Source organism: Rhizobium sp. BK418, assembly GCF_004341105.1.
Taxonomy (GTDB): domain Bacteria; phylum Pseudomonadota; class Alphaproteobacteria; order Rhizobiales; family Rhizobiaceae; genus Rhizobium.
Genome location: NZ_SLZK01000012.1, coordinates 1 through 56,065, shown reverse-complemented (window position 1 = coordinate 56,065; position 56,065 = coordinate 1). Strand labels below are relative to the sequence as shown.

General features: G+C 57.1%; 57 protein-coding genes, 2 tRNA genes and 1 pseudogene (1 of these 60 cut by a window edge). 34 read left to right on the top strand and 26 right to left on the bottom strand.

What is annotated here, in order from left to right; genetic code table 11:
• Together EV281_RS29725 and EV281_RS29720 are read right to left on the bottom strand one after the other, a co-directional pair.
• Positions 1-577, bottom strand: the 5' portion of a protein-coding gene (locus EV281_RS29725) for a response regulator transcription factor (RefSeq protein WP_132658411.1). Its footprint begins 185 nt before the window's first position; the window shows 577 of its 762 coding nt (coding positions 1-577); the start codon lies at positions 575-577; its stop codon lies beyond the left edge, outside the window.
• A 679-nt stretch (positions 578-1,256) separates the two neighbouring features.
• Positions 1,257-2,345 carry a hypothetical protein gene (locus EV281_RS29720; protein ID WP_132658409.1) on the bottom strand — a complete coding sequence of 363 codons (1,089 nt, stop codon included), beginning with the start codon at positions 2,343-2,345 and terminating at the stop codon, positions 1,257-1,259.
• Between the two features lie 529 nt (positions 2,346-2,874).
• Here EV281_RS29720 and EV281_RS29715 point away from each other — a divergent pair.
• The 4 genes from EV281_RS29715 (at position 2,875) to EV281_RS29700 (ending at position 7,007) form a co-directional block, all read left to right on the top strand.
• Positions 2,875-3,447 (top strand): PE-PGRS family protein, encoded by a 573-nt coding sequence (locus EV281_RS29715; RefSeq protein WP_132658407.1) that lies wholly within the window; start codon positions 2,875-2,877, stop codon positions 3,445-3,447.
• A gap of 104 nt (positions 3,448-3,551) precedes the next feature.
• The gene (locus EV281_RS29710) at positions 3,552-5,267 is read left to right on the top strand and encodes a type I secretion system permease/ATPase (protein ID WP_132658405.1); all 1,716 of its coding nucleotides are present in this window, start codon (positions 3,552-3,554) and stop codon (positions 5,265-5,267) included.
• A 14-nt stretch (positions 5,268-5,281) separates the two neighbouring features.
• On the top strand, positions 5,282-6,727 hold the full coding sequence (locus tag EV281_RS29705; RefSeq protein WP_132658403.1) for an HlyD family type I secretion periplasmic adaptor subunit: 1,446 nt from the start codon (positions 5,282-5,284) through the stop codon (positions 6,725-6,727).
• A gap of 7 nt (positions 6,728-6,734) precedes the next feature.
• Positions 6,735-7,007, top strand: a complete 273-nt coding sequence (locus EV281_RS29700; RefSeq protein ID WP_132658401.1) for a transposase — start codon at positions 6,735-6,737, stop codon at positions 7,005-7,007.
• Between the two features lie 600 nt (positions 7,008-7,607).
• On the opposite strand, the gene EV281_RS29695 is transcribed toward EV281_RS29700, so the two are convergent.
• Positions 7,608-8,825 carry an NnrS family protein gene (locus tag EV281_RS29695; RefSeq protein ID WP_132658400.1) on the bottom strand — a complete coding sequence of 406 codons (1,218 nt, stop codon included), beginning with the start codon at positions 8,823-8,825 and terminating at the stop codon, positions 7,608-7,610.
• Positions 8,826-9,025: 200 nt separating this feature from the next.
• Between EV281_RS29695 and nirK the strand changes: the two genes are divergently transcribed.
• The 3 genes from nirK to EV281_RS29680 all read left to right on the top strand — a co-directional run bounded on the left by nirK (position 9,026) and on the right by EV281_RS29680 (position 11,905).
• Complete coding sequence (nirK, locus tag EV281_RS29690) at positions 9,026-10,174, top strand: copper-containing nitrite reductase (protein ID WP_132658398.1); 1,149 nt, start codon at positions 9,026-9,028, stop codon at positions 10,172-10,174.
• An 83-nt stretch (positions 10,175-10,257) separates the two neighbouring features.
• On the top strand, positions 10,258-11,220 hold the full coding sequence (locus EV281_RS29685) for an SUMF1/EgtB/PvdO family nonheme iron enzyme (protein WP_132658396.1): 963 nt from the start codon (positions 10,258-10,260) through the stop codon (positions 11,218-11,220).
• Positions 11,210-11,905 (top strand): Crp/Fnr family transcriptional regulator, encoded by a 696-nt coding sequence (locus EV281_RS29680; protein WP_132658395.1) that lies wholly within the window; start codon positions 11,210-11,212, stop codon positions 11,903-11,905. Before EV281_RS29685 ends, EV281_RS29680 begins: the two co-directional genes overlap by 11 nt.
• Positions 11,906-12,079: 174 nt before the next feature.
• Here EV281_RS29680 and EV281_RS29675 read toward each other — a convergent pair whose 3' ends face one another.
• The 5 genes from EV281_RS29675 to EV281_RS29655 form a co-directional block, all read right to left on the bottom strand.
• Entirely contained in the window at positions 12,080-12,367 is a 288-nt protein-coding gene (locus EV281_RS29675) for a hypothetical protein (RefSeq protein WP_132658393.1), read from the bottom strand.
• Between the two features lie 278 nt (positions 12,368-12,645).
• Entirely contained in the window at positions 12,646-14,031 is a 1,386-nt protein-coding gene (locus EV281_RS29670; protein WP_132658391.1) for a 4Fe-4S binding protein, read from the bottom strand.
• Positions 14,028-14,882, bottom strand: a complete 855-nt coding sequence (locus tag EV281_RS29665) for an FTR1 family protein (RefSeq protein WP_132658389.1) — start codon at positions 14,880-14,882, stop codon at positions 14,028-14,030. Before EV281_RS29665 ends, EV281_RS29670 begins: the two co-directional genes overlap by 4 nt.
• Complete coding sequence (locus EV281_RS29660) at positions 14,879-15,226, bottom strand: cupredoxin domain-containing protein (protein WP_132658387.1); 348 nt, start codon at positions 15,224-15,226, stop codon at positions 14,879-14,881. The genes EV281_RS29665 and EV281_RS29660 overlap by 4 nt, the downstream gene beginning before the upstream one ends.
• Positions 15,226-15,768 (bottom strand): iron transporter, encoded by a 543-nt coding sequence (locus EV281_RS29655; RefSeq protein ID WP_132658385.1) that lies wholly within the window; start codon positions 15,766-15,768, stop codon positions 15,226-15,228. The genes EV281_RS29660 and EV281_RS29655 overlap by 1 nt, the downstream gene beginning before the upstream one ends.
• A 216-nt stretch (positions 15,769-15,984) precedes the next feature.
• Here EV281_RS29655 and EV281_RS29650 point away from each other — a divergent pair, with 216 nt between their 5' ends.
• A complete protein-coding gene (locus tag EV281_RS29650; RefSeq protein ID WP_132658383.1) occupies positions 15,985-16,665 on the top strand; it encodes an NnrU family protein in 681 nt (226 codons plus the stop codon).
• Here the strand turns inward: EV281_RS29650 and EV281_RS29645 are convergent.
• Entirely contained in the window at positions 16,620-17,258 is a 639-nt protein-coding gene (locus EV281_RS29645; protein ID WP_132658382.1) for a UbiX family flavin prenyltransferase, read from the bottom strand. The two genes, EV281_RS29650 and EV281_RS29645, sit on opposite strands and share 46 nt — an antisense overlap.
• Positions 17,242-18,750 carry a UbiD family decarboxylase gene (locus tag EV281_RS29640; RefSeq protein ID WP_132658380.1) on the bottom strand — a complete coding sequence of 503 codons (1,509 nt, stop codon included), beginning with the start codon at positions 18,748-18,750 and terminating at the stop codon, positions 17,242-17,244. Before EV281_RS29640 ends, EV281_RS29645 begins: the two co-directional genes overlap by 17 nt.
• Before the next feature lie 101 nt (positions 18,751-18,851).
• On the opposite strand from EV281_RS29640, the gene EV281_RS29635 reads away from it, so the two are divergent.
• The 5 genes from EV281_RS29635 (at position 18,852) to EV281_RS29615 (ending at position 22,185) form a co-directional block, all read left to right on the top strand.
• Entirely contained in the window at positions 18,852-19,358 is a 507-nt protein-coding gene (locus EV281_RS29635) for an SCP2 sterol-binding domain-containing protein (protein ID WP_132658378.1), read from the top strand.
• A complete protein-coding gene (locus EV281_RS29630; RefSeq protein WP_132658376.1) occupies positions 19,349-20,326 on the top strand; it encodes a peptidase U32 family protein in 978 nt (325 codons plus the stop codon). Before EV281_RS29635 ends, EV281_RS29630 begins: the two co-directional genes overlap by 10 nt.
• A gap of 3 nt (positions 20,327-20,329) precedes the next feature.
• Positions 20,330-21,247, top strand: a complete 918-nt coding sequence (locus EV281_RS29625) for a U32 family peptidase (protein WP_132658374.1) — start codon at positions 20,330-20,332, stop codon at positions 21,245-21,247.
• Positions 21,248-21,249: 2 nt separating this feature from the next.
• The gene (locus EV281_RS29620; protein WP_245508406.1) at positions 21,250-21,660 is read left to right on the top strand and encodes a hypothetical protein; all 411 of its coding nucleotides are present in this window, start codon (positions 21,250-21,252) and stop codon (positions 21,658-21,660) included.
• Between the two features lie 339 nt (positions 21,661-21,999).
• Positions 22,000-22,185, top strand: coding sequence for a twin-arginine translocase TatA/TatE family subunit (locus EV281_RS29615; RefSeq protein ID WP_132658371.1), 186 nt, complete (start codon positions 22,000-22,002; stop codon positions 22,183-22,185).
• A gap of 389 nt (positions 22,186-22,574) precedes the next feature.
• Here EV281_RS29615 and EV281_RS29610 read toward each other — a convergent pair whose 3' ends face one another.
• Positions 22,575-22,787, bottom strand: coding sequence for a hypothetical protein (locus EV281_RS29610; protein ID WP_132658369.1), 213 nt, complete (start codon positions 22,785-22,787; stop codon positions 22,575-22,577).
• Between the two features lie 300 nt (positions 22,788-23,087).
• On the opposite strand from EV281_RS29610, the gene EV281_RS29605 reads away from it, so the two are divergent.
• Together EV281_RS29605 and EV281_RS31945 are read left to right on the top strand one after the other, a co-directional pair.
• On the top strand, positions 23,088-23,501 hold the full coding sequence (locus EV281_RS29605) for a hypothetical protein (RefSeq protein ID WP_245508405.1): 414 nt from the start codon (positions 23,088-23,090) through the stop codon (positions 23,499-23,501).
• Positions 23,486-23,653 (top strand): hypothetical protein, encoded by a 168-nt coding sequence (locus EV281_RS31945; protein ID WP_245508404.1) that lies wholly within the window; start codon positions 23,486-23,488, stop codon positions 23,651-23,653. The genes EV281_RS29605 and EV281_RS31945 overlap by 16 nt, the downstream gene beginning before the upstream one ends.
• Positions 23,654-23,756: 103 nt before the next feature.
• On the opposite strand, the gene EV281_RS29600 is transcribed toward EV281_RS31945, so the two are convergent.
• Positions 23,757-24,218 (bottom strand): hypothetical protein, encoded by a 462-nt coding sequence (locus EV281_RS29600; protein ID WP_165911997.1) that lies wholly within the window; start codon positions 24,216-24,218, stop codon positions 23,757-23,759.
• A 329-nt stretch (positions 24,219-24,547) separates the two neighbouring features.
• Between EV281_RS29600 and EV281_RS29595 the strand changes: the two genes are divergently transcribed.
• Positions 24,548-25,573: an NAD-dependent epimerase/dehydratase family protein gene (locus tag EV281_RS29595; RefSeq protein WP_132658463.1), complete on the top strand. Its 1,026-nt coding sequence runs from the start codon at positions 24,548-24,550 to the stop codon at positions 25,571-25,573.
• Positions 25,574-25,587: 14 nt separating this feature from the next.
• On the opposite strand, the gene EV281_RS29590 is transcribed toward EV281_RS29595, so the two are convergent.
• Complete coding sequence (locus tag EV281_RS29590) at positions 25,588-26,202, bottom strand: class I SAM-dependent methyltransferase (RefSeq protein ID WP_132658366.1); 615 nt, start codon at positions 26,200-26,202, stop codon at positions 25,588-25,590.
• Between the two features lie 159 nt (positions 26,203-26,361).
• Here EV281_RS29590 and EV281_RS29585 point away from each other — a divergent pair.
• The 4 genes and pseudogenes from EV281_RS29585 (at position 26,362) to EV281_RS29565 (ending at position 28,125) form a co-directional block, all read left to right on the top strand.
• A tRNA-Val gene (locus EV281_RS29585) sits at positions 26,362-26,437 on the top strand.
• A gap of 160 nt (positions 26,438-26,597) precedes the next feature.
• Positions 26,598-26,687 (top strand) — tRNA-Thr (locus tag EV281_RS29580).
• Between the two features lie 503 nt (positions 26,688-27,190).
• Positions 27,191-27,464: pseudogene (locus tag EV281_RS29570) on the top strand (CopG family transcriptional regulator).
• 61 nt (positions 27,465-27,525) lie between these two features.
• On the top strand, positions 27,526-28,125 hold the full coding sequence (locus tag EV281_RS29565) for a hypothetical protein (protein WP_132658362.1): 600 nt from the start codon (positions 27,526-27,528) through the stop codon (positions 28,123-28,125).
• 272 nt (positions 28,126-28,397) lie between these two features.
• On the opposite strand, the gene EV281_RS29560 is transcribed toward EV281_RS29565, so the two are convergent.
• Together EV281_RS29560 and EV281_RS31360 are read right to left on the bottom strand one after the other, a co-directional pair.
• Positions 28,398-28,718, bottom strand: a complete 321-nt coding sequence (locus EV281_RS29560; RefSeq protein ID WP_132658462.1) for a hypothetical protein — start codon at positions 28,716-28,718, stop codon at positions 28,398-28,400.
• A gap of 33 nt (positions 28,719-28,751) precedes the next feature.
• Positions 28,752-28,919 carry a hypothetical protein gene (locus EV281_RS31360; RefSeq protein ID WP_165911994.1) on the bottom strand — a complete coding sequence of 56 codons (168 nt, stop codon included), beginning with the start codon at positions 28,917-28,919 and terminating at the stop codon, positions 28,752-28,754.
• A 247-nt stretch (positions 28,920-29,166) separates the two neighbouring features.
• On the opposite strand from EV281_RS31360, the gene EV281_RS31355 reads away from it, so the two are divergent.
• The 5 genes from EV281_RS31355 (at position 29,167) to EV281_RS29540 (ending at position 31,929) form a co-directional block, all read left to right on the top strand.
• Entirely contained in the window at positions 29,167-29,346 is a 180-nt protein-coding gene (locus tag EV281_RS31355) for a hypothetical protein (RefSeq protein WP_165911996.1), read from the top strand.
• Positions 29,347-29,684: 338 nt separating this feature from the next.
• Positions 29,685-29,939 (top strand): hypothetical protein, encoded by a 255-nt coding sequence (locus EV281_RS29555; protein ID WP_132658360.1) that lies wholly within the window; start codon positions 29,685-29,687, stop codon positions 29,937-29,939.
• A gap of 97 nt (positions 29,940-30,036) precedes the next feature.
• A complete protein-coding gene (locus EV281_RS29550; RefSeq protein ID WP_132658359.1) occupies positions 30,037-30,411 on the top strand; it encodes a hypothetical protein in 375 nt (124 codons plus the stop codon).
• 588 nt (positions 30,412-30,999) lie between these two features.
• Positions 31,000-31,302 carry a hypothetical protein gene (locus tag EV281_RS29545; RefSeq protein WP_132658357.1) on the top strand — a complete coding sequence of 101 codons (303 nt, stop codon included), beginning with the start codon at positions 31,000-31,002 and terminating at the stop codon, positions 31,300-31,302.
• A 300-nt stretch (positions 31,303-31,602) separates the two neighbouring features.
• Positions 31,603-31,929 (top strand): hypothetical protein, encoded by a 327-nt coding sequence (locus EV281_RS29540; protein WP_132658355.1) that lies wholly within the window; start codon positions 31,603-31,605, stop codon positions 31,927-31,929.
• 4 nt (positions 31,930-31,933) lie between these two features.
• On the opposite strand, the gene EV281_RS29535 is transcribed toward EV281_RS29540, so the two are convergent.
• From EV281_RS29535 to EV281_RS29525, 3 genes are read right to left on the bottom strand one after another with little or no spacing between them, the layout of a single operon-like run.
• On the bottom strand, positions 31,934-33,244 hold the full coding sequence (locus EV281_RS29535; protein WP_132658353.1) for an SGNH/GDSL hydrolase family protein: 1,311 nt from the start codon (positions 33,242-33,244) through the stop codon (positions 31,934-31,936).
• Between the two features lie 11 nt (positions 33,245-33,255).
• The gene (locus tag EV281_RS29530; RefSeq protein ID WP_132658351.1) at positions 33,256-34,503 is read right to left on the bottom strand and encodes a S49 family peptidase; all 1,248 of its coding nucleotides are present in this window, start codon (positions 34,501-34,503) and stop codon (positions 33,256-33,258) included.
• The gene (locus tag EV281_RS29525; RefSeq protein WP_132658349.1) at positions 34,503-36,149 is read right to left on the bottom strand and encodes a phage portal protein; all 1,647 of its coding nucleotides are present in this window, start codon (positions 36,147-36,149) and stop codon (positions 34,503-34,505) included. The genes EV281_RS29530 and EV281_RS29525 overlap by 1 nt, the downstream gene beginning before the upstream one ends.
• Before the next feature lie 178 nt (positions 36,150-36,327).
• Between EV281_RS29525 and EV281_RS29520 the strand changes: the two genes are divergently transcribed.
• Positions 36,328-36,990, top strand: a complete 663-nt coding sequence (locus tag EV281_RS29520; protein WP_132658347.1) for a hypothetical protein — start codon at positions 36,328-36,330, stop codon at positions 36,988-36,990.
• Positions 36,991-37,006: 16 nt separating this feature from the next.
• On the opposite strand, the gene EV281_RS29515 is transcribed toward EV281_RS29520, so the two are convergent.
• The 7 genes from EV281_RS29515 to EV281_RS29485 all read right to left on the bottom strand — a co-directional run bounded on the left by EV281_RS29515 (position 37,007) and on the right by EV281_RS29485 (position 42,198).
• Positions 37,007-37,714, bottom strand: coding sequence for a hypothetical protein (locus EV281_RS29515; RefSeq protein WP_132658345.1), 708 nt, complete (start codon positions 37,712-37,714; stop codon positions 37,007-37,009).
• Between the two features lie 49 nt (positions 37,715-37,763).
• Positions 37,764-38,885, bottom strand: coding sequence for a TIR domain-containing protein (locus EV281_RS29510; protein ID WP_132658343.1), 1,122 nt, complete (start codon positions 38,883-38,885; stop codon positions 37,764-37,766).
• 97 nt (positions 38,886-38,982) lie between these two features.
• The gene (locus EV281_RS29505; RefSeq protein ID WP_132658341.1) at positions 38,983-39,597 is read right to left on the bottom strand and encodes a hypothetical protein; all 615 of its coding nucleotides are present in this window, start codon (positions 39,595-39,597) and stop codon (positions 38,983-38,985) included.
• Between the two features lie 161 nt (positions 39,598-39,758).
• The gene (locus EV281_RS29500; protein WP_132658340.1) at positions 39,759-40,352 is read right to left on the bottom strand and encodes a hypothetical protein; all 594 of its coding nucleotides are present in this window, start codon (positions 40,350-40,352) and stop codon (positions 39,759-39,761) included.
• Complete coding sequence (locus EV281_RS29495; protein ID WP_132658338.1) at positions 40,346-40,936, bottom strand: type VI secretion system-associated protein TagO; 591 nt, start codon at positions 40,934-40,936, stop codon at positions 40,346-40,348. Before EV281_RS29495 ends, EV281_RS29500 begins: the two co-directional genes overlap by 7 nt.
• Before the next feature lie 197 nt (positions 40,937-41,133).
• Positions 41,134-41,325, bottom strand: coding sequence for a hypothetical protein (locus EV281_RS29490; protein ID WP_132658336.1), 192 nt, complete (start codon positions 41,323-41,325; stop codon positions 41,134-41,136).
• Positions 41,326-41,961: 636 nt separating this feature from the next.
• Positions 41,962-42,198, bottom strand: coding sequence for a helix-turn-helix domain-containing protein (locus EV281_RS29485; RefSeq protein WP_132658334.1), 237 nt, complete (start codon positions 42,196-42,198; stop codon positions 41,962-41,964).
• Positions 42,199-42,311: 113 nt separating this feature from the next.
• Here EV281_RS29485 and EV281_RS29480 point away from each other — a divergent pair, with 113 nt between their 5' ends.
• The 8 genes from EV281_RS29480 (at position 42,312) to EV281_RS29450 (ending at position 53,816) form a co-directional block, all read left to right on the top strand.
• A complete protein-coding gene (locus EV281_RS29480) occupies positions 42,312-42,611 on the top strand; it encodes a hypothetical protein (protein WP_132658333.1) in 300 nt (99 codons plus the stop codon).
• A 37-nt stretch (positions 42,612-42,648) separates the two neighbouring features.
• The gene (locus EV281_RS29475) at positions 42,649-43,365 is read left to right on the top strand and encodes a hypothetical protein (protein ID WP_132658331.1); all 717 of its coding nucleotides are present in this window, start codon (positions 42,649-42,651) and stop codon (positions 43,363-43,365) included.
• 91 nt (positions 43,366-43,456) lie between these two features.
• Complete coding sequence (locus EV281_RS29470; RefSeq protein WP_132658329.1) at positions 43,457-44,263, top strand: hypothetical protein; 807 nt, start codon at positions 43,457-43,459, stop codon at positions 44,261-44,263.
• 387 nt (positions 44,264-44,650) lie between these two features.
• Positions 44,651-47,116 carry a DUF5906 domain-containing protein gene (locus tag EV281_RS29465; protein ID WP_132658327.1) on the top strand — a complete coding sequence of 822 codons (2,466 nt, stop codon included), beginning with the start codon at positions 44,651-44,653 and terminating at the stop codon, positions 47,114-47,116.
• Positions 47,117-47,147: 31 nt separating this feature from the next.
• On the top strand, positions 47,148-47,561 hold the full coding sequence (locus tag EV281_RS29460) for a hypothetical protein (protein ID WP_132658325.1): 414 nt from the start codon (positions 47,148-47,150) through the stop codon (positions 47,559-47,561).
• 2 nt (positions 47,562-47,563) lie between these two features.
• The gene (locus EV281_RS29455; protein ID WP_132658323.1) at positions 47,564-52,543 is read left to right on the top strand and encodes a tape measure protein; all 4,980 of its coding nucleotides are present in this window, start codon (positions 47,564-47,566) and stop codon (positions 52,541-52,543) included.
• The gene (locus EV281_RS31350; RefSeq protein WP_165911995.1) at positions 52,544-52,714 is read left to right on the top strand and encodes a hypothetical protein; all 171 of its coding nucleotides are present in this window, start codon (positions 52,544-52,546) and stop codon (positions 52,712-52,714) included.
• Positions 52,683-53,816: a tyrosine-type recombinase/integrase gene (locus EV281_RS29450; protein ID WP_132658321.1), complete on the top strand. Its 1,134-nt coding sequence runs from the start codon at positions 52,683-52,685 to the stop codon at positions 53,814-53,816. Before EV281_RS31350 ends, EV281_RS29450 begins: the two co-directional genes overlap by 32 nt.
• A 69-nt stretch (positions 53,817-53,885) precedes the next feature.
• Here the strand turns inward: EV281_RS29450 and EV281_RS29445 are convergent, their stop codons facing one another.
• The gene (locus EV281_RS29445; RefSeq protein WP_132658320.1) at positions 53,886-55,076 is read right to left on the bottom strand and encodes an IS481 family transposase; all 1,191 of its coding nucleotides are present in this window, start codon (positions 55,074-55,076) and stop codon (positions 53,886-53,888) included.
• Between the last annotated feature and the right edge of the window lie 989 nt (positions 55,077-56,065).

Below are 56,065 nucleotides of genomic sequence, written 5' to 3'. Positions count from 1 at the left end.
CATCCGCCTCCCGGGGCGTGAAATCGGCAATCGCCAGGTACTGCGTCCTGTCATCCAGGGTTTTTTCGGCCTCACTTCTGGCCGGACTATGCTCGTTTGAGCCGTTTGTCACAGCTCCCAACAGCTGCGGGAAGAACGTTCCTCCCGCCAGAACGAGACGAAGACCGGCAAGGGCAATGTCTATGGGGAGCGAAGTCGAGAAAAAGCCGCGGATGCCCATCTTGAGCGCCTGACGGGCTATATTGACGTCGTCGGTACCTGAGAGCAACGTGATAGGAGCCTCAGGGAACCGTGCGGCAATTGCCGCGAGATCGTCACGCAGACCGGTGCTCTCAACACTTCTGCCGGCCAGATCTAATGCAATCAAACGCACCTCGGCACCAAGAGCTCTATCGAGACTCTCGGTCGATATCATATCGATAAAATTCCACCCGGCGAGTTCGCGCTCAAGAAGCTTAACGACGGTCGTACGCGCCAGCGTAGAATGCTCGATAACGATGACAGTTGGTGCATTACGCCCTGTGCGGCGTTTTCCAGCACTGTTGGACACGTGCGTGCTCTCCAGAATATTTTGCAACCCAACAGCAGTACATATTATTCCTGATCTCGCTTCATGTCATGATAAAAAAGCGAGTGTATTCTCGATGCCAATAGCCTGATCTCTCATGATAATTCTTATAGTCTATAACATCCAAGCGAGAGACAACTGGTTCCGCAGAGTACAATGGAAAGCCTCTTTTTTGAGAAACTTTTGTATAGACTTGTCGTTGCAACCTTCCTGTCTTCGCCGAATTCACGTAGCGCAAGCACGTCAACAAAACTTTCAAAGGCACTGAAAAGGCAACCGATCTGCTGCAGGGCCGATCCAGTAAAGCTTGCTGCGATATTGCGGTCTTCCGGTCGTTTTGCCTTATTTTCGAATACTGATCCAAAGTAGCTGTGGACCTCAACAGCAAAACTGACGACGCAAATAGTAACAACTGGGCGATGACCGCCGATTACCCGTTATGATTATTCGAGCGCCGCACCATTCTGGCGCATTAAGACCGATTTTCACCTTCTTCTACGGCAGCATTGTTCACGCGCCGAAAGACCGGCGGAACAAAGGAGCGTACGGTATGCGGGGAGCCGGCCACCGTTTCGTGCCACGCCGGCTAGGGAGACGAAAGCTGGGAGTGATCCGACATGATTTTAAAATCGCACGAAGAACGGTTTCATGCAGTCGAGTCTTCGCAATACGCGTTGGCGTCTATCCGCTAACTATGCATGAAGCTTAGTATGTCGTCTACGAGCGCCGAATGGGCGTCCATGAGGTTGCCCCCTCCGCCATGTCCACCTATGCCGGCCAATTGAAGCGCGTGCTGATCATAGAGAACATGATCGATCTGCTGGGCATCCGCCGTCCCGCCGGCAGGAACGGCTATGTTGATGGGATGGAAATAGCCGAAATTGACGTCGACCATACTGCCGGTCGACAATCCCGCCCCGCCGCCGCCGCCGGCATGGTTGCCGGTAAAAATCGTGTCTGACGACAGGTTGAAGCCACCGCCGTTCCCGCCGATGCCGGCGATCTGCACAGTACCCTGATCGAAAATCACATTGTTTGTCTGATGAGCCTCCGCCGAGCCACCTGCGGCGCCGATGGCGATGTTGATCGGCGAGAAGATGGCGATACTCACGTCCACCATGCTGCCGATGAAATATCCATCGCCGCCATGGCCCGCGTAATTGTCGCCCGTGAAGGTCAGCGACGTTCCCGGGCTCAGCGACGACCCGTGGCCCGCAACGTCATGATCCCCGCCCGAACCGCCGATACCGCCCATCTGGGTTGCGCCCTGCAGGAACAAGGCGTTATTCGACTGGTCGGCATGAGCCGCTGCGCCGGGGCCTGCAGCCACAGCCGCATTCACGGGAGCAAACACTGCGGCTTCAGTGCTGACGAGCCCGCCGTAGAAGAGCCCGCTGCCTCCGGTGCCGGCATGATTGCCGCCCTCACCGCCGCCGATTACGACATTGCCGCTTCCGCCATTTCCGCCTATCCCGGCCATTTCGGTGGAATGCTGGTTGATGACTGCGTTATTGCCCTGAAGGGCGTCGGCCGTCGAATGCGGTCCGACAATAGCGGCATTGGATGGCATAAAGACAGCCAGTGCATTGCTGCTGATCAGGCCTTCGCTGATCCCGTCGCCGCCGCCACCGGCTGAATTGGGGCTCGGACCGGAAACGACATCCAGCGGAAGCCAGGTCGGCACCAGTGCCAAATGCCCCGCGGCCACGTTGTAGGCGGGGTTTTGGTCGGTGCCCGCTTTAGGCAGGTCTTCCAGTAAGGAACGTATTTCCGTCATTACCGTCTCCATTCCGCAGCCAACCGCTCATCCACCGCACGCATCGCGTATGCAGCCTGAATTTGTTCAATCCCCGAATTGCTCAACCATTGTGCCTATGAACGCAGGAAAAGCGGAGCCTGTAATTCGTCTACATCCTCTCGGCTAGGGCCTAGCCATCTGGCCGTCACCGCCGCAGCATCGCGTTATGCTGGTTCTAGAGCTGCAGATCTCATATCCTCCGCCCGACTCTTCCGGCAGAAGGCAAGCCGTTGTCGGCCCCCGACACGCTTTGTCTGGCACCCGTTGCTTGGGCGAGGCCGCAGATTATGCCATGCCTGCGGGCATGGTAATGCGAAACAACGCCGCCGCTCGCTCCAAGTATACGCCCAAAGGAACGTCGACAAATATCTAGATAGTTTTAAGTTTAAATCGCAGACAATATTCGACCGCGGCTTGTATTGGCTGGCGGCGGCATCGAATACCTGCGCCGTAAGGGGGACACCGTAAAAAGAATCAAAGTCGAAACGAAGTAGAAGGAGTGACATCAATGCCTATTCCACAATTGTCTGACACGATCTATCTCCACAACCCTGATGCTGGTGACGCAAATGCCGGCAACGGCGGCGATGGCATCAATAATGGCAACATCAACTACAACCCGGTTGCCTATGTGGATCCCACGCAAACGGTCTACGGGGCAGATACTCATCTGCACAACGGGGACCACGTTTGGCAGACGGCAGATTGGGACGCCGGCGGCGGTGGGGCCGGTGGCTTCAGCCAGGCCCAGAACGGCTTCCTGGCATCGCTGACCAGCGGCGCTGGCGGCGCGGGCGGAGAAGCCCATTCCAACGGGGATCAAGGAAATACGAGCGGCGGCGACACAGCTACGGTGAATGCCGGTACGACCGCGACACAATATACGCAGCTCATGGCAGACCAGCATGCCACGATTCTTGCCGGCGTTGGCGGCAACGGCGGCAACGGCAACAACGCTCTCGGCGGCGATATCTCGTCAGCAGTGGTTCACACAAATCCCGAAACGACGACGGTGAACAATGCTCTCGATCATTTCATCAACGCCTTCGGCCATATTGATGTCAGCCATCTCGGCTCATGAACCCATCGCCCTTGGGGTCGCCGGTTTCGACTGGCGGCCCCCAAGGGTCGCTGAACCGGCCGGCAGCTTTTTCTTGTCAGTATCAAATGCAGCGAGATCTGATAATGGCAACGATTTCCTTAAAGCCATCGCGTCCGCAGACACATCTCGTTGTCGCGCTTCGGGCCTGCGTCGGGGCCTTCGGGCTCGTCTTCCTCTATAGCTGCGGCTACAATCTTTTTCTTCTGGCACCATCCATCTACCTCCTGCAGATCTACGATAGGGTCCTGTCGAGCCGAAGCGTCGACACGCTTTTGATGCTGACGATGATCATCGCTGTCGCCGTGCTCGTCGGATCCATGCTGGATATCCTGCGCAGGGCAGCTCTTTCGCGCATTGGCAGCTGGCTGGACCACAGGCTGCGGCCCATGGTGCTGACGGCATCGTTCGAATACGCTGCTTGCGCCGACGCGGGCGCCGCCACGGAATGCTACCGGGATCTCGCCGTATTGCGTCAGTTCCTCGATTCACCGGCGAGTTCGCTGTTTTTCGACGTTCCCTGGGCGCCACTATTCCTGCTCCTGCTCTTTCTCGTTCACCCGCTGCTCGGGACAATCGGCCTCCTAAGCGCACTTGCACTTCTGCTGTTTGCCTTCCTGACGGAAGTGGCGACGCAGGGGCCGCTTTCCCACGCCAATCTCGCCCTTTCGCGGAGCTATCTGCGCTTTGCGACCGCGCTCAAGAACATCGAAGTCATCAGGGCAATGGGCATGCAGGATGGCGCGGCCCTGATGGTCTACCGCGATGCCGAAATGGCAAGAAGGGCGCAGGACGTCGCGATGCATCGCACGGAGATCATCCTTGGTTTCTCCAAATCGATCCGCACACTCGCCCAGATCCTCATGATGGGCTCGGCCACATGGCTGGTGCTCATCAATAGCGGCAGTCCCGGCATAATCTTCGTTGCAAGCCTGCTGCTCGGGCGCGGGCTCGCACCGATCGAGGGCGCAATAGGAGCATGGCGCTCCTTTACTTTTGCGCGCAATGCCTTCAACCGCCTGACCAATATGCTGATCACTGTTGCATCGGAACGCGACGCCCGGATGGTGCCGCTGCCTGAACCCAACGGCCTCGTGCTTCACAACGTAAGCTATACCCTGCCCGTGGCCAACAGGCAGATATTGACTGATATCACATTGCGCCTGGCGCCTGGCGATTGCGTCGCGCTCATCGGCCCGTCCGGATCGGGAAAGTCGACGCTGGGCCGCGTCATGGCGGGCGTCGTGCAGGCAACGAGCGGATGCGCCCTTCTCGGCGGAGTCGATATCTCGGCTTTACGCCTTTGCGGGGGAACCCGCCATGTCGGATACCTGCCGCAGGACATCGAGCTGTTCGGGGGCGCAATCAAGGATGTGATCGGCCGGCTGGACGGCGGTGATCCCGGCAAGGCGATCGACGCCGCAAAGCTTGTCGGGCTGCACGACGCGATCATGCGGCTGCCAAAGGGCTACGAGACCGATATCGGCGAAAGCGGGAACCTGCTCCTGCGCGCTCAGCGCCAGCAGCTCGGCCTGGCGCGCGCGGCCTATGGAAGCCCGTCCCTCATCGTTCTCGACGACCCGAATTCGAGCCTGGACTATGACGGCGAACGCATGCTGTTTGCGGCAATCGAGCGAATGAAAGCCCGACGGATGACGATCGTCATCATAACCCACCGCATGGGCATACTGCCGGTCACCAACAAGATCGCCATCATGCGCAACGGAACTGTGGCTGCCTTCGGCGACAGCGACCGGATCTATGACACCTATCTCCAGCCGCCGTCTCGGACAGGAACGTAGGGAAGGACGCCGCCATGACCCTTGTTCAACTGACCGCAAAGCCAGCGAGATTTTCAGATTGGTCACGGACGGTCCAGCGGCTCGCGCGGCGGTCGCCGGCGACAGCCGGGCAATCGAAGGTCTATGCACCTGTCATCGAAGCGAAACACCGCGGACCCGCTCCCCCCTCGCCCATGCCGGTGCTCAGCGGCGTCGTCTGGATGGGCAATCTGTTGCTCCTCGTCTTCGTCATCGGACTGGGGATCTGGTCGGTTTTCGCGCCCCTGAAAAGCGCGGCGGTCGCCTCTGGCGTCATCGAACCGGAGACCAGCCGCAAGACCATCCAGCATCTGGAAGGCGGCATTGTCAGGCGCATACTGGTCAAGAATGGCGATGCGGTCATGGCCGGGCAAATCGTGATAGAACTTGACGACACGAAGTCCCGCGCGGAGCGCGACAGCATCCAGGGGCAGCTTTGGGACGCCGAAGGAAGCCGCGCCCGGCTGTTTGCGGAGCAGACGGGCGCCGACCACGTCGATTATCCTGACGACCTCAAGGCAGCCATGAATACCTATCCCACGGTCGGCGCGATCCTGACCGGGCAACAGAAGATTTTTGAAGCCCGCCGCCGGGTCATGCAGGCCGAAATCGGCATCACTAACGAAAAAATCGCCCAGGTGCGGCAGGAAATCGTCGGACTTCGCGCGCAGAAGGCATCACTGGCCGACAGGGCCACAATTTCGAGCCAAGAGCTGGATCAGGTAACTGAACTCAGCGCGAAGGGGCTGGAAAAGAAGAGCAGGCTTCTCAACCTCCAGCGGGAAAAAGCCGACCTTGATGGCCAGCAGGGCGAAGTCGACGCACAGATCTCCCGTGCCTTCCAGGTGATCAGTGAGGCCCAAGCCGATATCGCAAAGCTCGAGAGCGACCGGTTGAATGAAGTCGCTCAGGGCATGCGCGATACGGAAAGCCAGATCATGCAGCTGCGCGAACGTCTGCGGGCGATCGACGACCAGCTTGCGAGGACTGATATCCGGGCTCCCGAAGCTGGAACGATTATGAACCTGCGCATCCACACGACAGGTGGCGTGATTGGCGCGGGCGAACCTCTCGTCGATCTCTTGCCGCGCTCCGATCGCCTTATCGTGTCCGTCCACGTCAGACCGGAAGACATGAACCTCGTCCGTGCCGGGCTCGAGGCGCAGGTTCATCTCCTCCCATATAATCAACGGCGCGTTCCGCTCCTGAAAGGTCGGGTCGAGTATGTTTCGGCCGACCGTCTCACCGATACGCAGACCGGTCAGCCCTACTTTGCCGCGACAATCCGTGTGACGGACGAGCGACTGGCGAAAATGCGTGATGTCGAACTGGTCGCGGGCATGCCCGCACAGACATTGATCGAAACCGGCCAGAGCAGCGTAGCGTTCTATGCCGTAAGACCACTCCTCGACAGTTTCAATAGAGCATTTCGTGAGGACTGAAGCTGTGATGGGCAAGAGAAAATTCGACGACGACCAGATTACAGGCATTCTTAGAGAGCATCAGGCCGGCGTGACGGTGGCCGATGTTTGCCACAGGCACGGTATCAGCGAGCCGACTTTCTACCGGTGGCAATCCCTGCAATATGGAAATGTCAATCTCTATGCCAAAAAGATGAGAGCACTGGAGGAAGAGAACCAGAAGCTCAAGAAGCTCTTGGCCGAAGCCATGCTCTCGGCGGCAACGCTGAGTGAGATGCTGGCGAAGACGTCGAAGGGCTGAAAGCAACGTCCAAACAGAGGGATTTGTCGCTCGGTTTTCGGCCCTGATCCCACACATTGACGACCGACGAATCTCCTGAGAAGCTGTCGACGAGGATGGTCCTGTTGCCAACGAGGTGATCTAAGGGACGCCGACTACAAGGGTCGGGAGCAACAGCATTTAACTTATTCCAGCGGCTCGGAAATCGCTCCTTGTTATGAATCCGCCAGGATGCAAGCATTTATATCACGCTTGGGACATGGCAGCCCAGTCGTCGCGCGCGCTGTACGAAGTGGTGTTTACCGCCGTTTACATGGAGCTCAATGCCAGCATGCAGATGAAGGCGATGGCTTGGCAAGGTGACCTATCTCTCCTCGGTCGCCGCCAGCAAGCGCGGCCGCGCAGGCTTCACCTTCGAACGCGGCTGAGAGAACTGGTGCCATGCGATCGCCGCCGCTAATGTACCGCGCAATTGGGATTTCGGAGAGGGTTATTCCGGCACCGCGGCGGCTAGCCTCCACGGGCGTTATCTGGCGCTCGCTGAGCTGAAACAAGTCATTCATCGCAGCGCCTGACGGAATATATGAACCATACTGGGCCGCCGATGCCGGCAAAATCACCTCACCCTCCCTTTATCGTCAAAGGCTTGCGTCCCGACCACAGGAGCGGCGCATGTTCCACCACGAACAGTCCGAAGGCCGCCGTCCAACCGATCGCCGCCACCGCAAGGATCTCCATGCTAAGCCCAGGGACGAGCTCGGCAAGCGGGCGAACAAGAGCGATGCAGCCAAGCAGGATGTAGGAAATATTGGTCATCCGGCTCGTTTTCAGTTTCCGCCCAGTATGGCCGCGCGTTGCCCGCGTCATCACTGCGAGCATCATCATCGAAATCGTGCCGATCGCGAAGATGTGCAGCACGGCCACTTCGGGCAGCCACCCGGAGGCTTGAAGTGAAATGGCGGCAAAACCGACCGGCACGAACAGGAAGCTGGCGTGCAGGACGAAGAGAATGGGTTCCGGCCATGTGGTCCAGCCACGCCAGCGAAGGAGCCTCGCCATGTTGAGCGCGGTCGCGACAGCCGCCGTCCCGCAAGTTGCCGTCGAGACCGGCAGGCATGCCCATAGAAGAAGTACGACCGCGCCGATGATGATGGTTGCCGCATCGAAACTGTTATAGGGCACCGGAAAATCCGTACGACCGAACTGATTGATCCAGTTGCGCGTGAAGCTGGGCAGGATCCGGCCTCCGACGATCGTCACGAGCAGCACATAGGCACCAATCCCAAAACGGATCGCAAGTCCTGGGCTCGTATCTTCGATGACCCCGATATGAAAAAACACATTTGCAAGCGAAAGCATGAAAAGTCCCGCAATGACCTTCAAATCCTTCCATTTTTTTCCAGCCACGACCTCACGCCCGCAGATGAAGAGCATGACCGGCAGGAACAAGCTGTCGACGGCGGCGGCCGGAACGATCCCGATCGGGCCGCTGAGCAGCATGGTGATGCGACCGGCGCACCAGATCGCAAACAGGACGACCAGCGGCCTGCCGGCGATCGGCAGGCGTCCAGTCCAGTTCGGGATGGCCGTCAGCAGGAAGCCTGCCAGAACCGCTGGCGCGAAACCGAACAGCATCTCATGCGCATGCCAATACAATGTTCCGTAATCCGATGCGACAGGGACGCCGAAGCCAAGATTGGCCACCCATAGGGTGATGCTTAGGATGGCCCAGAGCGCGGACGCCAGAAAGAAGGGCCGGAAGCCGTAGGAGAAGAGGACCGGGCCGGTTCGCAACATGCCGCGCGGAAGATCTCGCGCGGCACCTGAAGTGTTTTTCATTTCCGTGTCTCCAAATTGACGACACAGCAATGCCGAAGATTGCCAGGGTGGTCATTGAGAATACGCAAACAGCGACAGCAGAACTTTGCGCTGACACAAAGAGTCAGTTTGCTCCATATCAAAGAGTCTTGCGGGGTTTCTACTACCTTCCTTCTCGACCGGGCGGCTTACGCTCGCGCTTCGACTACAGGAGATTAGAAATGACGAACACTCTGCAAATGACCCGTCGCATGATGCTTACGGGCGCTGCTGTCGCGGGAGCGCTGACGCCCATCATCGTTGCCAATACCGCTGCCCATGCCGACGAGGTAGTGGCGCTCAATGCGCCTAGGAAGGTGCCGGCCGTCGACGTCACAAAGCTTCAGCGTGAGAAGGTCGAACTGGTCAAGCCGCCCTTCGTCCACCCCCACAGCCAGAAGGCCGAGGGCGGCCCGAAGATCAAGGAATTCACGCTCACCATCCAGGAAAAGAAGATGGTGCTAGACAAGGATGGGACCGAGGTGAACGCAATGACGTTCGACGGTTCGGTGCCCGGCCCGCTGATGGTCGTCCATCAGGACGATTATGTGGAGCTGACGCTAATCAATCCTGAAACGAACACGATGCAGCATAATATCGACTTCCATGCCGCAACGGGTGGGCTCGGTGGCGGCGCGTTGACGATCGTCGGCCCCGGCGAAAGCACAGTCTTGCGCTTCAAGGCGACAAAGGCGGGCGTCTTCGTCTACCACTGCGCACCTCCCGGCATGGTCCCCTGGCATGTCACGTCGGGCATGAACGGCGCAATCATGGTTCTGCCGCGCGAAGGCCTAACCGACGGCCATGGAAAGCCACTCGTCTACGATAGGATCTACTATGTCGGCGAGCAGGACTTCTACATCCCGCGCGACGAGAACGGCAAATTCAAGAAATATGACAGTCCCGGCGAGGCCTATGAGGATACGCTTGCCGTCATGAAGACGCTGACGCCGACCCACATCGTCTTCAACGGCGCTGTCGGCGCGCTGACCGGCGACAATGCGATGACCGCCAAGGTCGGCGAGACCGTGCTCATCGTGCATTCGCAGGCCAATCGCGATACGCGCCCGCACCTCATCGGCGGCCATGGCGAATATGTCTGGGCGACCGGCAAGTTTGCAAACGTTCCCGATGTGGACCAGGAGACCTGGTTCATCCCCGGCGGCACGGCCGGTGCTGCACTCTACACCTTCGCGCAACCCGGCATTTATGCCTATGTCAACCACAACCTCATCGAGGCCTTCGAACTCGGTGCGGCTGCCCACTTCAAGGTCACAGGGGACTGGAACGACGATCTGATGACTTCGGTAAGGTCACCGTCGGCCAGCTGACCTTGGTGGGACTGTGCAGGCCGTGAGGGCGGCCTGCACAGTATATTTTCTTGAAAAAAAGGGGCGCATGTTGCGAAAAGGACATGACACCGCACGCCGAGACTGCAGGAGTTTCCGGCTTTTCGATCGCACTTCCGCTTGCGCTTTTTGCGGTTCTGTCCGCAGCGCTTGCCGTTGAGGCCGGGTTCGTGAACATCGAGCGGCGCGCCCCCGCATTTGCCGCGCCCAAGGTCGTCACTATTGCTCCCCATGAATTTCAATATCGCGAGCCGACCGAGTATTTCCGCAAGGGGCTGGCTGTCGATGCACCGAAGCGCGAGGCCAATGTCCGGGTGCCTCTGACGATTGCCGAATATCAGACCAGTCTTTCCGAGTATGATCGTTGCGTCGCCGATGGGGCCTGCCCCGATCCGGAAGGGCGAAGCGCAATCTCCGGCGACGACACGCCGGTCACTGGTGTCAGCTATGACGACGCGTTGCGCTATGCGAATTGGCTATCGCAAAAGACCGGCGAGCAGTGGCGGCTTCCGACCGACTTCGAACTCGCCTATGCTGCCGCCGATCGTTTTCCCGACGATGCCCTTGGCATCGACACCGACAGCAAAAACCCCGCGCTGCGCTGGCTTGCAGACTACGAACGCGAGGCACGGCGCAGCGCCTCGAGCGATCCCGCGCCGCAGCCAAGGGGATCATTCGGCGTGAGCCAGACAGGCCTTGTCGATTTCGGCGGGAACATCTGGGAATGGACTTCGACCTGCAACAGGCGCATCGACCTGGACAAGGAAGCCGGCATCGAAGAGCCCGACCCGGCAAACTGCGGCATCATGATCGCATCCGGCAGACACCGTGCGCCGATGAGCACCTTCGTCAGAAATCCCAAGGGCGGCGGATGCTCGGTCGGCAGCCCGCCCGATAATCTAGGTTTCCGGCTCGTCCGGCAGCCGGGCTTTGCCGAGAGCGTCAAAGCCTTCACGCGCCGCGCCATAGCAGATATGCTCAGCGGCACCATTTTCAAAGGAGTTCAGCGGGACGACAATGAAGGTTGACCGTACAATTGTGAAGTCATTGGCGCTTTTCGAGCGCATGACCGATGCCGACCTCGACGCCATGCTCGAGCATGCCACACCGCGCCGCGTCGCCCAAGGCGATGCGGTTTTCGAGCAGGGAGCATCGGCAAGATCCTTCTTTCTGCTGCTGCACGGCAGGCTCAAGGTCACACAGGTCACGCATGACGGTCAGCAGATCATCGTCAGGATGGTGCATCCGGGAGACCTGTTCGGCTTTGCCATGGCGCTGCGCCGGCAGGACTATCCGGGAACCGCCATTGCGGCAGCCGAAAGTCTCATCCTCGGATGGCCCACCGACATGTGGGCGCGCTTCGTCGAGCAAAATCCTCGCCTGGCAATGAGTGCGATGCAGACGATTGGGCAGCGGCTCGAGGAGGCGCATACGCGCATCCGTGAGATGTCGACCGAAGAAGTGGAAAAGCGGGTCGCCCATGCCGTGCTGCGCCTGTCCAAACAGGCCGGCAAGGCAGTCGGAACCGGGATCAAGATCGATTTCCCGATATCGCGGCAGGATATTGCCGAGATGACGGGCACGACGCTACATACAGTGTCGCGAATTCTGAGCGCTTGGGAAGCGAAGGGCATCGTCGAAGGCGGCAGGCAGAAGCTGACAGTTACCGATCCGCAACGTCTCCTGAGGCTTGCGGAAGGCGAAAGTGATTAGCGTCCGAACACGGACTCATCAGATCCTCAGGTCAACCGGCACTCCTTGCCGCGCGGCGTTGATTCGTTTGGACCGTTTCACGTCGCAGCAACAGCGGCGGAATTTGCGTCGCAGTGGCATGAAGCGACGCCCGACTGGAACGGCTTTATGCCGAGCCGGCGATTGAGACTGTTCCTAGTGACGTGTGTCGTGCGATGCCTTCCACGCCGCGATGTCGTCCTTCGACACGCGTATCCGGGAAAATGCCGACTGCGGCTCCAGGCGGATCTTGCAGGCAGCAATTTCGCATATCGTACCGACATGTTGCTGCAGCCGGGTTTCGTCGGCGCGTGGTGGATCGCTGATCTCCCGCAAGGCGTCACGATCAATGAGGACCACGCGCTGCGCACCCTCGTGCTCCATCAGCACGACGCCCGTCTCTCCGGAAGATCTCAGGAATGCGGTGATGAACCTCGGTAACATCGGATTCCTCCTCTTTTGTCCATAATCGACCAGAGCATAGCGTTTAACGTCTCGACGTCTTTGACATCCATCAAAGAGAACGAAACCCAGAGGCCTAAGAACCCACCGATACCTCACGGTCGTGGCCCAGTGTTTCGAATTAACGAAAGGAATGCCGATGCGCGTATCGCAAAAGACCTTCATCGTCGAAATCAGAAGGCGCCGGCGCCCGGTCCGTCTCGTCAACCTTCCGAAAGGCCAGTCCGACAAGACAGGCTAACCAGCCTTGCTCTGATACTTCAGCTCAGAAATGCGCCGACCCAAGCGATCGAAAAAGACGTGATCGGAACGGCCATGATGATCGCTGCGGAGATTCTAGTGGCAAGGCCTAGATCGTAGAGGGTGCCGATCCGGAACACCAACACCACGGACCAGGCGGCGGCCGAAAGGACGAAACCGCCGCGAAAAAGATCCGAATAAGGTATGACGATGCCGTCGGAACGTAGCTGCGAGACGGTCAACGAAAGCAGTCCGCTGAAGAGACAGGCTGCGGCTAGCGGAATGAGGGCCTGGGCCAGATGATGGGGGAAATGCCCCTTCATCCGAAGGATCCTTGCAGACGCAGCTAGCGGAATGCCGAACATGATCGTGGCGGCAGCGACCGAAACCGCCAAAAGAATCAAAAAAGCGCCAGCATCTACCGATGTCATGACATCATTTTCTAAGGGATAGTCGGTCAGGATCCACCAGGGCAGCCGGAGGGATAGCGGCCAGATCAGATGCAGATCGAGGCATCGTTCCACCAACCACAGGCGGATCATCTGAAACAGGCCGCTATCGGACCAGTGCAGCGCAGCGGGAACCAGCCCGAGCAGAACCGGAACGATCAGCACCGTCTCCCACATGGTTGCAAGCCGGCCAGAGCCGTGAACGATATCGCTGGCCGGATTGCGCCAGCAAAGCCGAATCGCTCCGCGATAACCGGAACACCGGCCGCACATGTGGCAGGCGGCAGCGCCCTGCATGGTCTTGATGGGAATGAGCGGCGCACAGTTGACAGCCTTCGATCGTCCGTCCTGCCGATCACCGGCGCTCCAGCTTTCGGGGGCAACACGGAAATGCAAGGGCGCAATTTTCGAAACGGTGCCGAAAACGCCGCTGACCGGGCACAGGAACCGGCACCAGACCCTTTTTGCCTTGCCGTAGCGCGCGCCAATGACGATGGCTGCAAAGGTTGAGCCTCCAAGCAGCAGCGCGGCAGGTTTCGGATACTGGTAGATGCTGGTCAACTGCCCATAGACCGTTGTCGAGACGAAGGACACGACCGGCCAACCGGACCATTTCATCCATCCGGGAATTGCCCGCCCGGCGCCGTGCTGGCTGGCGAACTCCGAAAGTGCCCCCTCCGGGCACAGGATCCCGCACCAGAAGCGGCCGATGAGAGCCGTTGCGAGAATGATGAACGGCCACCAAACGCCCCAGAAGGCAAATTGTGCAAAGCGCACAGCATTATTCCAGAGATAATCGGTGTGCGTTGGAAGCGCCAGCAACAACGGAACCGCAAGAAGGGCGGCATAGATTGCCACCATTGCCCATTGCAGATGGCGGATCGTCGCCTGATGGCGCAGGAGGATGTCACCGAGCCTGGCGACAAGCGCCGGCGCACCATGCAGGGAAGAGGTCATGCAAGCGCCTTGCCCTTCAGTGGAGGTGCATAGGCCAGGGATGCGATCAGCCAGTAGAAACCGAGGCCGAGAAGAGGAAGAAGCTCCGGTCGAGCCCGATAGCCCACCAGGCCGGCGAGGAAGGCGCCGAAGCCACTGCCATCGTCGAGCAGCAAGCTCGTATCCCATAGCGGTTGCGTCATCGGCGAGAAAAATCCAACCGAAATCAGCTTGTCGATAACGAGCATCGTCAGCCCGCTTCCCAGAAGCAGGAGCAGCACCTCGCTGATGCGCGCAAGCACGATCCTCGAGATCAGTTTCGACCCGGTCTTGAACGCCCAGAAGCTGATTGCGGCAAGCACGAGGCCTACCACACCCGAGGCGACGAAAAAACCGGCCCGCCAACCTTGCGAGGACGCCGCCAATCCAAAGAGGAAGACGACCGTCTCCGCACCCTCACGGGCCACCGCAAGCGCTGCGATTACGGAAAGCCCGAGCCAGTTGCCGGACTTGACGTGCCGGACGGCACAGTTTGCGAGATCGGCGCTCTCGCCGCGCGCCATTCTACGCATCCAGAACACCATCCTGAGCATGAGGACGGCAGCGAGTGCGGCCATGATCATCTGCAGGATGTCCTCGCCATCTCCTTCAAGCAGGCCAGCCGTCGTGCCCAGGACCAATGCCAACGTCAGGGCGAGCGCGATGCCCGCTCCCGCGCCGGCAAGGATCCAGCTGGTTGCCCGCCTGCCTGTCGCCGGTGCCGCCCTGGTGGACCAGGTCAAGAGGATCCCGATGACCAGCAAGGCTTCGAAGCTTTCCCGCCAGACCACTGAAGCAATCTTGAATGTCTGCAGCGTCAAATCCGTGTTCATCGGACAATCAGCCGCGCAGGAGGCATGTCGAGATGAAAATCGTCGAAGAAGGCATAGTTGCCCTCGCTCAATGAGCGAAATACGAGAAAACTCGATGCGCCGGGCGCCAGAACCTTCTCCTTGCGCAGCGGAATGCTCTCAAACTCGATCGGGGTCGAACCGTCATTGTGGAGATCGAGCTTGAAACGGGTATTCGCCGGCACTTCAATGACGATGGGTGAGACGACGCCGTTGCTGAAATGAACTTCGAAAACCGGATCTTCACCTCCGGCAAAGGCAGCCGAACAGGGTATTATCAGCGCGGCCGCGACCAGCAGCCGTTCCAACCAACCGACGGCCCGCATCAGTAGCCGCCCTTCTTGCCAATGCCGGCAAACACGAAGTCGAATTTCAGTGCAAAAGCATCGGGCCAGGGAGCAACGCCCGTCTCCTTGTCAATATGGCGTCCGAAAGACATTTCGCCATGACCACCCGGATGAATGTCGATCTCAAGCCGATAGCGGCCCGGCCCCGACAGCTTGACGTTGTCGCCATAATGCGGCCCGTCGCTTGCAACCATCGGCTCAAGCGACCCGATCTGTGCCTCGCCATTGTCGAGGTTCGTGATTGCGTATTCCACATGCAGATTAGGAAGCCAGTCGCCTTCCGCAAAACCATTCGCGTTACCGGCAGTCGCGTGAATATCCGCCTCCAGATGAATGTCGGAGTCTGCCGCTGCGCGCATCATGCCGGGCGGATCCATCTCGATCGGCTGGAGATAGACTGCGGCCACTTCCATGCCCGCCGCGATCTGGGGCGAGCCAACCGGATATTCGGCAGCCTTCAGGGCAGGCGGCACTGCAATGAAAATGAGAGGAGCGGCAAAGAGGCTGGTACACCGGAGCATGATGGCGATCCATAAAGATGAGTAATGCCGTCACGTTTAACAGCGCAATCGCCCTTCTCTTTGCGCTGGCGCAAAGATGCGCGGTTTAGCGCCGGGCAGGCGTGTGCAGGCCGTCGGGCGACCGAGATCTGGTCAACAGTCGCCATTGTTTGACTTTGGTCAACGTTGCAGCGGGCCGTGATCGATACATCGCCTTCGACACGGGAAGGAAACCAGATGATCCAGTTTCTCAGCGCATTTACCGTCTTTCTCATGCTGCATTCGATCCCGGCGATCCCGAATATTCGCCTGCGTATCATCGGATCGATCGGCAAGCGGGTTTACATCACGGCCTATTCAATTGCTTCGCTGGCGGCACTGGTCTGGCTCTTCTCCGCAGCCCTTGCCCTTGATTACATCCCCTTGTGGGAGCTTCGCCCCTGGCATGCAGCGGTGACCTTCGTGCTCGCGCCTGTCGGATGTTTTCTCGTGCTTGCCGGTCTGATGAGCGCAAATCCCTTATCCATATCGATCCGTTCAACGGAACTAGCTGACGCGGTCGTGCGGATCACCCGACACCCCGTGCAATGGGGATTTGCTCTTTGGGCGCTCGGCCATGTCATCGCCAACGGCGACTTGCGCTCACTCCTGTTGTTCGGAGGTCTCGGGCTTTTCGCGCTTGCCGGCATTCCTATGGCTGAGCGCCGCGCGAGGAAGTATCTCGGCAATGATTGGGACATCCACGCCGCGCAGACTTCTATCTGGCCTTTGGTGGCATTTGTTTCCGGTGTCCGGCCTAAATCGGACGCAGCGCTCGTGGCAGCGGCAGTGGCCACGAGTGCGCTGGTCGCCTGGCTACTTCTCGCAGGGGGTCACGCCATGCTCTTCGGCGCTGACCCGATTTCCGTTTTCGGCTGATTGAAGTCCGTCTCGCCGGACCAGGCGCTTGACTGCGGCGCGATCGGCAAGCCTAGGAGATCGACTGCGCGGCGAGCAAGATGATCCACGACGTCCTGGACCGACTGCGGTCGATTATAAAAGGCTGGGGCCGGCGGCATGACGATCCCGCCCATCTCCGTCACTGATGTCATGTTGCGCAGATGTCCGAGATGCAGGGGCGTTTCTCGCGTTATCAGCACGAGCCGTCGCCGCTCCTTGAGCTGAACATCGGCAGCGCGCGCCACGAGGCTGGAGGAAAGGCCGGTTGAAATTGCCGCCAACGTGTTCATCGAGCAGGGCGCGACGATCATTCCTGCGACAGGAAACGAGCCGCTGGCAATCGTCGCGCCGATATCTGAATTGTCATAGCTTCTGTAAGCCTTGGGCAGCATCTGGTCATGAGCGTCGGCCCCAACCTCGTGCAAAAGAGTCCGCTTGCCGCTTTGCGAGACGACGAGATGCACCCGCAAGCTAAGCCTGCACAAGAGGTCGAGGACGGCAAGGCCGATCGCCGCACCGGAGGCCCCAGTCACCGCCAGCACGACGTCACGCCGCTCATGAAACGATATCACGTTTGATCCTTTCCCATGTCGTTGCGGCGCGCGCGGCAATGTCTGACGGCATGCGCAGCTCGCGACCCCATTCGCGGTCGCTTTCCGGTCCAATCTTTCTGCTGGCGTCGAGGCCCATCTTCGCTCCGAGACCCGCTCGAGGTGACGCAAAATCGAGGTAGTCGATCGGCGTGTTTTCGACGACCGTGAGGTCGCGGGAGGCATCGAACCGCGTGGACACGGCCCACATGATGTCCTCCCAGCTCCTCACATCGATGTCGGCATCGACCACGATGATCAGTTTGGTGTAGTTGAACTGCGGAAGCATTGACCAGAGCCCCATCATCACCCTGCGGGCCTGCCCTGGATAGCGCTTGTCGATCGAGACGACTGCCGTGCGGTAGGAGCAAGCCTCCGGCGGCAGCCAGAGATCGCAGATTTCGGGAAATTGCCGTCGCAGGATCGGAATGAACAATTCGGTCATCGCCTCCCCGAGCCTGGACGGCTCGTCCGGTGGGCGCCCGGTATAAGTCGAGAGATAGACTGGCGAGCGACGCGTGGTAATAGCGCTCAGCCGAACGACCGGAAAGGGTTCGACGCTGTTGTAATAACCGGTGTGATCGCCGAAAGGGCCTTCGGGTGCCGTTTCATCGATCGAGACGTGTCCTTCCAGAATGATCTCGGCGCAGGCCGGCACGTAGAGCGGCACGGTCAGAGCCCTGGCGACTTGCGTGCGTGCGCCACGCAGAAGGCTCGAAAAATTCAGTTCGCTGACGCCTTCCGGCAGTGGCATGACGGCCGCAAGAAGCGTCGCAGGGTCCGCGCCGATCGCAATCGCGACGGGCATGTCCTGACCGCGCCGCTGCCATTGGCGGAAGTGCCTTGCGCCGCCGCGATTGGAAAGCCAGCGCACGATCAGCGAGGAGCGGTCGCGAACCTGCGTACGGTAGATGCCGACGTTGACGTCGTCTGGGTCGTCGGGATCGCGGGTTATCACCAGCGGCCAGGTCACCAGTGGAGCGGGTTCGCCGGGCCAGCACCATTGAACCGGAAGCATGCCGGTATCGATCGCGGCACCCCGATGGATCACCGCTTGCGCGAGGGCGGCGCGTCGTCGCCTCGGCCGCATGAGGCTTGCGGCCTTGAGCAGGGAGAGCTTGCTCAGGGCGTCTGCGAGCGATTTCGGCGGAGAGGGGTTTCGAAGATCGGCGAGATCCTCCGCCAGTCGCCCGAGGCCGCCCTGTTCGACTCCGAAACCAAGCTCTATGCGCTCCCTGGTGCCGAAGAGATTGACGAGCACCGGGATGGGGCTGCACCGTCCCTCGGCATCTATCGGTGCCCTTATCAGAAGGGCCGGCCCATTGTCCTCAAGAACATGCTGATGCAGTGCCGTCAGGTCGTGAACAAGCGACACGGGCTTGTCGATCGACACAAGCAGCCGTCGCCGCTCGAGCTCACGAATGAAGGATTGCAGGTCGGCATGACGTTTGATCTTCGGCGCATTGTTTAGCATGGGGATGCAATCGGCGAGGAAACAGCTCCTGTCTTTGAGCCAAAACAAACAGGGCGAATGCGCCAGGCCCTAGGGTGCTGCTCTCACGAGAAGAGGCCTCAATGTTTGTTTCATCCCGCCTGATGGCTGCGGCCGGCATCGTGCCGTTGCCAATCGCGGCCCGCGCCGCATCCTTGCTGTTTCAGCAGGTGCTCAAATCCCACCCCCGGCTCTTCGACCGGCTCGGGGATTATCGCTATTCATCTTTTGGCTTTGCGCCTTCGGACCTTGCCTTCGAATTCGTGATCCGGCCTGCCGGCGGCACTATCCGCATCTTCCGGCGCGGAAGCGCGCCGGAAGCGGATGCCAGGATCGGCGGCCCCCTGCTCCTGATGCTGGGGCTCGTCGAGGGCCGTCTTGACGGCGATGCCGTCTTCTTTGCCCGCAAACTTACCGTGACCGGCAATATGGAAGCGGTGCTCGCGCTTCGCAATGCGCTCGACGACAGCGGCATCGATCTGGTGAAACTGACCGCAGATATGTCGGGGCCGATCCGACGCCCGGTGATCGCGACGCTCTCCTGCGTCCGGCGCCGCGCCCTCAAATCCGAAGGTGTCAGATGGAACTGATATGCCCGGCTGGAACCCCCTCGTCCTTCAGAGAAGCCGTCAATGCCGGAGCGGATGCAGTCTATTGCGGCTTTCGCGACGAAACGAACGCCAGAAACTTTCCGGGCCTGAATTTTGATCTGCAGGAGCTGCGCGAAGCGGTTTCCTATGCCGGCGCTCGAGGCGTCAAGACATTCGTGGCGCTGAACACATTCATGACCGCAGGTCGAGAGGATCTCTGGTATCGCCGGGCACAAGAGGCAACCGACGCCGGAGCCGACGCGCTCATCGTCGCCGATTTCGGGTTGATGGCACATGTTGCCGAATGTCATCCGCATCAACGCCTGCACATTTCCGTTCAGGCTTCGGCCTCCAATCCGGACGCCCTTGCCTATCTGGTTGAGAATTTCCGCGCAGCGCGCGTCGTGCTTCCCCGAACGCTGACCGTCGCCGACATCGCCCGTATTGCTCGCCGCGTGCCTTGCGAGCTTGAGGTCTTCGTCTTCGGCGGCCTCTGCGTCATGGCTGAGGGACGCTGCTCGCTCTCTTCCTACGCCACCGGAAGATCGCCCAACATGAACGGTGTCTGCTCGCCGGCAAGCCATGTTCGCTATCGGCAGGAGGGCAGTGACATGGTGTCGGAGCTGGGTGGCTTCACGATCAACAGATTTTCCGAGCAGGAACCGGCCGGCTATCCGACCCTCTGCAAGGGACGGTTCGAGATCGGCAAGAGCAAGACCTATGCCTTCGAGGATCCGGTCTCGCTTGATGTCATGGATCAGCTGGACGAACTCCGGGCCGCCGGAGTCACCGCGCTGAAGGTCGAGGGACGGCAACGCGGTAAGGCCTATATTTCGCAGGTCGTCTCGACGCTCCGCGCCACGATGAAAGCTGCACCCGCCGAACGACCGGCTCTGATGGCCCGTCTGAAAGCCCTCAGCGAAGGACTGGAGACCACGCATGGCGCCTATGAGAAGCGGTGGAGGTAGGCGATGAAGCTCACACTTGGCCCACTCCAGTATCTCTGGCCGAGCGACAGATGGCGCGACTTCTATTTCGAGATCGCCGACGAAGCGCCTGTCGACGTCGTCGTTATCGGCGAGACGATCTGCTCGAAACGCCTGCATTTCATGGAGGCCGAGCTTGCGCTCGTCATCGAGCGGCTGGAGGAGGCCGGAAAAGAGGTCAGGCTCTCGACGCTGGCGCTCGTTACGCTCGATCGCGAGACAAACTATCAAAGAGCGCTCGCCGAAGAGGGTATCCGGCTCGTCGAAGCAAATGATCTCTCGGCGTTGCATTTGCTGAAGGGCCGGGCGCACGCAATTGGTCCGTTCATCAATGTCTATAATGCAGCGGCTGCACGTGTTCTGGCATGCAACGGCGCGACGGCGATCTGCCTGCCACCGGAGCTACCGGCCAGATCCGTGGCCGCTATCGCTGCTGCCTGTCCCAATCTCGACGTCGAGGTCTTCGCCTTCGGCCGCATGCCACTCGCCATCTCCGCGCGCTGCGCTCATGCGCGCTCGAAGGGACGAACCAAAGACAATTGCCAATTCGTCTGCCAGGAGGATCCTGACGGCATCACGGTCAATACCATATCGGGCCAGCCCTTCCTCGCCTTAAATGGCGTCCAGACACTCTCGCATACATGTCAGGCCCTGCTTGAACGCCCCGGCGAATGGAAAGCTTGCGGGGTGAATTCACTTCGGCTGTCGCCGCAGACCTGCGACATGGTCGAAGTGTCCTGGACCTTTCGCAAGGTCTTGGATGGAGAGATCGAGCCCTCGCAGGCGCTGGCGAGGCTGCGAGACGTCTATCCGGACATTCCATTATCGAACGGATTTTACCACGGCAAGGCTGGCGCGGAATGGGTCGCGCGCCTCAGAAACGCAAGGGATTTGGGAGAATGACGATGATGCTAGCGGTAAACGACGGCGACAGAGGTATCCTTGCTGCCGTGCGCCAGATAAAGGCCTTCGCGAAGGACCCTGAAGCCGATTGCAGCTGCGCTCTCATCATTGGCGAATTGCTGGCGCATCTGGTGCCAAAGCAAAGAGCCGCCGTCGTGCAGGAGCTGTTCATGTCGGCGTTGCACCAGCGAACCAAGGTCGGCACGCTGCTTGAGCTTCTCAAGGAGCTCGAGCTGTTCGGACCCGCCTCCGAAATTGGCGAGATCGAGGAGGCAGCTCTGATTTTCGACGATGTGGCAAAGCAGGCAAAGATGGGCTCCCAACTTCTGAGGGCCTTCGTCGCCAATCGCCGTGACATGCTTGGCATCCGGCAGAATTTTCCGGCAAGAGAACCCGGGGAGATTGCATCATGAGGACAGAGAGCCGCTGGAATCGGCACATCGACGTGCTTGAGTACATCGGCTGTGTTGATTCGGCCGGCAGCGACTCGCGCGCAGCACTCGAACTGTGTCTCCTGCAGACGCGGCCGATCTTTATGCCGGATTCAACTGCCGACGAGCGGTCCCCTCGGCGACATTGGCGCATCAATGGGGACGCGGGCGGGCATCGATAACTGTGAGGTTCACGTGCTTGGCAGTCATGATGCGCGACATTTGTCACGCCGATTTCATCAACAACATTTGCGTTTGCGCCAGATCAATCACGGCCGAGCAGGAAGGTCTAAGCTTGTGACGTTTCAAGGAGTAGTTGAAATGGGAAGCTTTAGTGCCTGGCATTGGCTGATCGTCCTCGCCATCGTCGTCATCTTGTTCGGACGTGGCAAGATCCCCGAACTGATGGGTGATGTCGCGCAGGGGATCCGCGCCTTCAAGAAAGGCATCGATGACGAAGCCACCAGCAAGAAGGACAGGGACGGCACGAATACAGTTGGGTCCTGATCTGGACCGTGGCTGAACGTCCAGAGGGGACAGAATGGATTATTCAATCATCTCGGCCCGGTTCGACGACGCAGAAAAATGCGGTCGCATCGGCCTTCTAATTGCCGGCCAAATGCGGACAGCGATCGTTACGAGACGATCGCTGTTGAGCGTGGCCTCGCCCCCGCGTGCAAATGAGGCGCGGCTTTTCCAGTTTCTGGATTGTTTTTGCGAGATCGCCCTCGCCTATGCCGAACGCGGGCCGAGCAACGCCCAGACCCTGGCCGTCACCGCAACCGACGTGAGACGCTGGCGCCGCAGCCGTTCGCAGGCAGAACCGCTATGGACATGGCACGGTATCGGCCGGACCGTGGCACCCACTCCCCAACCGAAGCGACCTGTCGACAGGGCTACGCGCTCCGGCGGAAACGCTCTAGCGCGTCACGGATGCATAGTTTCTGGAGATAGTCCTCGTCCTGATCACGCGCGACATGACGAAGCACGAGTTTCAGCAGTTCCCATTCCGTAGCACGGTTGCGATTGAACCATGTTGCGTCTGCAATAGCATCATAGACGCGCAGAACGCGTCTGGCGGTGGGTGGATCGAGATTTTTCAGAAGCATGACTGCACCGAGAGCTTTTCGAGATGGATTCCACATCGCTACAACGATGCGACGTCCCTCCGCGACAGACGAATAAGCGATGTCGTTGCTATCGGCCCTATTCTTGCTCGTCCTTGATAAATCTCAATCTGTGCGGAATTCACGAAGGCAACTGAATGGGAGATCGCGGCTGAACCGCGCCCCTATGGCCATCGCTCTCCGTCATGATCTGTTCGGCCAGACACGCTGCTTGACATGACACAGATCAAATAATCCGTCGGGATTCGTGAGAAGGGTGGCGGAGAATTGCTAGGAGCGGACATGATGAACCTGCCGACATTCGTGATCGCCGCCTTCTCGCTGCCGGTCCTTCCAGGGCCGACCAATGCGGCTTTGGCCCTGGCGTCGACGGCGCTGACCGTCAGGCGGTCCCTGTCGCTCGTCGCGGCGGTCGTGCTCCGCTATCTCGCAATCATCATTCCGGTGTCGAGCATCGCCGCTCCGCTGCTTGAAGGACGTCCGGCCGTCGCCGTCGTCATCAAGCTGATTTCGGCGATCTGGGTTCTCTATCTTGCACTGAAGCTCTGGGGCCTGGCGCCGGCAACTGGCGCGAATGCGCTCGGTATCGGTCAGCTTTTCATCACCACTCCGCTCAATCCCAAGGCCATCATCATTGGCCTCACCCTTATGCCCGCCGTCCAGGCAGAGTGCCCGCCGCGATGGTGGCATTCATAGCCTGCGTGACGGTGACATCGGTGATCTCGCTTGGCCTCGGCGGTCTGCTTGTCGGACGCCGGGCGCAGATGCCGCCTCTTGCACGCCATTGCGGTTGCGCAGTGCTGGTTGCCTTCTCGCTGACCCTTGCCATCAGCGCATTCTGGACCTGAGCCTGCGTGAGATTTTCACGCGCGAATGCGTATCGATGAGGCACGAACCAGCATCGAACTGCTGGCTTGCAGACCGATCGCCCCATTTCGTGCCCCTCCGCTTTCAGCTCGCGCAAAGCTTCTTTAGCGCTTTCTCCACGCTCCTGCGAAGGGCAGCCGAAATCTCGGGTTCGAACGCCGCCACAACGTCGCCGAACTCTCCCCCTGTCTCGATGATATCGACCGAACTTCCACCCATCACGCAGGTGGCGAGATTTGCCTGCAGCTGAATTCGAGCCCTTGCCGAAAAGCCTCCCTGGAGAGGAGCATCTTCCGATGTCTTGCACGCAAGTGTACCAACGGCGCTTGCGTCGGCCAGATCCCCGTTCACCTTGATCTCGATCGTGTCGATTTTAACGAAGTCGAGCTTGTCGATGCCCAATTCAACCTTCACACCCAAAACCGGCTGCTTGATCTTCAACGGCTTGCAGGGCTGCGTGGCCGCGATCGCTCGTTCAAGAACATTGGCGGCAAATGCCGGCGAACTCGAAGATGGTGTAGCGACAATGATCGCGCCGAACGCCATGCACCTCAGATGATGCCAGGCGTTCCGGAATGTAATGATCTGCTGCTTCGTGCCGCCGGGTGAGCCGGCCGCGTCAGATCCCGTTTTGGTACAATTTTCGCAATGGTCGACACGCATGCTCTTCCTCAGGTCGACGTGTGTGGGGATACCAAAATATAGTGTCTCGGTGCAAAGGGAAGAACGTGTTGCATCAACTCCTTCCCCTGCGATGTCTTACCGGTGAATCGACGATCATTGTTGATCTAGGGAATGCCTATCCGGTAAGGGGAACGATCAAATATGGATTCGGTTACTTTGCTATCGGCAAGGAGATCCGAGAAAAGGTAGAAATGCGCTACTTCGTTACGGGAACAGCAGGTTTCATTGGCTTCCATCTGGCTCGTCGGCTGTTGCAGGATGGGCATGAAGTAACCGGTTTCGATGGATTGACACCCTATTATAATGTCAGACTGAAGGAGATGCGTCACGCAGCGCTGGCGCAATATCCTTCCTTCCGTCCCGTCATCGCCATGCTGGAAGATAAGGCCGCGCTGGATACCGCCATTTCAACTGCAAAGCCGGATGTTCTTATTCATCTCGCCGCACAAGCCGGAGTTCGCTATAGCATCGAAAATCCGCAGGCCTATCTGCGTTCGAACATCGAGGGTTCATGGAACATCCTAGAGCTGGCAAGCCGCATCGAGCTGCGCCATCTCATGCTTGCCTCGACTTCCTCGATCTACGGCGCCAATCCGACTGTCCCCTTCCGCGAAACCGATCGTGCCGACGAGCCCCTGAGCTTCTATGCCGCCAGCAAGAAATCGATGGAGCTGATGGCGCACTGCTATTCTCATCTCTACAAGATCCCGACGACGGCGTTCCGTTTCTTCACCGTCTACGGCCCGTGGGGCCGACCCGACATGGCGCTCTTCAAGTTCGTCAAGAACATGATCGAGGACAGGCCGATCGAGATCTACGGTGAAGGCAATATGAGTCGCGATTTCACCTATATTGACGACCTGGTCGAAGCAGTGGTCAGGTTATCAGGCGTTATTCCCTCGGAAGCCAATCGCGTTGCCGACAAAAATATCGAAACGCTTTCGCATCAGGCGCCCTTCCGCATCGTCAATATCGGCGGCGGCCAACCGATCAGCCTCATGGACTTCGTCGAAAATGTGGAGAATGCGATGGGACATGAAGCAAAGCGCATCATGCTTCCTATGCAGCAGGGCGACGTGCCCCGGACCTTCGCAAGTCCCGATCTTCTCCGTGCCCTGACAGGCTACCAGCCAAATACACCGCTCGAAACCGGCACCAAGGCTTTCGTCGGGTGGTATCTGGAAGCCAAGCAGGAACTCGGCACGATCGATATGTAACAAACCGTTGGCAGTTACGATTCGCCAATACGCTTGAGGCAATAGGAAAAGTGGGCGTCCGGCTCGAGTGTCAGAAATTCGAAGCGCCAGCCATAGTCGACACAGAATTTGTTGACAGCCTCGACAACTCCATAGACGACAGGCTTGACCGTGTTCCCCGTGCAGAAATCATGGCCTGCAATCCTGCCATCCCGTTTCACCTTGCAATCTGCGAGCATGAGCTCCTGCCAGGTGAGCGCGAAGGAATGATCGGTATCGATATAGATCCAGTCGAAGGTGCCATCGTCGAACTGGGACAGCATATCGAGCGAAGTGCCCTGACGGATGACCACGCGACCCGCGGCGATCTCCGAACCGAATTTACCATTGATGATTTCGAGTCCCTCTGAATAGCGGTCCATATTCCAGGGATCGATGAGGTAGAGCTGCTGCGGCTGGTTAAGCTTCAGGATTTCCTCACTAAAGGCTCCTTCTGCAACACCCAATTCGGCGACGACCCCACCTTTTGGCAGATTGCCTAGAAGCTTGCCGCGGTCAGGCAGCAACCTGGCATGTTCCGTGTGAATATCATCCAAAAAGGTCCGGGGTGTGCTCTGCCGAAGGGCCAACCGCTGCTCTCGCGTCGTCATTTTCGCTCCTTATTCTCGTAGACGCACCTCTACAGAGAATGGCCACCGTGGGGAAGAGCGGCATGTACATGCAAATTGTTCAGAATTTCAAAAAGAGGCTTGCGGTTCTTTCTCAATATCGCTAGAGACGCTGCACCGAACGATGACACAGAGCATCGCGGGCGATTAGCTCAGTTGGTAGAGCGCCTCGTTTACACCGAGGATGTCGGGAGTTCGAGTCTCTCATCGCCCACCATGATTTCCAATCAAAGATCATCCTTTATTATTTTATTTCAATGGGTTGCAGACACTCGTGCCCCTGACAATCCCCTCACCCACCCGCCCAAATCACCCCTTGATTTTAAAGGGAAACCTGAAACGTGCCCCTCACCTTTTGAACTTAACAGAATCGCGAGGCTGCCAGCCCAGGCGGCATTTAGACATGATTCGAGAGCACACCCTTGGTAAGGGTGAGGTCGGTGGTTCAATCCCACTCGGCAGCACCAGTTTTCTCTAAAAAGATCAGAACCTTAGCGTAGTTCGCCCGCTTTCTCCCGTCGCTTAAAACAGCACGAAAACGCAGAACAGAACGCGAATTGCGCAGAAAATCCGTGCAGAATCCGTGCAGCGTGTTCCCTTGTCGTTCCTGACAGCTCAAAATGGGCGGACGATGAATCATGGGAGGCCGTGGCGGCTTCCTTTTCCCAGAGATGAGGTATCAGGAAATGGATTCGATAACTCAAAACGCTGCGGTCGGTACATCACCTCGCCCGCGTCTTCGGCGCAAGGACGTTCCCGCCTATCTCGCTTCAGCTCATGGGATTGATGTTGCGGTCTCAACCCTCGCCAATTTGGCAACAATTGGTGGCGGCCCTGCCATGCAGTATAGCGGTCGAATACCACTCTACAGCGTAGCCGACTTGGATGAATGGGCGAGTTCACGCCTTTCAAAGAGAGTGATGTCTACGTCTGAGGCTCGTTAAATTTAGGTTATTGTTCCGTTGTCATCATGAAGCCAGCTTTCACGCGAGAACCGAAACCCGTAACCGTCGAACGCTTGGATCTACAGATTATGCTGCGTCGTGCCGCGCTGCTGTTACGCAATTCCGGATCGATCGCCTTCGACGATGACATTGAAGAAGCCTTGCGCGACTTTGGTCGGCGAGTTCGGCGTGACCCGCAATGACATGATCAGGTACATCGTCCGGGAGTGGATGGAGAAGAACACCTATCTGCCGGTTCATGATCTGGACGAAGACGGCGAAGTGGATGGGACCGCTTGACCAAGATGGAGTTGTTTCGCCCGAGCACCATGGTAGCGGATTTGGATGATGGGTATCAGGAATGTCGATCTTGTTAAGAAGTTTGTCGCTACTGGTTGGAATAACATTGGCAGCGCCAGCATTTAGCAATTGCTTAACCGCCAATGAAACCAAACAGGGCGTGCTGCTGACCAGAGAAGTGCCTTTCTATTCCGTATTCTACAAGCCGAACGGTCCAGGCCTCACCGAACAACGACTGATGGAGCGAAACCATTCGCTACAGCCGGTGTCGGCTGTATATCTGCATCCGTTGCTCGTCGAAAAGAGAGTGGGCGTCACCACGCAAGAACTGAAATACGCGAATGCGATTTCGTTGGACGATCTACCACAGAAGAAGAATTGGCAATCCGACACTACGCTTTTCCTCAATGGCAAAGAGTCCGTTTCGGGTACTACTTCAATTAGGTTCGACGGCTGGGGAGAGGAAACTATTGCATTTTGTTCGTACAAAGTTTGGATCATCAATAGCCGTCTGGAATTGACCGGATTGCCTCCGATAATTTTCGAACAATATTATTCCCCTGAGCTTCGTCTCGTTCTTCGTTCGGTAAGGCTCACCCCCTCCAACCAACCGATGAACGAGGTTCGATTTGATCGATTTGAAATTGGCTGGGGCAACTGATTGGTCTTGATCCGGTTGTCGGCACGGAAGCTGGTGGACCGCACAGCCGACTTTAGTGGGGGTCAGGGTCTACTCCCCCAGCCGCACGGCCCGACACCCAACTTGTGCTGAAGATTGAAGTTCCGGCGCCAGCTGAAAACATGCGTCACGAATATCAACCGAAATACAAATGGCGTGAAACCTTGGGATCACGCGGGTCGCATCAAAAACCCGCCAGCTGGTGAGCTGACGGGCGCGCTTGTGGCGGGAAGCCAGGGTTGGTGTCCGTGGCGCTACCGAAAATTGAAGTAAACGGTTGCACCTGACCCGCGATGATAGGGGTAATAGTCGCGATAGCCGTACCGCGGATAGCCGTAATACCGCGGACGGTAGCGGTAGCACGAGTCGTAATACCTGCAGTCGCGGTAAGCGTACCGCCGGTTCTTCCAGTGGCCATACGCATATCCATGCCCACGCCCTTTGTTTTTGACCTGCTCGACGTCGGCGGTGTGCATAGGCACTGATTTCTGCACGACGATCGGCATGGCGTTTAGCGGCAAGGCGAAAGATGCAGCCAGGACCATGGTTGCGAGTGCGGAAAAAAGCTTCTTCATCATCGGTCATCCTTTCGGGGGTACGATTCTGGGTTAACGAGGATTAACCTCCGATGAACGGATGCACCTTCCATTAAACAGCGCCAGCGCCCGCAGTCTTTCGCTGAACCAAAAGAAAAACCCCGCTGAGGTGGACAGGAATTCCTGTGTTTCTGTCGGCAACTCGTTAAAGCGGCTGGCTGGCGTGGCGGTCGGATCCATGGGTGACGTTCCTCGTATTTATGCGGTTATGCGATAAGGCAGTGCGAATGAAAAAGCCGCACAGCGAGCGGCCCGGGTGATTGACGATAAAGGCACAGAGGCGTACTCAGCCCGCCGCCACGCTCAGCCCTGACGAGGTGGTTATGGGGAGGCCCGATCAGCACGAGGGATCGGGCCTCCGCCTACCGTTAGAAAAGAGTGCTCCCAGTCCACATGTCGTGTGGATATTCGATGATCGGAGGAGCCAATGAGCGCACGTCAGATAAGCGAGCGCGACAAAGCCCTGACGTCGGAAGACCTTGCCGGCAAAGACCAGAACTTTCAGCCGATCGACATCGTGAACGCCCTGGCGATAAAGTTCGATGGATATTGCAGCCGATCGGGACGTTTCCTCATCATCGTCCGTGAGTTGGAATTCCGGCCTTGACTGCATCCAAAACCTGTTGGCAGACGAGATGTGAAATATTTTAGGATTTATGAAAATAAAAAAATATTTGGTGCGAAACGATGATATGGTGCCTATGTAGAATAATTTTTTAAGGAGGAAAAAGCATGCAGCATTATTTTCCAGGACTCACTGGAAGGCAAATCACGGTCTTTCTCATCGAGACATCAGTGCTTATGGCCGCCCTAATCGGCGTTCTCGTTGTTGCCATACCTATGATCTGAGCGCGCGTGCTGCGTCAGTGATCCTGTTCAGACAGCGAATGCCCTGGAGCCACCGCGAACCCAACGCTATTTCATGGCACAAAGAGAGGTATTCAAATGAATGACCGTAGCCAGCAGGCTTTCCGGCCAATCAAACGGACAAAAAATCAACGCTCTCAGAAGAAAGATTTGAGGTTTGCCGAAACCAGGGTCGACAAGATAACCCAACAGCTCGCCTGCCAGATGGCGGTTATCGGAGAGCATCGGGTCAACTGTTTTTCAGCGCAATCGGATAATGCGCTCCTGGCGAGGATTTATGACCGCAGACGTCGCGCTATGGATTACCTGTTGCGCATTCAGGCTTTTCGCTAGGCCGCCTAGCGCCATTCAGATGATATGGCGACGGACCTGGAGATTTCCCTCGCTATAATTTTGAACATGTGCGCAGGGTGTCTTTTCGGGGGACATCATGTCGAAATCCATTCGAATACTGTTGGTCGCGATACTCGCCGGCCAGCCGATCAGCGCGCTTGCCGAACCACTCGAAACCTTTCAACTCGAAAACCACATCGATGTGGCCGGGCGGGCGTTGGGGACTAGCCGTTCCTACAAAATCACCACAAGCACATCGAGAACAGTGCTATTTTCCGTAATAATCGATCCATCCTGCCACTATACGCTTCAGAAGGGAGCACTTAGAGACGTCCAGCCCAGCCCAGAGAACGCTCCGATCGAATTCTCGGACGAAGCTTCGATCGGCGAAGTTTATGTTCTCTCTTTTTCTCAAACTCGTCCCGCTTGGCAAGCAAACAGACCGTGCGCGTATTCCTTCTCGCTCAAATAATGATGATGAGGGGAAGTTACTGGAACTTATTTGGCCTTTTTGTCGAGCCACCCCAATCGGGTACAGTACAGTTCTGCAGCATGTATCCCGGTCTTTCTATCCGGGAAAGGCCCTTCCATAAAGTGAGACTTACCTCGAAAGACGATAGCCACTCCTCGCGAGACCTGATCCCAGACTATTATCATGCCATCTTCATACATTGCTACACCTCATGCGTCGCGCATCCGGTGTGCGGTGGTCTGCTCCGGTATCAAAGATATAGGGCCCGATGCGCGGAGGGCACGGCCTGCAAAGAAGCACTGGGAACGCAGGCAGGCGCTGACATGGCGCGAAAGGCGTTCGTTTCTGCTTGCCGTGATGCCGGCATATCTGTGCTGCCGCATGACGCTGGCGGCGGTGGGGCACGCATTATAGCTGTTGGAGGTGTGGCCCGCGCCATTTTCGAGATAGGCGAGAGAGACGAGATTTATCCTCCATGAATTCACTTGCCATGCTCCACGATTGAGCGCACGCTGACGTTCTCGGTAGCCATGGAACGGGCGCTGCCGATTGAGGCCTTGCGCTTCGCCCTGACCAAAGGAGGACGACATGTCTTCCAAGATCGACACGACCAATCTCAAAGAAAAAGACCTGAAGATGCTTAACGAGGTTCTTGTTGCCTGCGGCTATACAGGCACCATATCGGGGAACCCGGAGGTTGAACTCAATATTGCGGCCAAGCTCATAATCAGGCTCTTCCGCGAAGGCTTGCGACAGCCGGCTCAACTTGCTGACGCTCTGTACCGGAACTTCGACAGACCGGGGATGCAGCCGAACGTTATACATTTCCGCGGCGTGCATCGAGAATCGGTGGGAGGTACAACCCCGATTAGTAGACCTCGCGTTCACTGACCTCGGCCTCCGGAGGTTGCGGTGGCGAGGGCGGCGCGGATGCGCTCACGGGCGAGGTTTCGAAGGTGGCGTGATAACCAGCTTTCCCAATCCTCGCCTTCTTCGGGCTGCAAAGCGGCGTAATCGTTCAAGACGCCCAGGATGGGCTGCTGAGTTCCGGTGCCCATCCTTTGATGATGGGGCGGTGGGGTTAGGAACGAACGACATTTTTCCTGCAACCGAGGCGCGGCTAGATTTACGCGAATATTGCAACCTGCTATCCGTTCCCATGGGTTAAGGTACACGCTTGGGGGCAGGCCGATGGGCGCGGGCGCAGAAGAGTTTATTCCACATCCATTCAAAGACACCGACGAGCTGCTGCGCGTCCTTACCGACAACGAGGGCGAAATCGTCAGTATCGGCCTATCTGAAGACCCTATCGTCTGGCAGGCGTCCGAGCTTGGCTTGGTTGAAGTGCGCCTTGGCGATGGCTGGACGATGCGAGACACCGTCCTCCTGACGCCGAAATCGCGCCTCAAGATGGGGTTGCCCCCGCTGGTCAAAAAGCCAACTATCGCGGCTTCCTTCCTGCATGCAGCGATGACTGTTTTCGGCAAGCTCTTCGGCACCAAACGACCCATTGCATAGACTATCAGAACGCAGGGATTGGCACCTGCCGCCGCACCCAGTCGGCTACGACCCCGCTCATTGGGCCATAGAGATTCGAAGTCGGATGCGTCCCGTCCGTCGTCGGCCAGTTGGCAGTTCCATTAGTGAGAAATTTCGTATGGTCGGCAGGATCTTCGACCACTGACGAATAATCGATGTAGTCGTCGATAAGACCGTCGCAAAAGCCTTTAATCCAAGCGACATATTGGTCGCGCGTGCCGCCATTTTCAAAGCCGGCGTTTGGATTTTGACTTGCAGCGTCGATCCAGTTGCTCGAAGCCGTGGAAGGAATAGGGCACGTTACCGAAATATGTAATCGCTTGCCGTAAGGGCCAATCGTTGCCCTCAACTCGTTGATCAGGTCCACCGTCGCGGCCTTCAGCCCGGCGATGCCTAAGCCCATTGAGTTGCGGGCTAGGTCGATGATGGCGTGGGTGCAATACGGCCATCTGCTTCTGGTGTTTGGAGACGTGGTCGGGGTGTAGCCAGCGAAGCTTCGGCCTGAAACAGCGTGGAAGTCGAAGGGAATATGGTGACCATCAACATTCCAGAACGCACGGCGATAGGGACCAGAATTTGACGTGCCGTTCGGAACGCTGGTCTCGCCCTGGCCTTCTGCAATGCTGTGGCCGATTACGAGAACCGCCATCTGGGGCTTGTCTGGAACGCCGAGAACGAGCGGCCATGCTGCGACGCTGGTCGTCGTACCGCCGCCGGGTGTGGTGAGCGCACCAGTGCCGCCTATCTGGCTTGCGGTTGCGGGCGAAAGCACGCGTGTGCCATCCTGACCAGACCGGACGCTCTGTGGGAAATTCTGCGTTGCAGCTCCGACGATGATGCCTTGGCGAGAGAAGATCTCATCATCGCCCACGACATCGAGTGCGAATTCGTCGCTGAGGACGAGGGCAGCATTGTCTGCCACAGTCACGGTGTTGACGCCGGAAAACTGCGCGTGAGAATTCAGCGCGCCGCCAGTGACCCGCTCAAGTGCAGCCTCATAGTTGAAGCTATTTCCGACCGCTTGATCACCGTTATTGTTGTTCTGCGGCGCGACGTACGCTCCTTGCCCGATCTTCCAACGTTTGACACCGGCGGCGCCAAGATAGTGACCCGACCGCATTTGAAGCTGCACATCGGTTCTGCCGCCTGTCGTGCCCGGATATTTGACACTGGCAAGGCCATTGTATGTGGTCACTACCTGAAAATTGGTCGGGACGACCACCCCACCGCCCTTCTTATAGGTGCGGCGAACGTCGATTCCGATTCCAATGCGACTGATACTTACTGGCGCCATGAAACGGACTTTCAATTAGATGTGGGGGGATTGAACTCTTGAAGAGCGCGCTCGACCTTCGACATCGATTGAGCCGGCGTTGATGTGGTGAGAACCGAAGAAGCTGACTTCCCCCCAACTGACGCCCGAGGTGGATATCCCGCAGCCAGGAGCGCGCGTTCTGCCTTCGACATCGGTTGGTTATGTTGTCTCTCGGCAGAAGACGTCGCGCCTGGTGATCCGTCTCGAAGTCGGCCACCTTCGAACATAGAGGATGCGCGTTCCGATGCAGGACCTCGAGGCGGATAGCCGGCGGCCCGCAAAGCTCGCTCGGCTTTCGATAATGGTTCTTCTCTTGGCGCAGACACGCTCGGCGCCGCGAAGGTTCTCGCGATCATGGTCTCTTCCTCTGATGTGGTGAGATACGAGGCAAAGTCTGCCAAGGCGTCGTCGAACGCGCCTACCTTGTCGGCCAAGTTAAGCGTGATTGCCTCGTCGGCCGAATATGTAAGCGCTTCAGTGTCCCGAACCGCTTGAGCATCGATCGCCCTATTCCGCGCCACCGTGGACACGAACAGTTCACCGAGCCCATCGATGCGAGCCTGGATCCGGTCTCTGACATCGGCCGGCAGCGCCTCATAGGCATTGCCGTCGACTTTGTGCCTGCCATAGTGGATGAAAGTGACCTTCAGGCCAGCATCACCGATGGCAGCACTGACGTCCAAATGAACAGTCACGACGCCGATCGACCCGACACCACCCGTCCTGGCGACTGTTACCGTCTTGCACGCTGATGCGATGGAATAGGCGGCCGAATAAGCGTTCTCCGCGGCAAAGGCGTGAATGGGTTTCTGGCTTCGAGCAGCAAAGATCTTGTCAGCCAGATCGAAGTTCCCAGCGACGTGGCCACCAGGAGAGTCGACAATGAGGGCGATGCCTTTGACGTTGGGATCCGCTAGGCCGCGCTCAAGCGCCTTCGCGATATAGACATAGCCAGTAGCGTAGTCGCCAATCGCGTAGCCGACACCGAACAGGAGCACGCCTTTGACGGGAATCATCAGAATCCCGCCTTTCACGACATAAGGCCGATAGGCTGCCAACCAGCTGTCCGGCGCCGGCCAAAAATCATCCTGCATCGCGATCTTGCATGCCGGCGCCTCGATCCGGGCAAGGGTGACTTGCGCCGTTTGGAGAAAGGCCTTGAACATGGCTTGCATGCCGGCGTTCACCATGGCCGGCGTGTCATGGAAGGTCGCGAGCAAAGCGTTCGTATCCGTCATCAGGCGGCCTTCTTCTGCTGATTGGTGGAGTCGGTCGGGTTCTGAAGGATCTTGTAGAAGTCCTTCCACTCCATCTCGCGCTTCATCTGACGCATGCGCTTGCGCCAATCAGCACCAAGGCGGGCGTTCTCGGTTTCGAGATCGGACAGACCGTTGTTGATGCGCAGGATCGCGGCCTGCGTTTCCTTCAGCTCGTCCACCTGACCGCGGCTCGCACCAACCCAATCGCAGGCGGTGTAGGCATCCTTGAACTGCTTCTCGTAGAAGCTCGGCATGTTGCGCCGAATGGACGTGATCTCACCCTTGTTGAGGGCTTCTTCAAGCCAAAGTGTGTAAATGCTCGACGCGAAGCGATCGGCGACCATGCGCTTGATCGACAGCATGGCCTTGTAGGTCTCGGTCATCGCAGCACGGGCCGACGAGTAGTTCGTCTTGCTGTAGTCCTTCGACAACTGCTCATAGGAGACACCGAGCGCAGCAGCGATATGGCGAAGGAGCGATTGCTCGAACTCACTGCCAAGTGGACCGCCCTGCCCCGGTGCCTGCATCTTGAACTTCGTGCCGGGCGGCAGATGCGGGATCTTCAGACCGTTGACGTGCAGGTTCTTGGCACCGGCCATGAACTGCTCGAGCGTGGCGTAATGACCACCCATGTAACCGTTGAGCGCGGCCTGAATGGTTTCAGGCGTCATGTCGGTGCCACCGAGCTGCGCAAAGATGGCTTCGGTCGGCAACTCGGACTCGATCGTCGCGGCATAGCTGGCATACATGACCGCCTGCTGCAAAACCATCTGACGAAAATTCTTCGTCATCTTCATTTCCGAGAGCGCGGCGACCATGGCGGAAATTCCGCGGCTCTGGTCCGGCCGAAGCTGCTCGAAGATGTGGATCATCTGCAGGCGACCCCACGGCTTGCGGATATCGACCGGCTTCCAAGTGTAGGAGTCGGGAGACATCCAGTCACTCGGATGTGCCTTGCGGATGTAGTAGGTCTGAGGCGCACCATACTGATTCCGACGGATGCCACCGCGAACCATAGGGTCGCCCATGAACTCAGGAGGCGTCGACAGGCGATCGGTGTCGATCATCTGGATCGCGGTGCTGAACATGCGCGGCTGATCGCGCAACCATTCAACTGAAGCGAGCCCTTCTCCGTAAACGGTATGGGTGTCGACGAACATTCGGACCAAGCCGGTCAAAGTGTTCTGGCGCGCAGCGTCCGGCCAGTTGTCGAGCGACTCGGCCCACAGACCGAACTTCTCCTCGACCTCCTCCTGAAACTCGTCTTCCCATTTCGAGTCCTCCTTGCCGAAAAGGACGGTCGAAACAGGCTTCACATTCGGCATAAAATATGAGCCGACGATATTGTCCTTGCGCAGGGTGGCACCGCCAGCGACATAGGCGTCATTGCGGGTGGTGTCACGCGTGCGGGCATCAGCCATCTGCTTCGCCGGAAGCATGTCGGCATCGGCCGAGCGGACAGCAGGGCTGTAGGAGGCGAGCTCTTTCGAGAAGCGGGAGGCACCGTCGTAGGCTTCACCTGCTATCGCCAGTTCATCACCCGCGCCGTCGTAGGCATCGGAGGCCATAGCTTTGACGCTAAGACCAAGGAGTTCGGCGCTTTCGGAATCAAAAATTGCTGACATAGGGCTCGATCACTAGAGAGCGCCTATTATGCCCGTCAGGAAGCGATTGACAATCCTATGTTGAATGACTGAATTTCATTCAACTTTTTGTTGAATGTCAGGTTGTTGGTTTAACGGACCGGCCCATGTAGATCTGTGAAAATAACTTCAGAATCCAAACTTCCTTGCGAGCAAATAGATGACCGAAACTGACGTGCTGATAAGCCGAGCGGAAACAGTCCGAATTCATTTAGACCTTCTGGACGAGCTCCTTTCCCGCCCCAATGTGGGGCCGGGGGAAGCAATCTACGCTAGTCTCGCATTACGGTTTTTGATTGATGCATTGCCTATACACGCTCGAGAGAACCGTTTATCACTTCTGGTGCCCGCGCCGGATTTAAAGAAGGTGCCGCTTGATCAAGCACTGTTCTTTGCCTGCGGTAACTACAATATCCGCGGTCAAAAAGTCCCAGCACACTACACCTTTAGAGAACCTGGCTCGCAAAGCCCACATCGAGCTCAATTCGAAAGGCACATGGCGGAGTCTCCAGAAATCTTTACCTTAATAGACATGAAGATAAGAAATTTCTGGCAACAGCCGTGCCTCGTAGTCGTAGGCAACAAACTCAATCGAGAAAGCTCGATCCGATATGTCGCAAACAAATGCGGAGGCGCTCATTATGAGGGCGACGTTTCGAGATTCGAAAGGATTCATCAATTGCTGACCTCTGTAGGTCATGTCCTTCGTATAAACGGGGATGGTATGTCTGCAGTCTTCTTAGAGGTCTTGGGCAGCGCTTGGTTCTTGCTGAACGCACCGGCAATCATTGACCTGCGCAGAGCGCTCGCAAATTCAAACTGAGTCGATCTCAAACGGATCAATCAAGCTCATCCGTGGGAAAGAGGTGCTCGAACACCAAGCGACCTTTGTCCGTCAGCTGGATGGTCGCAGGCATATTTGTTGGTCCGCCGGGAGACATGCCAACTGGGCCGGTTGGTGCGCCCAAAACCTCTGCTATCAGTCCCATGTTTAGCAGGTCGTCGATAATCATTACGTTGATTCGAACCAGATAATCGTCGATAAAGCCGCCATCCCCAAAGACAACACGTTGTGGGTGCCTCATCCCGACGTCTGTCGGCAAAGTCGGCACATCATGCATTGAGAGAGACGACTTGCTTGGCCAAGCCGACTGGTGATGTTGATTAAACCTGTCGATTAGTGCCTGCATCAGTTTGAGGTGACCCTCGGTAAGTCGATCCAGCAGGGAGAACACCATTACAGATAAGTCGAATGCGTAGCCCCTCTCGAAGATCCCTTGCGCGGTCGCATTTTTTAGTGCCTCAAGCTTCTTCTCGCCAACAGACTTGCTTGCGGCGTCAAACGCGTGTCGCAACAACGGTTGAGTTTCCGGACGCCTGAATATTTCTTCGACATCGATATCAACCTTCTTTTCGAGGTCAATTACGCGTTCGGCCAGGGCCTCGGCAAACTGCCTCATTGCAGCGTTGCGGGGATCCTCCCAAACCTGCGCGGTAATTAACTGTGCGAACCCGGCTACGACGGGAATCGTACTGATGAACGCCATAGCGACGTCTCTGACTTTTGCCGACGGTGGATCATTGAGTGACGGAAGGCTAGTCAACTAAACCCTCGCGCTCCATCACCGCACGCACTTCCTCGAATGCCGCTTTGATGTTGCCTTTCGGAAACCGAATTTGCCCTAATCCGTCAATATTCGAAAACATTTTGCATCCATCTTCAACGAGCACAATGGCCTTTGAAAAGCCGAGTCTTCCCTGGAATAGGCCGACCTCATGAATCACGTTCATCCTAGCCTGCACCTCGCCATCAGCCAGTTCGTCCTCGGCCGTCATGATGATCAATGCAATCGCCGCGCTTTCGAGCATTTCTGAGAGACGTCCGATGTTCGTCATTCCTGCGACAGGAATCCGATTGAACTCGTTCCATGGAAGTCGCAGGCGATCGGAGACGAAATCCTTGAGCTCGCGCCAAAGCAGCGAACGACCATGACCAATGAAAACGTCCGTACCCACTCTGCTCTCCCTGCGCGATCTGCGTTCGCGCCTCTCGATATGCGATGCTGCCTTTTTGGCAATAGCTGCTGCTGCCTTGCAAGTGTCGAACGTATGCTCAATCGACACAGCCTCAGCTCGCACGAGCATGTGCGGCGGAGCGATAGTCCCCTGCCCGATAGCCGTGGTGTCTCTAGTCATTATCTGCCCCTTAGGAGCCCATTTATTGGCGACTTGGGCAGGAGAGAACAAGTGCAGACGTTCAGCATCTTCCAGCAACTTCGCAATAAACTTGTCAGAAGGATCGTTGTCTCTCTCCTGGTGAAGAATAGATATCAATGTCGCAGAAAGCTCGTCGAACCCTCGCGCGGCATCCCTTTCCGCATCCTGCAACTTTGTTAGATCTGGAGAGCCCGCCTTTTCCCGGACGGCATCGGAAACAACTTTCGGCGAGTACTCCTGCCAACTATCCGACCTCCTGGAGCCGAAAGGACTCTTAAAGCCCCATTCCTGACTAAAATGGTCTCCGGGACGTGGCTCTTTGAATCCAGCATAGTAAATGTTGGAATGATAGCCGAGCCAAGAGCCCGAAAAGGACACGCCGATGTCCTCTGCCGCCTTTATCAAAGCATCAAGCTTTCGAAGCTCAATCTCGCTGTTAGGAAACGTCGTGACCGCCTCAAACTTCTCGCTCAAGCTATGGAGTTCTTCGATATTTTCCATATGAATTCCGACTTTTGTAAAATGCTGCTGTCACTTCGAGCAGGCGGCCAAGATCTTGTAAGCGCGTTGTTTCCAGGATCCGCATGTTCAGCCACGTCTATGGCACCCGAGGAAGATAGTTGACACGCTTGAGGGCGCCGGCATCCATCACGACCGGCAGGCGCGTGTTACGATCCATGAAGATATAGTAACGATCAGTCGCCAAAAGCGGATACCAAGAGCTCAACGAAAATTCAGCCCCATCGAACAGGAAGTTGGCTTGAACCGAATCCGGTGGGATGGGTTTATTGAATCGATCTACGTAAGACGCCGCTATCGTTCCGGTGTAAAGCCAAATGGCGGCGGCGCACACTAGAGCCACCGACACGAGATTGAAGCGTATCGGCACCAAAACGTGTGAGACGAAAACGAGTCCGAGGAACACAAACAGCCCAGAGAACGAACGGAGAATTCCGAGCGGTTGTATGCGATGGGTAGGTGTCGAGAAATACGTCGCACCGGCTATCAAAATGAGCACCAGCAAAATTATCGCTGCAGAAACGATGCTGATGCCGATCGCATGATTCAAGCCTTTCGGCTCGTCTCCCTCGAATTGAAGGGCATGGGTGAGATTTCCGGCAAACGGTATCGCCAGAAAAAGCACGCCTGGGGAAGCACCGTGAGCGACGTAATCCGAGATTGTGAAGTACAGCGGCGCAGTGATGTCGGCCATGTACAAAATCACATTAATCCAAATGTACCCGCTGACGATCGTGACAATCGAAAGCCAAGCGCAAAACTCGATAATTGTCGATAGAGTTATTGACGTCTTGGTATTGGCGCTTTTCAACATTCGGATTCCAGATTTCTTGACCGCGACCCAGGTCGATCTCTCTATTTAATTTCCACTGTTTTGAAGAGCCATTGCGGATACACAACGTTATTGAGAGTATTCAGCATGATGCTCGAGTCGCCGAGCAGTGAGCCTGTAAACGCTGGCGCAACTCGTTGTCCACTTGGATAGTAACGCAGCGCATCGGTCAGATCTCGATTCAACGCGATCGGGTTTTGCCCTCGCCCCTGGACTCCCCACACGAATTGGCAGCCGATGGCATGGAGATCACGATAGGAGATTTGGAATTCGCCCTCGGTTTTATCAGCGAGGACCAGTTTGCTGTATTCCGGCTTCACCACTCGACCAATAATAAAAATCGTCCTGATTGAAGCAAGCGCGGTCACGTCACCTGGGTAGCTTACGACGTCCAGCCAAAGCTCGCTTCCCTTTCGGGTAACTTGAAATTTGATGCCGTCGATTATCGGCGCCGTATCCAGGAAAGACTGCAAATGACTCGCGCTTACCGAGTCGACGGCGTGCTCCGGTAGCGTTCCTGGCCAATAGTTTTGACCGCAGCTCTCACCATCGGCCGCAAATGCCGCCACACTCAGGCCGAGGAATGTGCCGCAAAACAGCAAACCTACCTTCACCATTTGCATTCCTCGCGAACTGGCTTGGCAGCATTCTCAATATCGGTGATATCGAATGTCGTCGTGATCGCAGACTCATTGTAGGGCGTCACACGAATAACGAGCTTCTTGCCGCCGAAGAGCTGTTTGGCAAACGGTATTGCCGAACCGCCGGACCAGAGTCCCAAGGCCTGATTGTCGGTCGAAACATCTAACGATTTTTTGGCCGCCTTCTTGTCGTCCACGCGGTAGGTGATCACGCCATATCCCTCTATCTCGGCCAGAAACATGTCGCCCATTATGAAATACAAGGAGGTGACATGTTCGTCACATCGAAGGATCATCGTCGCTCGTTGCGTGCCGCCAAATTTTCCCGCGAAGCTGTCGTCTGACATCAGCGTAAGCACCTGCGTCGCGCTGTCATCCATCTCGGATTTGGTGGTCGACAACTGCCACTTGCTGTTAACAGGTGGGGGCGTTTCCGCCGCCTCTTTACCTTTGAAGATCTCGTCGTAGCAAAGGAGCCGCTTATCTCCCTCGGCGAGTGCAGCGCACTCTTGTGGAGATTTCTCAGCGTGTACCGCGGAGGAACCGGCGACAAAGATCATTGCGCCGGCACATAATGACAGTGCTATTGGGCTCTTAGCCTTTGGTCGTTCGGTGATACGTTCTCGAAATAATCTGCAACCGAGATGAGACAACAAGATCGCGATTCCCCCACGCGTAGATTGTATGCCTCATTCTTCCAGTTGCGGAGCGTCCCTCGTCAAGAGGGTTGTTCGAATTCGGGGAGTTTTGAAACAGCTTAATGAGGAATCTGGTCGCGGTTGGAATCCATATGGTCTTCCTGCGCACATCGTTTAGCGAGTGCGATCACCCATTCTTTGAGGACCTTCTCTGCCTTTTCGGCCGATTGTTCTCGTGTAAGGCCGGGCACAACAGCATCGCTGTCAGCGATCGAGCCCGTTGGCGGCTCATTAGATGGCACGTCTTTCACTGCAGGTTCTCCTCACGCAGGCTCCGCACAAGAGACAGTATGCTCAAGCCTCTGTACAATGCGACTCTCAGAATGAAGGTATAAACAAGGGACACTGCACAATAGACATTGGAGTCCGTCGATCTGTACAATGGACAGCGTTAACCGGTCATCCGCACAAGAGACATTGAGACAGGTTCGCTTCGGGTCCCATTTTGCGTTACAGTGCACGGCGAGGGGCGCTGAGCCCCGCTCCATAAAAATTTTTTGCCAGAAATTTTCTGGATTATGTCCTTTGTGCACTCAATCAATTTCAGAAATCTGTGGCAACCATGGCAATTCAGAAACCATCTGTGTCACTGTTTTCTATTTATTTTCAATATATTGACATAGATGCCATAGTTGCCACAGTGAATTTCAAATCACCGTAAAATCTTTGATAGCTGCACAATGGGACATTGCGAGAATTCAACCATTCCGCATTTTGTGTGTACGCACGTATTAGCGATTTGCCTATTCCACCGTGGCACCTGTGGCACGGCTGGCAAATGGCTGGAATCGTTCGATAATTTGTGATTTTTGAGCCGCGAGGTTCTGTGGCAGCACTATGGCATCTGTGGCAATGGGGTATGAAAGCGCCGAATGCCTGTAGACCGCTCAGCCGCGCAGACGAACCCCTCGCCCACCTGCAGCGGTCTCACCCTCGTTCAGGAAGACAATCCCCGCCTCTTCCAAGGCGCCCTGGATGGCTCGCAGCGTGGACGCTTTTGGGTCGGCCGTTCCACGTTCGATGTTATTCAGACCGGTGGTCGATAAGCCGGCTGCTTTCGCTAGGTCGGCTTGAGTTAGCCCGAGCATTGAGCGGGCGGCACGGATTTGATCAGGTTCTATCATACGAACCTTCTACCTTGTGACTGATATTTTATCAAGCGCAGTTGACATATCTTCCGATTGTGGTTAATTCAACTTCACTTGAATAAATATCAACCGCCATAAAGGAGCAAAGCATGGGCATGATGATCAAAACTCTCCCGATCGCAAACCAGACCCAAACTGCAAACACTTGGGCAGACCAGAACCGCCAGGGGCGCGAACTGGCTGACGCGCTAACAGTGCGGATGATGCGTGACGAAAACCCTCTTCTGCTCGCGCGCGTTCTCAAAAGTCTCTATTCGGAGACCGAGCCAACTGGCGTCAAAACAGGATTCGTCCAACGTGTTGCCGAACATCTCATGAAGTCGAGTGTCGCCCCGATTGATCCTACGACAGAGGCAGGCGATATTCTCGATTGCTACCTCGCGCGATAGTGCCGAGCCATTGATTGAACATCCCGAAGAAACACTGATGACGTCCGAAGATGATGATTTAACGATTGAGCCTGAGGCGGTGCACGTGGTGCCGCTTCATTATATCGCCAGCCTCGAGGTTTTGTCAGCCGATGCCCGTGAGGCGGTGCGGCTGCTTCAAGCTGAAGAACGCAGGTATTCAAATCCGTCCCGGTCACCCAGCACCGCCGCGCTGCTGGACATTGCAAGCAGTCTTATAGAACACGGGATTTTCGAGCAGCATGGCCACTTCATCAACGAAATGATCGCCAATCACTCCCATTACCTCTTTAAGGCACTGCGGGTTGCTTCAGATTCCAAGAAACCTCGAGCGTCGTGGTCCTTCTGGACAATTGAGCAAGAGAGGCACCTGCTTTTTATTCATGATCAGTTTGCACAGAAGGCAGGTGCACAAGACCTCGATAAAAAATCCTTCTATCCTCGGCTCCAAGACCTTTTCCCGGTTGTTGAGAAGTTCAACAGCACTGAAAAATATCGAAACAAGAAGGGGAAAACGATCGATGATTTCAGCTCTGATGATCCGAAAGAGCACAAGGACTTGGAAAACGAGAGGATCAAATTCAAAAACTTGGCCGATAGGGCGGTTGATAAACACTTGCGTGGGCTGCTGTTCACCCGACAATCTCTCGCTATGACCGATCATTTGTTTGGTGACCTACTCGGGGACTCACTCGGGCATCTGCGACCCGGCTTCAAGGCACTGGCTCCGTCATAAATAGCTTATTTCCATTTATGATACGCTTTGTTTTGCATTCACGCTGTCCATCGGTTCTCATGCTGTCAGATTACAGTTTGAGGTTATCCCGATGCCTATCAGTGAGCGTCATATCGATCCGACTGACCCAGAATATCTCGCAGGGCAGATGCGCCCGACTCCACCCTCCCCTTCAAGGGGGAATTTCAGACCGAATGAGATGCCGACGAGTTATACTCCCTTGGCACCTGAGCGTGATTTGCTCTCGCTGCGCGCACGTCGTGAGCAAGATTCGCGTATGGTGGCAAACGTCGACTCCGAGATCGCACAAAACAACACAAGGATCGACCGTGCATCGTCGACGCTGCAGCGTTCAGCCAACTGGTCTGCCGAAGCCGACGCCTTGGAAGCGAAAATCGAAACGGGCCACGTTCGCGCTTTTCTTTCGGAAACTGAAGCAGCAATGACAGAGGAGCACGAGCGCCTCTCTCTGCTGCGCAAGGTGATCGCGGACTCTGACAAAGAATGCCGAACCGCGGCGCGCGTGATCGAGCTCCTTGAAGCGAAGAATAAGGAATTGCAGGTACGGCGTGAGAAGCTGCAGCAAAATCTCGCAAGATCGACCGAAAACTGGTTGCGGGCGAAGCACGCAAATGTAGTTGAGAATTTTCGGCACCGTCTTCACGACCTTCACGACGGACTTGCGGCTATTATCGCTGTTGAAGAGCATCCGGATTTCAATAAGCATGATCCAAAGCATGGCTGGAATCTCCTGACACGGTTCAGCGAAGCCGTAAGGTTCGACTCTCCGCTTCGGCCAGCGTGGCTTAATGTAACCAAAAAGGCAGCGTTTCCAGGATTTGCAGCCGCTACGGGAGCGTTGCACGCTGAACTCTTCGATGAAGAAGCTGGGCTATGAGCGGCCTCGCAAAGCGTTGGAAAAACTGGCGTGACAATCGGGCGGCCGAGCTCGTTTCAAAGGGACAAAGTTCGGAATCTGCTCGTCGCCAAGCCCGATACGAAGCGGGCTGCAGGCAGGAAGCAGCCGCCAAATTCGGTGAAGACCGTGCGTCGACAATGGACCTTCTGACTGTCTATTCCCTGGATGGCAAAGCGGCGACCTATGCGGTTTTCGGGAAGCCAAATATGCCGGAAATCGCCGGGTCATTCGGCCTAAATAATCTCGTGTCAACCGTTCCGCCACCCACGGTTCACTAGCCACCACCGAGACAACTGAAATCACAGACGCGCCTTAACGCGCCACGGCTGACTGCGTCCTGCCGTTCAACCGAATGTGGAATAGCGAATGACTGCAATAGCCTTCCCCCACAAAATCGAGCGCCTGGCGAAAGCCGGATTCGCTCTGCAATGGCTGCACCCAAAATCAAAAAGGCCGATCGGAAACGATTGGGCTGCCAAGCCCGTCGCATCGCTCGCGGATCTCAAGCGCACATATCGCGACGGCAATAATGTCGGCGTCCGTCTCGGCAAATGGTCTGTGGTCGCAGGCCTCTACCTGCACATCATTGATTTCGACATCCGCGTGCCGTCCAAGGTCGACGAAGCGCGCGAAAAACTCCTCGAACTGCTTCCGGAACTCGATCTCGACTCAGTCCCGACCGTTATCTCGGGCTCGGGTGGTGAGAGCCGCCACTTCTATATCCTTACCGACAAGCCGTTCCCGCCGAAGAAGTTCGCCCATAGCGACGGTTTCGCCATGGTGTGGGATGAAAGCAAGCAGCGCGACGTCAAGAAGTGGGATTGGGAACTCCATCTCCTCGCAACCGGTGCGCAGGCGGCTATTCCACCCTCCATCCATCCTGACACCGGACAGCCGTATCGCTGGCTGAGCGAATTCGACTTCGACATGCTGGATATGGGCATCGGCCCGATCCTGCCATCCGCGGCAGTCGCTCGAATCACCGAAGATAGAGACGAGAGTGAGCCTAACCCCGAGCGCCAGCAGCCGCTTGGCCTTGATGAAGACGAGATAATCGCCGTCCTTGACGATCTGCCGGCCGCGGAATGGTTCGAGGATCGCGACCAGTGGATGCGAGTCGGTATGGCTCTGCATCATGAGACCGACGGCTCCGACTTCGGCTTCGAGACGTGGTGCAAATATTCCAGGATCAGCGAGAAGTTCGACGAGAAGGACCAAAAGCGCGTCTGGAAATCGTTCAGGAACCGGGCACAGGCGCCATTCCGCATGGCCAGCCTTGTCGCGGTCGCGCGGGAAGTGCGCGCAGAGCGCCAGCTGGACTCCATCGAGGATGACTTCGACGATGTCGAGGAGGTCGACGACAGCCGAACAGACATGTTCGACGATCTCCTTGGCGCCGGGAACGGTCCTGAGAGGTCAAAGCTGTCGAAATCACAGCTGAAGCTAAAGAAGGCGGAAGTCGAGTTCGAGCTCGGCCGCGGCGCACCGCCGAAGATCGCCAGGATGAACAAGGCTCATGCTGTCGTTAGATTGGGCGGCAGGACGATGATCCTCAACCACTCACCTGGCAAACAGGTCTCATTTTGCACAGTCGGCGACTTGCACAATTACTACGAAAACGACCGCGTGCCGAAAGATAGCACTACTGAGCCCGTATCCAAGCAATGGATGCGCTCGAAGCATCGTCGATCTTATCCCAACGGCATCGTTTTCGCGCCGAACCGGCAGGTAGAAGGTGCCTTCAATCTCTGGCAAGGCTTCTCAGTCGAACCCGACGATACCAGATCCTGCTCGCTTTTTCTGGATCATCTGCTGCGAGTCGTCTGCAACGGCAACGAGGAGCACTTCAATTATGCGCTTAACTGGCTGGCTCATCTAGTCCAGCGGCCAGAGGAAAAGCCCGGCGTTGCGTTCGTAGTGAAGGGCCTCCGTGGCAGCGGCAAGGATACCCTAGCCGCATATACGGGCGAGATTATCAAGGCTCATTACATAACCGTTTGGCAGAAAGACCAGTTTTTCGGCAAGTTTAACGCCCATCAGGCAAGCTGCCTCTTGCTCCACATACAGGAAGGCTTCTGGGCTGGCGACAAGCGCGATGAAGGCAGTCTCAAGGCCATCATCACCAGTGAAGATGCAATGATAGAACCGAAGGGAATGAATGCGTTCCCTGTCCGGTCAATGCTCCGGATCTTCATATCGTCGAATGAGAATTGGGTTGTGCCCGCAAGTGGCGCTGACGAACGACGATTCTTCGTTTTGAACGTTGCAGACCATCGTATCGGCGATCATGGATATTTCGCGGCGTTGCGGGCCGAAATGCAGAGTGGCGGGCCGGCTGCGCTACTCGCCCTCCTGATGAGCCGAGACATTTCTGATTTTCAAGTCCGCAAGGTTCCCGACACGCAGGGACTAGCTGAGCAGAAAGTCGAAGGTCTGAAGAACGTCGAGCGCTTTTGGTTTGAAACTCTGGAGTCTGGGAAGGTAGACGGCCAAGGCAATCACTATGATCTGTGGCAGCAAGGACCGATCGAAGTCGAGAAATCCGCGTTCCGCGGCAACTACTCCGGATGGCTGCGCAACCGCCGTTACGATGGCATCGAGCTGAGTGAGATCGCGTTCACGAAGTCTCTGAAGACGCTCCTGCCCTCTCTCAACACACGACGTTTGAGGTCATCGGACAGGAACGGGCATTTTTTCATTTTCCCTGAACTAGACGACTGCCGTGACGAGTTTGATCGCTGGATAGGCGCCGAAATCCACTGGCCGGATAACGCCATTGATCTTCCCATTGATTCCCGCAATACTTTCAATGATGACGATCTATTCAACTAAATGTTGAATAGACTACACGAAGGTGACCGAGATGCTTGATATCCTTACAGCGTTCCTCGCTCCGAAAACCAGAGCTCTAACTGAGATCGAGGTAAACGCGATCGTCGACGAACTCGGTCCCAGCAATATCGCGGATATCGTTGACGCATATGCCGCACAGGCGGCAACAACCGGTCTTGATCCCATCGCCGATCATATTGCGGGCCAAGTTTTCGAGCGGTGCGGACTTGTCATCGACGCCATAGCTGCAGTCGGCACCGGAATCGCTCGTGAGAAGATCGCGAAATCAGGCCAGCTGTTTCGGATCGCTTGCGCACATCAAACGATAATCGCCACCTTCCCTGGACGCTCGCTCGAAGAAATTCTCGCACACATCGTCAATTTGGCAGTCGCGAAAGCTCGTGAAACCTCGGTCTTCTCAACCGGCAGCGATCGGAGACACTGACAATGGCCGGTAAAGATATCGATCTCGTTATCAGGGCGAAAGACCGGGCTTCCAGTGAACTCGACAAAATCTCGAAGGCGCTGAAGAAGAACGTCGGTGATATGGACGACGTTGCCAAGGGAGCCGGGAAAACCTCGGACGCCCTTGGTAAGATCGCCTCCCAAGCTTCGAAATTCGAGGGTGAGCTCAGCAAGCTTCAAGCGGCCGGGAAAGTCGCGGCTGAGCTCGACAAGGCGACAGCTGCTGTCACTCGCATGGAAGGCTCACTGCGCAGCAATGCCGGTGAACTTGCAAAGCTTGCCCGCGACAGTGATGCCGCGGCACAGGCAGCCACGCGCCTTAAGGCTCAACTGGCTGCCGAAGAAAACTCGCTCGCATCCAACAAGAACGCTCTCGCCGCCAGCCGCAAAGAACTGGCAGAGGTCAATAAGCTTGTCAGGCAGGCTGAGCAGAATCAAGCGCGCTACAACAAGCAGCTTGGGACGACTCCCGATCATTTTGTTCGCCCTGCCGCGAAATCGGCCGGTGCTTTCATCTCTGCCGATCTGCCGGCACAGAAAGCTGCCCAGGCCGAGATTATCAACCAGATCGATCAATATCAGGCCGCGCTCAAGCAATCCTCCGATGCTGTCAAAAATCTGCGCCCGCAGGTATCGGCAGCAACCTCTCTTCAGAACCAGCTCGGCAATGAAGTCGCGCGGACAGCGGCTTCGCTTTCGGGTGAACGTGAGGATCTCGGCAAGGCTCGTACCGAGCTCGATGCCATCCGCGGTGTTTCCGCCAAGGCCGGTGAGGCGCTCGGCAATGTCGCCATCACGCAAGAGAATGTGAGTGCGGCTGCTCAGCGGATGGCTGCCAATCTCGCAGCAGCCAAGGCGCGTATCGAAGGACTGTCCAACGTCAAGACGGCAAGCGATACCTCGGCGACTGCCGTGGCTGCTGGCGGTGTAGATATCCAGGCTCTTGCGGCTCAGCGTCGTGCCGTGCTCGAGGCACGCCGCGAGTGGGTCTCCGCTCAGACCGATGTCAAAGCCCTGGCTCAACAGATGCGAGCTGCCGAGGCTCCTACCGAAGAACTCGGTGCAGCTTTCGGCGCCGCCCAAGCGAAGGCTCGGCTCGCCAAACAGGAATACGAATCGCAGAGGCAGGCTCTCGCGAGCTTGGGAGGATCTGCGAACGCGACTTTCAGGGAGTTCAGTCGATCAGCCAATGCCATCCGGCAAATCACGCCAGCTGCTCAGCAGATCAGCGCGGCAATGGCGAGCGCGTCAGGTCAGACGTCTGCATTCGCACGAGCACTCGCGACCGTGGGCAAGGAAGATGCCCGCACCGTTTCGGTGCTTCAGTCGATCCGAAGCGAGATCCTTGGGCTGACCGCCAGCTATGTCGGATTCCAGGCGGCACTCGGTCAGGTTTCCGGCGCCGTCGACTCTTTTCGCCAACTCGAAGCTGTCCAAAGCCGCCTTGGCTCAGTGTTCAACCAGGACACTGGAAAAGTTGCGACTGAAGTGGCCTTCTTACGTGACCAGGCCGATAGGCTCGGCATCAGCTTTGGTACTTTGGCCGATGAATATGGCAAGTTCGCCGTTGCCGCGCGGGCTGCGAATTTTACCACCGAAGACACTCGCAAGATTTTCGTCTCTCTCGCCGAGGCAGCACGCGTAAACCAGCTATCAGTCGACGAGACATCAGGAGTGTTTCTCGCACTGACCCAAATGATCTCGAAGGGCAAGGTTTCCGCCGAAGAACTCCGCGGCCAGCTTGGCGAGCGTCTGCCGGGCGCCTTTAACATCTTCGCTTCGGCAATCGGCAAATCAACGGCCGAACTGGATCAGATGATGCAGAAGGGTGACGTCCTTGCTGATCGCTCCACTCTTCTCAAGTTCGCCGACGAGTTGACTAGGCGTTTTGGCCCGCAGCTCGGCGCCTCGCTGCAGAGCTTGACGACAGATCTCGGCCGCTTTCAGAATGACGTCCAATCCTCACAGATTGCTGTCGCAACCGGCTTTGTACCGGCGCTGCAATCCGCCCTTCAATCCTTCCATGCGTTTGCTCAGTCGAGCGACGGCCGAGACGCCTTCACTGCGATCGGCAAAGCGGTTGGCGAGGCAATCAAGATCCTGGCTGAGGTGCCGAAGTATTTCGATCTAATCACCGCTGCTCTGAAGGTGTTTGCAGCGGCGAAAGTCGCCGAGCTCTTCGGAGGCCTTGCTGGCAAAATGCTGCAGGCAGTGTCGGCGATGCAGGCTTTCAATCGCGAGCTGACACTTGTCGGCCCTCGAACCCAAGCAGCAACGAACTCGCAAACTATGTTCGGGCGAGCTCTGGCGCAGAGCGTGAGTTCGCTCGGCAGCTTCCGTCAAAACCTGCTCGCTTCGACGAGTCAGAGCGCTCTCGCTCGCACTGGCGTTCTCGGCTTGGCCGGCGCGGTGGGAAGTCTGCAGACAGCTCTTGTCGCGACAGCCACGGGTTTTCGCGCGCTGCTGGCAGCCTTCGGCGGTCCGATTGGTATTGCTTTGACAGCTGTGACTTACGCAGTGGGAACCTGGCTGACCAGCATTGGCAATGCCACCTCGGCTGTTGAAGAACACAAGCGCCAGGTCGATATCGTTGTCGCCGCGTATAATGCGGCAGGCGATAAGGCAGGCGATTGGGCGAAAAAGATCAGCGGCGTCACCATGGCTCAAGCCATCGCGAGCGTCCAGGATCTCAAGAAGCAGTTCGACAAGACCGCGGCCTCGGCCGAGGAGTCGAGCAGAAGGCTCACTTACGCCTTCAGTGATTTCCCCACCGACTCTCCGCAGGTCCGCCAGCTTGCGCAGTTTCAGGACGCCCTCAAAGCCGCCCGCTCAGGCATAATTACTGTCAAAGAGCTTGAAAGCGCCCTCAACGATATCGCGCTTAATCCGGCCGACGAGCAGCTGAAGCAAGTCGCGCTTGAGATCCTGAATATCGTCAACAATGCGGGCGAAGGCGAGACGAGCCTGAAGGATCTTGGTGATGCTATCGCCAGCGCCGAAGCGTTGGTTCGGCAGATGAACGGGACCGCGACTGACGCCGACAAGGCGCTTCTAGGCCTCGGAAAATCTGCACAAGAGACGTCGCAGAACCTAGACTATCAGGGCAAGGCGACAGCGTTCAACAAGCTGCTTCTCGACATGCGCGAGAATATTCCCGGTGTCGGTGAAGAGCTCAAAAAACTCGAGGCGCTCAAGGGACTGGAAAAGCAGTACAAGGACGCGGTGAACCTTGCGACCAGTATGGGGCAGGCGCTTGAAGCGACCAAGGCTTACGGTGAAGCCGTCGCCGGCATCAATCAGACCTTCATGCAGAAGCAGTTCGACACATTGCCGGACACGCGCCGAGGTCTCATCGATCGCATTATCCGGCAGGAAGGCGGGCAGGATGGCACCGGTCCTTCCACCTCGAGCGCCCGCGGCATCGGCCAATTTACCGAAGGCACCTGGCTGCCGATCTTCAATCGGCTCTTCCCCGCCCTATCGCAGCTGGCGGACGCGCAGAAACTTGCCTACCGATCGAACGAAGCTTATGCCCGGCCGATCCTCGAGGAGCTCACGAAGCAAAACCAGATGCAGCTCGCAAACGCGGGCGTGGCTCCCACCGATACCAATACCTATCTCGCGCACTTCCTTGGCGCCGGCGATGCCATCAAGGTTGTCCTGGCCAATCCTGACGAACTCGCCAAGAATCTCGTCCAACCCGCTTCGACTGCTGCCAATCCGACGGTCATTAAAGACAACACGACGGCCGCTGATCTGATCGCGTGGGCAAACAAGGCCATCGGTGGCGGCTCCCCGATTATGTCTGGAGGTCAGACCAAACAGGAAGCCTTCGACCAGGATATCAGCGGCCGCGTCAAAGCGATGAAAGACGAGGCGGACGCCCGCAAGGACTCCAATAAGGAAGCCGTCATTGCGCGCGAGCTCGCTCAAGCTGAAAACGAAGCGATCAAGGAAGGCGTGACCCTCAGCCAGGCACAGCGAGACGCTATCCGTGAAGCGGCGGCTGCCAAGTACGATTCCGCGCATGCAGACGAGCAGCTAAAGGCCCACCAGCAAGAAGCTCGCGAGCAGCTGAACGATATCATCGGCCTCGATCAGCAGCGCAAAAACCTCCTCCAAGAAATTAATATGGCCCAAAACGCTGGCGACAGCGGACGCACGCAGGAGCTCGTCACTCAGCTGCAGGGTGTCAACGACCAGCTGAGCGCAGCTATTCCCAAGGCATTGGAGCTCGCGCGAGCCCTCGGCGACGAGAAAATGGTCGCGCAGCTTCAGAAGGTACAGTTGAACACCGCTAAGGTTGGCAGCGGCCTGACCGCGTTCGGGCTCTCAGCATCGAACATCCAGGAACTGGTCGGATCTTTCGCGAATGGTCTTGTTGGTGCCTTCGACAATTTCGCGCAATCGGTTGCCAATGGCGCCAACGCGTTCCAGGCACTCGGCCAGGCCTTCTTGCAATTTGCCGCCGACTTCCTGCGCCAGATCGCAGCGATGATCCTACAACAGATGATTTTGAACGCCTTGGCGGGCATCGGCGGGCCAATTGGCACAGCTGCTCAAGGTCTCGGCGGCGTGGCGAAAGCCATTACCGCTCACACGGGCGGCCTGGTCGGATCGGCCGCGGTCGGTGGGGGCAACATGTCTCGCCAGATCGCTCCGGAATGGTTCGCCAATGCAATGCGTTACCATAGTGGCGGTATTGCCGGTCTGCGTCCTGATGAGGTTCCCGCTGTTTTGAAGAAGAACGAAGAGGTTCTAACCGAACAGGATCCACGTCATCGCTTCAACTCCGGCAAAGAAAAGCCATCAGAATCGAAGGGCGGCCAGCCTATCAAACAGGTGTTGGTTCTCAACGAACGCGATCTTTCGAACGCTGTTGCCAGCTCGCACGGCGAGAAAGTCGTCATCACCCACATCAAGAACAACGCTCAAACCATTCGAAAGATGTTGGGGGTTTGAATGACGACGCCCGCGCTCATCCGGAAAGCGGACATGATCCGCGCTGCGCAAGTTGCCAAGCAAACAGGCTGCCGGCTCGAGATAAAAATCGGTGACACAACGATTACTGTGATCCCGGAAGAGTCGAAGCAGTTGCAAAATGGGATTGATTATGGACGGCCTGTCCTGTGATAGTGGCGGAATGCCGCGCAAACTTCCACTCTTCGTTCACAAGCAAAAAACCCGTCACGACAAATGGGTTTTCTATTTCCGCATTGGTAAGGGCAAGCGAATTCGACTGCCTAATCCGGCCGATGCTGGTTTTAAGGCTGCCTATGCCGCGGCGCTAAGCGGCCAACCGGTGGAAATCGAGAAGGTCTATGAAGGCACATTGCAGTGGCTCTGGGACCGCTACACGACAGAGAGCGCGAAGTGGGCAAAATACAGCGACGCTACGAAGAAACAGCAGTCGCTGATCATGGTCCAAGTGCTGAAAGACAACAAGAACAAGGCACTGACCGGCTTCACACAAGACGTTCTTCAGGCAGGGGTTGATCGTCGCCATGAGACACCCGCCGCCGCGGCAAACTTCCTCAAGACCATGCGTGCTATGTTCGCGTGGGGGAAGAAAATGCGGTTGGTCTCGGTTGATCCGACCATCGGTGTCGATCTTCCCGAATATGAGTCCGAGGGTTTCGCCCCCTGGACACATGAGGACGTAATTGCATTTCGGGCTAAACATGCCATCGGCACGCACGAGCGCCTGGCTATGGAGCTTATGCTTCTCGCTGGCCTTCGCAGATCTGATGTTGTCCGCGCCGGCCGGCAACACATTTCTGGTCGCGTCCTTTCCATTGATACAGTGAAAACCGGTGCAAGAGTCACGGTGGAGCTGTCCGATGAACTTATTCGCATTATCGAGGCGACCCCACGCAAGGGCCTGCACCTCATCGAGTCATCGATCGGTAGGCCCTTCGTGAAAGAGAGTTTCGGCAACTGGTTCCGCGTTGCGTGCAATGATGCGAAGGTTTCGAAGTCAGCTCACGGGCTGCGAAAGCTCAGCGCAACGTTGGCGGCCGAAGGCGGCGCCGCCACTCATCATCTGCTCGCTCAATATGGTTGGACGAATATTCAGACTGCAGAAATCTACACCAAAGGTGTCGACCGCAAACGGCTCGGAATTGAGGCCAGCCGCATAGTTGCGGACCAGATCGGGAACATAGTTTCCCCTCACCCTGAATTAGGTGAGGGAATTAAATCGAAAACCTCAACGAAATCAAAGGCAAAAAATTAGAATCGCAGTCTCTCATCGCCCACCATGACCTCCTTTGTCCGACCCGGAGACATAGGTAACAGCTTGTCCCTAAGACATGGGTGACAACCTCGTGCCGAACGGGTTGTCGATGGTTTGCAATGTCCTCTGTTCCAGATCGATATATCCGAGATCATAGCGCAAGAAGCTGACGAGCCAAATGCCGTCGTCGACCTCCTTGAGGCCGAGCCTCTGACCGGCCATGACGGTTGAGATGTTGATCTTCTTACGATGGATGCACAGACGGCCGCAGTTGGTGACGATGGCATCGCGGTCGTGGAAGGGATAGCTGATCTCGGGCAGCCCCTCATAGGGTCGCGGCGAAGCCTTGTAGACGTCGGCCGGGACCTTCATCGACAGGGCCTCATGCGGTCTTTCGGTGTTGAATTCGCTGACGAACGCGTCAAAGCGCATTTGCTGCTGGAGAATATTGCGTCCTGGCGGACGGGTGGCTTCTTTCTTCAGCGTCAGATGCATGCGTTCATGGCGGCCATTCTCCTGCGGGTGGCCGGGGCGAATGCGTTCGAAGGCGACGCCGAGCCTGAGCCACCAGACCGACAATTTCGAGAGATTGTAGAGCCCGTTCGGGCTGGCGAATGGCAGGCCGTTGTCGGAACGAATGGCAAGCGGAAGCCCACGCTCGGCAAAGACCCGCCGGAAGGCATCGAAGACGCCGCGTTCGCGGGTCGTCTCGAAGGCCTCGCAGCACAGGAGATAGCGCGAAGCCTGGTCGGTGATCGTCAGGGGGTAACAATATCTGCTGTCGCCCAGCTTGAACTCGCCCTTGAAGTCGGCGCACCAAAGATCGTTGGGGCTGACGGCTATCGAGAGCGTCGTGCCCACGGCCTTGTTCGCCCGGTTCCTCTTGCGGGCCTGGCTCACTAGGCCGTACCGGTCGAGCACCGCGTGCACCGTGCTTCTGGCCGGGATGCGCACGTCGCCGGCCAGACGGCGGACCAGGAGCTCGCGGATCTTGCGCGCGCCCCAGTGCGGCTTGTCTTGTCTGCAGCGCACGATCATCGCCTCAACCGGCTCGGGCAACTGATTGGCATAGCGCACCGGTCGCCGAGACCGGTCCGTCAGGGCCTCCAGCCCGTCCTCCTTGTAGCGATTGAAGATCTTGTAGCCGGTCTTGCGCGAGATCCCGAACGACCGGCAAACCTCGCTCATCCCTTCGCCCTCCAGCAACCGGGCGACAAATCGAAGACGCTCATCCATGACCGAAGTCTCTCTCCACGGCATCAACACCTCCCGCAAAAAACGAAAAGTGTCACCCATGTCTCCGGTACAAATCGTCACCTATCTCTCAGGTCGGGCACTTTGAAAATTGACATTTCATACAGTTGCTTCAGCCCGCTTACGCTCAGCGTGGGAATCCCCTCACCTAACCTCCCAAAACGCCCCTTGATTCTAAAGGGAAACCTGGAACGAGCCCCTCACCCTTGCGCTTAACCCAGAACAGAACGCGAGTTTGCTCAGAAAATCCGTGCAGCATGTTCTCTTCTCGTTCCAAACGACTCAATGGAGAACCGATGATCTATTCTGCCGGATGACGATGCGTGGATGGAGGCCGTAGTGGCTCTGCAAACGCACGGCAAACCGCAAACGGACAGCTTGTATTTAGTCATCCTTGCGAGGATCGGCGCGCCGCAAGGGTAACACAGCGATTACTTTCAATCGCGTTCTGGTGAACGCGGAGTCGGCGCCGCGCCTAGGAGGTGGCAGGGATGAGGCGACCAACTTCACCTTCTCCGACTGCGGCAAGCGGGGGGGACAAATCCCAGAAGCACTCATGAACTTGTCGGTATTGGCCGGGTCGACCCAACAAGTGTCGATGTCGATAATCTATCATGACCGAAAGCGTTGTTCGTGTGGATGTCGCCATTGATTGAACCGCGGCCGCGGGCATTCGTCCAGATCGCGGCGGCGGTAAAGCCGTTGGCGTCGTAACCGAGATTGCCAGTAAACAAGCCATTCTGTTGTTGAAATCTGCCACCGTTTCTCCCATCGCCAGTTGCTAGTGAGAAGCAATCGGCGGCCTGACGGCCGCGGCGATTGGAGTCCTACAACCAAACTTAAAACAGGGAGGATTACCGAACTAGCTATGGGCACCGGTCGACCCGTTCATTCGCGTGGTGCAGCGCGACAATCAAGATGAGACGAAGCGTCAATCAAGATGAGACTCTGCAGCAGCGGTGGAACGCAGAGAGGGCGTAGCCCGAACGGAGTTC

Bases quoted from the DNA above. Each gene is read 5' to 3' on its own strand.
- EV281_RS29480 (WP_132658333.1), top strand. From the start codon at position 42,312: ATGGGCATGATGATCAAAACTCTCCCGATCGCAAACCAGACCCAAACT.
- EV281_RS31350 (WP_165911995.1), top strand. From the start codon at position 52,544: ATGACGACGCCCGCGCTCATCCGGAAAGCGGACATGATCCGCGCTGCG.
- EV281_RS29505 (WP_132658341.1), bottom strand. From the start codon at position 39,597: ATGGCCGACATCACTGCGCCGCTGTACTTCACAATCTCGGATTACGTC.
- EV281_RS29705 (WP_132658403.1), top strand. From the start codon at position 5,282: ATGACCCTTGTTCAACTGACCGCAAAGCCAGCGAGATTTTCAGATTGG.
- EV281_RS29640 (WP_132658380.1), bottom strand. From the start codon at position 18,750: ATGCTAAACAATGCGCCGAAGATCAAACGTCATGCCGACCTGCAATCC.
- EV281_RS29600 (WP_165911997.1), bottom strand. From the start codon at position 24,218: ATGGCGTTCGGCGCGATCATTGTCGCTACACCATCTTCGAGTTCGCCG.
- EV281_RS29450 (WP_132658321.1), top strand. From the start codon at position 52,683: ATGGGATTGATTATGGACGGCCTGTCCTGTGATAGTGGCGGAATGCCG.
- EV281_RS29500 (WP_132658340.1), bottom strand. From the start codon at position 40,352: ATGGTGAAGGTAGGTTTGCTGTTTTGCGGCACATTCCTCGGCCTGAGT.
- EV281_RS29465 (WP_132658327.1), top strand. From the start codon at position 44,651: ATGACTGCAATAGCCTTCCCCCACAAAATCGAGCGCCTGGCGAAAGCC.
- EV281_RS29455 (WP_132658323.1), top strand. From the start codon at position 47,564: ATGGCCGGTAAAGATATCGATCTCGTTATCAGGGCGAAAGACCGGGCT.
- EV281_RS29535 (WP_132658353.1), bottom strand. From the start codon at position 33,244: ATGGCGCCAGTAAGTATCAGTCGCATTGGAATCGGAATCGACGTTCGC.
- EV281_RS29700 (WP_132658401.1), top strand. From the start codon at position 6,735: ATGGGCAAGAGAAAATTCGACGACGACCAGATTACAGGCATTCTTAGA.
- EV281_RS29475 (WP_132658331.1), top strand. From the start codon at position 42,649: ATGACGTCCGAAGATGATGATTTAACGATTGAGCCTGAGGCGGTGCAC.
- EV281_RS31355 (WP_165911996.1), top strand. From the start codon at position 29,167: ATGAGCGCACGTCAGATAAGCGAGCGCGACAAAGCCCTGACGTCGGAA.
- EV281_RS29515 (WP_132658345.1), bottom strand. From the start codon at position 37,714: ATGGCGTTCATCAGTACGATTCCCGTCGTAGCCGGGTTCGCACAGTTA.
- EV281_RS29620 (WP_245508406.1), top strand. From the start codon at position 21,250: ATGATGCTAGCGGTAAACGACGGCGACAGAGGTATCCTTGCTGCCGTG.
- EV281_RS29590 (WP_132658366.1), bottom strand. From the start codon at position 26,202: ATGACGACGCGAGAGCAGCGGTTGGCCCTTCGGCAGAGCACACCCCGG.
- EV281_RS29530 (WP_132658351.1), bottom strand. From the start codon at position 34,503: ATGACGGATACGAACGCTTTGCTCGCGACCTTCCATGACACGCCGGCC.
- EV281_RS29635 (WP_132658378.1), top strand. From the start codon at position 18,852: ATGTTTGTTTCATCCCGCCTGATGGCTGCGGCCGGCATCGTGCCGTTG.
- EV281_RS29470 (WP_132658329.1), top strand. From the start codon at position 43,457: ATGCCTATCAGTGAGCGTCATATCGATCCGACTGACCCAGAATATCTC.
- EV281_RS29520 (WP_132658347.1), top strand. From the start codon at position 36,328: ATGACCGAAACTGACGTGCTGATAAGCCGAGCGGAAACAGTCCGAATT.
- EV281_RS29625 (WP_132658374.1), top strand. From the start codon at position 20,330: ATGAAGCTCACACTTGGCCCACTCCAGTATCTCTGGCCGAGCGACAGA.
- EV281_RS29540 (WP_132658355.1), top strand. From the start codon at position 31,603: ATGGGCGCGGGCGCAGAAGAGTTTATTCCACATCCATTCAAAGACACC.
- EV281_RS29650 (WP_132658383.1), top strand. From the start codon at position 15,985: ATGATCCAGTTTCTCAGCGCATTTACCGTCTTTCTCATGCTGCATTCG.
- EV281_RS29495 (WP_132658338.1), bottom strand. From the start codon at position 40,936: ATGATCTTTGTCGCCGGTTCCTCCGCGGTACACGCTGAGAAATCTCCA.
- EV281_RS29510 (WP_132658343.1), bottom strand. From the start codon at position 38,885: ATGGAAAATATCGAAGAACTCCATAGCTTGAGCGAGAAGTTTGAGGCG.
- EV281_RS29460 (WP_132658325.1), top strand. From the start codon at position 47,148: ATGCTTGATATCCTTACAGCGTTCCTCGCTCCGAAAACCAGAGCTCTA.
- nirK (WP_132658398.1), top strand. From the start codon at position 9,026: ATGACGAACACTCTGCAAATGACCCGTCGCATGATGCTTACGGGCGCT.
- EV281_RS29595 (WP_132658463.1), top strand. From the start codon at position 24,548: ATGCGCTACTTCGTTACGGGAACAGCAGGTTTCATTGGCTTCCATCTG.
- EV281_RS29545 (WP_132658357.1), top strand. From the start codon at position 31,000: ATGTCTTCCAAGATCGACACGACCAATCTCAAAGAAAAAGACCTGAAG.
- EV281_RS31945 (WP_245508404.1), top strand. From the start codon at position 23,486: ATGGTGGCATTCATAGCCTGCGTGACGGTGACATCGGTGATCTCGCTT.
- EV281_RS29555 (WP_132658360.1), top strand. From the start codon at position 29,685: ATGAATGACCGTAGCCAGCAGGCTTTCCGGCCAATCAAACGGACAAAA.
- EV281_RS29565 (WP_132658362.1), top strand. From the start codon at position 27,526: ATGTCGATCTTGTTAAGAAGTTTGTCGCTACTGGTTGGAATAACATTG.
- EV281_RS29525 (WP_132658349.1), bottom strand. From the start codon at position 36,149: ATGTCAGCAATTTTTGATTCCGAAAGCGCCGAACTCCTTGGTCTTAGC.
- EV281_RS29680 (WP_132658395.1), top strand. From the start codon at position 11,210: ATGAAGGTTGACCGTACAATTGTGAAGTCATTGGCGCTTTTCGAGCGC.
- EV281_RS29605 (WP_245508405.1), top strand. From the start codon at position 23,088: ATGATGAACCTGCCGACATTCGTGATCGCCGCCTTCTCGCTGCCGGTC.
- EV281_RS29550 (WP_132658359.1), top strand. From the start codon at position 30,037: ATGTCGAAATCCATTCGAATACTGTTGGTCGCGATACTCGCCGGCCAG.
- EV281_RS29715 (WP_132658407.1), top strand. From the start codon at position 2,875: ATGCCTATTCCACAATTGTCTGACACGATCTATCTCCACAACCCTGAT.
- EV281_RS29485 (WP_132658334.1), bottom strand. From the start codon at position 42,198: ATGATAGAACCTGATCAAATCCGTGCCGCCCGCTCAATGCTCGGGCTA.
- EV281_RS29660 (WP_132658387.1), bottom strand. From the start codon at position 15,226: ATGCGGGCCGTCGGTTGGTTGGAACGGCTGCTGGTCGCGGCCGCGCTG.
- EV281_RS29445 (WP_132658320.1), bottom strand. From the start codon at position 55,076: ATGCCGTGGAGAGAGACTTCGGTCATGGATGAGCGTCTTCGATTTGTC.
- EV281_RS29710 (WP_132658405.1), top strand. From the start codon at position 3,552: ATGGCAACGATTTCCTTAAAGCCATCGCGTCCGCAGACACATCTCGTT.
- EV281_RS29615 (WP_132658371.1), top strand. From the start codon at position 22,000: ATGGGAAGCTTTAGTGCCTGGCATTGGCTGATCGTCCTCGCCATCGTC.
- EV281_RS29610 (WP_132658369.1), bottom strand. From the start codon at position 22,787: ATGCTTCTGAAAAATCTCGATCCACCCACCGCCAGACGCGTTCTGCGC.
- EV281_RS31360 (WP_165911994.1), bottom strand. From the start codon at position 28,919: ATGGATCCGACCGCCACGCCAGCCAGCCGCTTTAACGAGTTGCCGACA.
- EV281_RS29695 (WP_132658400.1), bottom strand. From the start codon at position 8,825: ATGAAAAACACTTCAGGTGCCGCGCGAGATCTTCCGCGCGGCATGTTG.
- EV281_RS29685 (WP_132658396.1), top strand. From the start codon at position 10,258: ATGACACCGCACGCCGAGACTGCAGGAGTTTCCGGCTTTTCGATCGCA.
- EV281_RS29655 (WP_132658385.1), bottom strand. From the start codon at position 15,768: ATGCTCCGGTGTACCAGCCTCTTTGCCGCTCCTCTCATTTTCATTGCA.
- EV281_RS29560 (WP_132658462.1), bottom strand. From the start codon at position 28,718: ATGAAGAAGCTTTTTTCCGCACTCGCAACCATGGTCCTGGCTGCATCT.
- EV281_RS29675 (WP_132658393.1), bottom strand. From the start codon at position 12,367: ATGTTACCGAGGTTCATCACCGCATTCCTGAGATCTTCCGGAGAGACG.
- EV281_RS29665 (WP_132658389.1), bottom strand. From the start codon at position 14,882: ATGAACACGGATTTGACGCTGCAGACATTCAAGATTGCTTCAGTGGTC.
- EV281_RS29630 (WP_132658376.1), top strand. From the start codon at position 19,349: ATGGAACTGATATGCCCGGCTGGAACCCCCTCGTCCTTCAGAGAAGCC.
- EV281_RS29720 (WP_132658409.1), bottom strand. From the start codon at position 2,345: ATGACGGAAATACGTTCCTTACTGGAAGACCTGCCTAAAGCGGGCACC.
- EV281_RS29670 (WP_132658391.1), bottom strand. From the start codon at position 14,031: ATGACCTCTTCCCTGCATGGTGCGCCGGCGCTTGTCGCCAGGCTCGGT.